The 57,188-nt window shown below is 61.6% G+C and carries 52 protein-coding genes and 1 riboswitch (1 of these 53 running past the window's edge); of the genes, 39 read left to right on the top strand and 13 right to left on the bottom strand.

Annotation, left to right across the window (positions count from 1 at the left end; genetic code table 11):
* The 6 genes in view from HX898_RS22955 to HX898_RS22930 are tightly spaced (at most 25 nt apart) and all read left to right on the top strand, a layout consistent with a single transcriptional unit that may run on beyond the window.
* On the top strand, positions 1–191 hold the end of the coding sequence (locus HX898_RS22955; RefSeq protein ID WP_018486147.1) for a glutathione S-transferase family protein. The gene continues 469 nt to the left of window position 1, outside the view; only the last 191 of its 660 coding nucleotides appear in the window; its start codon lies off the left edge, out of view; its stop codon occupies positions 189–191.
* A gap of 1 nt (position 192) precedes the next feature.
* Positions 193–1,572, top strand: coding sequence for an amidohydrolase (locus tag HX898_RS22950; RefSeq protein WP_180195833.1), 1,380 nt, complete (start codon positions 193–195; stop codon positions 1,570–1,572).
* Between the two features lie 25 nt (positions 1,573–1,597).
* Positions 1,598–2,695, top strand: coding sequence for a BMP family ABC transporter substrate-binding protein (locus tag HX898_RS22945; RefSeq protein WP_017958144.1), 1,098 nt, complete (start codon positions 1,598–1,600; stop codon positions 2,693–2,695).
* Positions 2,696–2,698: 3 nt separating this feature from the next.
* The gene (locus HX898_RS22940) at positions 2,699–4,222 is read left to right on the top strand and encodes an ABC transporter ATP-binding protein (protein WP_180195832.1); all 1,524 of its coding nucleotides are present in this window, start codon (positions 2,699–2,701) and stop codon (positions 4,220–4,222) included.
* Positions 4,219–5,319, top strand: a complete 1,101-nt coding sequence (locus HX898_RS22935) for an ABC transporter permease (protein WP_180195831.1) — start codon at positions 4,219–4,221, stop codon at positions 5,317–5,319. Before HX898_RS22940 ends, HX898_RS22935 begins: the two co-directional genes overlap by 4 nt.
* Positions 5,316–6,227, top strand: coding sequence for an ABC transporter permease (locus tag HX898_RS22930; protein WP_180195830.1), 912 nt, complete (start codon positions 5,316–5,318; stop codon positions 6,225–6,227). The genes HX898_RS22935 and HX898_RS22930 overlap by 4 nt, the downstream gene beginning before the upstream one ends.
* A gap of 36 nt (positions 6,228–6,263) precedes the next feature.
* Here HX898_RS22930 and HX898_RS22925 read toward each other — a convergent pair whose 3' ends face one another.
* Positions 6,264–6,797 (bottom strand): NUDIX hydrolase, encoded by a 534-nt coding sequence (locus HX898_RS22925; protein ID WP_180195829.1) that lies wholly within the window; start codon positions 6,795–6,797, stop codon positions 6,264–6,266.
* Positions 6,798–6,893: 96 nt separating this feature from the next.
* Here HX898_RS22925 and HX898_RS22920 point away from each other — a divergent pair, with 96 nt between their 5' ends.
* The 5 genes from HX898_RS22920 (at position 6,894) to HX898_RS22900 (ending at position 12,071) form a co-directional block, all read left to right on the top strand.
* Positions 6,894–7,538 carry a DUF47 domain-containing protein gene (locus HX898_RS22920; RefSeq protein ID WP_017958149.1) on the top strand — a complete coding sequence of 215 codons (645 nt, stop codon included), beginning with the start codon at positions 6,894–6,896 and terminating at the stop codon, positions 7,536–7,538.
* A complete protein-coding gene (locus tag HX898_RS22915; protein ID WP_180195828.1) occupies positions 7,538–8,542 on the top strand; it encodes an inorganic phosphate transporter in 1,005 nt (334 codons plus the stop codon). Before HX898_RS22920 ends, HX898_RS22915 begins: the two co-directional genes overlap by 1 nt.
* A gap of 456 nt (positions 8,543–8,998) precedes the next feature.
* The gene (locus HX898_RS22910; RefSeq protein WP_138390097.1) at positions 8,999–10,312 is read left to right on the top strand and encodes a CmpA/NrtA family ABC transporter substrate-binding protein; all 1,314 of its coding nucleotides are present in this window, start codon (positions 8,999–9,001) and stop codon (positions 10,310–10,312) included.
* 56 nt (positions 10,313–10,368) lie between these two features.
* Entirely contained in the window at positions 10,369–11,262 is an 894-nt protein-coding gene (gene ntrB, locus HX898_RS22905) for a nitrate ABC transporter permease (RefSeq protein ID WP_003555561.1), read from the top strand.
* A gap of 11 nt (positions 11,263–11,273) precedes the next feature.
* Positions 11,274–12,071: an ABC transporter ATP-binding protein gene (locus HX898_RS22900; RefSeq protein ID WP_180195827.1), complete on the top strand. Its 798-nt coding sequence runs from the start codon at positions 11,274–11,276 to the stop codon at positions 12,069–12,071.
* 83 nt (positions 12,072–12,154) lie between these two features.
* On the opposite strand, the gene HX898_RS22895 is transcribed toward HX898_RS22900, so the two are convergent.
* Positions 12,155–12,829, bottom strand: coding sequence for a GntR family transcriptional regulator (locus HX898_RS22895; RefSeq protein WP_138390098.1), 675 nt, complete (start codon positions 12,827–12,829; stop codon positions 12,155–12,157).
* Between the two features lie 340 nt (positions 12,830–13,169).
* On the opposite strand from HX898_RS22895, the gene HX898_RS22890 reads away from it, so the two are divergent.
* The 9 genes from HX898_RS22890 to HX898_RS22850 are packed head-to-tail and all read left to right on the top strand — an operon-like array spanning position 13,170 to position 21,734.
* A complete protein-coding gene (locus HX898_RS22890; protein WP_130795157.1) occupies positions 13,170–14,297 on the top strand; it encodes a BMP family ABC transporter substrate-binding protein in 1,128 nt (375 codons plus the stop codon).
* Between the two features lie 20 nt (positions 14,298–14,317).
* Positions 14,318–15,445, top strand: coding sequence for an ABC transporter permease (locus tag HX898_RS22885; RefSeq protein WP_171600085.1), 1,128 nt, complete (start codon positions 14,318–14,320; stop codon positions 15,443–15,445).
* On the top strand, positions 15,445–16,371 hold the full coding sequence (locus HX898_RS22880) for an ABC transporter permease (protein WP_180195826.1): 927 nt from the start codon (positions 15,445–15,447) through the stop codon (positions 16,369–16,371). The genes HX898_RS22885 and HX898_RS22880 overlap by 1 nt, the downstream gene beginning before the upstream one ends.
* Before the next feature lie 12 nt (positions 16,372–16,383).
* A complete protein-coding gene (locus HX898_RS22875) occupies positions 16,384–17,400 on the top strand; it encodes a formamidase (RefSeq protein WP_180195825.1) in 1,017 nt (338 codons plus the stop codon).
* An 11-nt stretch (positions 17,401–17,411) separates the two neighbouring features.
* Positions 17,412–18,113, top strand: a complete 702-nt coding sequence (locus HX898_RS22870) for an isochorismatase family cysteine hydrolase (protein WP_171600097.1) — start codon at positions 17,412–17,414, stop codon at positions 18,111–18,113.
* The gene (gene atzD / locus HX898_RS22865) at positions 18,113–19,168 is read left to right on the top strand and encodes a cyanuric acid amidohydrolase (RefSeq protein ID WP_180195824.1); all 1,056 of its coding nucleotides are present in this window, start codon (positions 18,113–18,115) and stop codon (positions 19,166–19,168) included. Before HX898_RS22870 ends, atzD begins: the two co-directional genes overlap by 1 nt.
* A gap of 1 nt (position 19,169) precedes the next feature.
* Positions 19,170–20,720: an ABC transporter ATP-binding protein gene (locus HX898_RS22860; RefSeq protein WP_180195823.1), complete on the top strand. Its 1,551-nt coding sequence runs from the start codon at positions 19,170–19,172 to the stop codon at positions 20,718–20,720.
* Positions 20,720–21,388, top strand: a complete 669-nt coding sequence (locus HX898_RS22855; protein WP_138390105.1) for a cysteine hydrolase — start codon at positions 20,720–20,722, stop codon at positions 21,386–21,388. Before HX898_RS22860 ends, HX898_RS22855 begins: the two co-directional genes overlap by 1 nt.
* Entirely contained in the window at positions 21,381–21,734 is a 354-nt protein-coding gene (locus HX898_RS22850) for a cupin domain-containing protein (protein ID WP_138334656.1), read from the top strand. The genes HX898_RS22855 and HX898_RS22850 overlap by 8 nt, the downstream gene beginning before the upstream one ends.
* 51 nt (positions 21,735–21,785) lie before the next feature.
* On the opposite strand, the gene HX898_RS22845 is transcribed toward HX898_RS22850, so the two are convergent.
* From HX898_RS22845 to HX898_RS22830, 4 genes are all read right to left on the bottom strand, one after another.
* Positions 21,786–22,577 carry an amino acid ABC transporter ATP-binding protein gene (locus HX898_RS22845; protein ID WP_138334657.1) on the bottom strand — a complete coding sequence of 264 codons (792 nt, stop codon included), beginning with the start codon at positions 22,575–22,577 and terminating at the stop codon, positions 21,786–21,788.
* Positions 22,574–23,242 carry an amino acid ABC transporter permease gene (locus tag HX898_RS22840; RefSeq protein ID WP_180195822.1) on the bottom strand — a complete coding sequence of 223 codons (669 nt, stop codon included), beginning with the start codon at positions 23,240–23,242 and terminating at the stop codon, positions 22,574–22,576. Before HX898_RS22840 ends, HX898_RS22845 begins: the two co-directional genes overlap by 4 nt.
* Positions 23,239–23,880 (bottom strand): amino acid ABC transporter permease, encoded by a 642-nt coding sequence (locus tag HX898_RS22835; protein WP_062944045.1) that lies wholly within the window; start codon positions 23,878–23,880, stop codon positions 23,239–23,241. Before HX898_RS22835 ends, HX898_RS22840 begins: the two co-directional genes overlap by 4 nt.
* Positions 23,881–23,975: 95 nt before the next feature.
* Complete coding sequence (locus HX898_RS22830; RefSeq protein WP_168290779.1) at positions 23,976–24,803, bottom strand: transporter substrate-binding domain-containing protein; 828 nt, start codon at positions 24,801–24,803, stop codon at positions 23,976–23,978.
* A 227-nt stretch (positions 24,804–25,030) separates the two neighbouring features.
* Here HX898_RS22830 and hutC point away from each other — a divergent pair, with 227 nt between their 5' ends.
* The 4 genes from hutC (at position 25,031) to HX898_RS22810 (ending at position 28,712) form a co-directional block, all read left to right on the top strand.
* Complete coding sequence (gene hutC, locus HX898_RS22825; RefSeq protein ID WP_180195821.1) at positions 25,031–25,738, top strand: histidine utilization repressor; 708 nt, start codon at positions 25,031–25,033, stop codon at positions 25,736–25,738.
* 30 nt (positions 25,739–25,768) lie between these two features.
* Entirely contained in the window at positions 25,769–26,707 is a 939-nt protein-coding gene (locus HX898_RS22820) for a LysR family transcriptional regulator (RefSeq protein ID WP_171600074.1), read from the top strand.
* A gap of 113 nt (positions 26,708–26,820) precedes the next feature.
* Positions 26,821–28,176 (top strand): LLM class flavin-dependent oxidoreductase, encoded by a 1,356-nt coding sequence (locus tag HX898_RS22815; protein WP_180195820.1) that lies wholly within the window; start codon positions 26,821–26,823, stop codon positions 28,174–28,176.
* On the top strand, positions 28,173–28,712 hold the full coding sequence (locus tag HX898_RS22810; protein WP_180195819.1) for a flavin reductase family protein: 540 nt from the start codon (positions 28,173–28,175) through the stop codon (positions 28,710–28,712). Before HX898_RS22815 ends, HX898_RS22810 begins: the two co-directional genes overlap by 4 nt.
* Here HX898_RS22810 and HX898_RS22805 read toward each other — a convergent pair.
* A complete protein-coding gene (locus HX898_RS22805; RefSeq protein ID WP_180195818.1) occupies positions 28,689–29,852 on the bottom strand; it encodes an aminotransferase in 1,164 nt (387 codons plus the stop codon). The two genes, HX898_RS22810 and HX898_RS22805, sit on opposite strands and share 24 nt — an antisense overlap.
* A 95-nt stretch (positions 29,853–29,947) precedes the next feature.
* Between HX898_RS22805 and speB the strand changes: the two genes are divergently transcribed.
* Entirely contained in the window at positions 29,948–31,003 is a 1,056-nt protein-coding gene (gene speB, locus HX898_RS22800; protein WP_180195817.1) for an agmatinase, read from the top strand.
* A 79-nt stretch (positions 31,004–31,082) separates the two neighbouring features.
* On the opposite strand, the gene HX898_RS22795 is transcribed toward speB, so the two are convergent.
* Together HX898_RS22795 and HX898_RS22790 are read right to left on the bottom strand one after the other, a co-directional pair.
* Complete coding sequence (locus HX898_RS22795) at positions 31,083–31,667, bottom strand: cysteine hydrolase (protein ID WP_171600069.1); 585 nt, start codon at positions 31,665–31,667, stop codon at positions 31,083–31,085.
* Between the two features lie 80 nt (positions 31,668–31,747).
* Entirely contained in the window at positions 31,748–34,141 is a 2,394-nt protein-coding gene (locus HX898_RS22790) for an EAL domain-containing protein (protein ID WP_171600068.1), read from the bottom strand.
* Between the two features lie 105 nt (positions 34,142–34,246).
* Between HX898_RS22790 and HX898_RS22785 the strand changes: the two genes are divergently transcribed.
* Positions 34,247–35,050 (top strand): transporter substrate-binding domain-containing protein, encoded by an 804-nt coding sequence (locus HX898_RS22785; protein ID WP_180195816.1) that lies wholly within the window; start codon positions 34,247–34,249, stop codon positions 35,048–35,050.
* Positions 35,051–35,181: 131 nt separating this feature from the next.
* Here HX898_RS22785 and fdhA read toward each other — a convergent pair whose 3' ends face one another.
* Both fdhA and HX898_RS22775 read right to left on the bottom strand, forming a co-directional pair.
* On the bottom strand, positions 35,182–36,372 hold the full coding sequence (fdhA, locus tag HX898_RS22780; RefSeq protein ID WP_180195815.1) for a formaldehyde dehydrogenase, glutathione-independent: 1,191 nt from the start codon (positions 36,370–36,372) through the stop codon (positions 35,182–35,184).
* 218 nt (positions 36,373–36,590) lie between these two features.
* A riboswitch (cobalamin riboswitch) is annotated at positions 36,591–36,791 on the bottom strand.
* Positions 36,792–36,952: 161 nt separating this feature from the next.
* Positions 36,953–37,858, bottom strand: coding sequence for a DMT family transporter (locus tag HX898_RS22775; protein ID WP_180195814.1), 906 nt, complete (start codon positions 37,856–37,858; stop codon positions 36,953–36,955).
* A gap of 113 nt (positions 37,859–37,971) precedes the next feature.
* Between HX898_RS22775 and HX898_RS22770 the strand changes: the two genes are divergently transcribed.
* Positions 37,972–38,847 carry a LysR substrate-binding domain-containing protein gene (locus tag HX898_RS22770; RefSeq protein ID WP_138334671.1) on the top strand — a complete coding sequence of 292 codons (876 nt, stop codon included), beginning with the start codon at positions 37,972–37,974 and terminating at the stop codon, positions 38,845–38,847.
* Here HX898_RS22770 and HX898_RS22765 read toward each other — a convergent pair.
* Positions 38,822–39,820, bottom strand: coding sequence for a GlxA family transcriptional regulator (locus tag HX898_RS22765; RefSeq protein WP_138334672.1), 999 nt, complete (start codon positions 39,818–39,820; stop codon positions 38,822–38,824). The genes HX898_RS22770 and HX898_RS22765 overlap by 26 nt on opposite strands.
* A 100-nt stretch (positions 39,821–39,920) precedes the next feature.
* Here HX898_RS22765 and HX898_RS22760 point away from each other — a divergent pair, with 100 nt between their 5' ends.
* The 10 genes from HX898_RS22760 to HX898_RS22715 all read left to right on the top strand — a co-directional run bounded on the left by HX898_RS22760 (position 39,921) and on the right by HX898_RS22715 (position 53,668).
* Positions 39,921–40,823: a 3-keto-5-aminohexanoate cleavage protein gene (locus HX898_RS22760; protein ID WP_180195813.1), complete on the top strand. Its 903-nt coding sequence runs from the start codon at positions 39,921–39,923 to the stop codon at positions 40,821–40,823.
* Positions 40,824–40,830: 7 nt separating this feature from the next.
* Positions 40,831–42,321, top strand: coding sequence for a carnitine 3-dehydrogenase (locus tag HX898_RS22755; RefSeq protein WP_138334674.1), 1,491 nt, complete (start codon positions 40,831–40,833; stop codon positions 42,319–42,321).
* Between the two features lie 10 nt (positions 42,322–42,331).
* Entirely contained in the window at positions 42,332–43,492 is a 1,161-nt protein-coding gene (locus HX898_RS22750) for an acyl-CoA dehydrogenase family protein (RefSeq protein WP_138334675.1), read from the top strand.
* Positions 43,493–43,496: 4 nt separating this feature from the next.
* Positions 43,497–45,551 carry an acetate--CoA ligase family protein gene (locus HX898_RS22745; RefSeq protein ID WP_138390115.1) on the top strand — a complete coding sequence of 685 codons (2,055 nt, stop codon included), beginning with the start codon at positions 43,497–43,499 and terminating at the stop codon, positions 45,549–45,551.
* Positions 45,552–45,557: 6 nt separating this feature from the next.
* Positions 45,558–46,340, top strand: coding sequence for a carnitinyl-CoA dehydratase (locus HX898_RS22740; RefSeq protein WP_138334677.1), 783 nt, complete (start codon positions 45,558–45,560; stop codon positions 46,338–46,340).
* A 118-nt stretch (positions 46,341–46,458) separates the two neighbouring features.
* Positions 46,459–48,048 (top strand): ABC transporter substrate-binding protein, encoded by a 1,590-nt coding sequence (locus HX898_RS22735; protein WP_138334678.1) that lies wholly within the window; start codon positions 46,459–46,461, stop codon positions 48,046–48,048.
* A 96-nt stretch (positions 48,049–48,144) separates the two neighbouring features.
* Positions 48,145–49,149 carry an ABC transporter permease gene (locus HX898_RS22730; RefSeq protein WP_138334679.1) on the top strand — a complete coding sequence of 335 codons (1,005 nt, stop codon included), beginning with the start codon at positions 48,145–48,147 and terminating at the stop codon, positions 49,147–49,149.
* Entirely contained in the window at positions 49,146–49,973 is an 828-nt protein-coding gene (locus HX898_RS22725) for an ABC transporter permease (protein ID WP_138334680.1), read from the top strand. Before HX898_RS22730 ends, HX898_RS22725 begins: the two co-directional genes overlap by 4 nt.
* Complete coding sequence (locus HX898_RS22720) at positions 49,966–51,597, top strand: ABC transporter ATP-binding protein (RefSeq protein WP_180195812.1); 1,632 nt, start codon at positions 49,966–49,968, stop codon at positions 51,595–51,597. Before HX898_RS22725 ends, HX898_RS22720 begins: the two co-directional genes overlap by 8 nt.
* A gap of 67 nt (positions 51,598–51,664) precedes the next feature.
* Positions 51,665–53,668 carry a CocE/NonD family hydrolase gene (locus tag HX898_RS22715; protein WP_138334682.1) on the top strand — a complete coding sequence of 668 codons (2,004 nt, stop codon included), beginning with the start codon at positions 51,665–51,667 and terminating at the stop codon, positions 53,666–53,668.
* 3 nt (positions 53,669–53,671) lie between these two features.
* Here HX898_RS22715 and HX898_RS22710 read toward each other — a convergent pair whose 3' ends face one another.
* Positions 53,672–54,583, bottom strand: coding sequence for an alpha/beta hydrolase (locus tag HX898_RS22710; RefSeq protein ID WP_138334683.1), 912 nt, complete (start codon positions 54,581–54,583; stop codon positions 53,672–53,674).
* A gap of 224 nt (positions 54,584–54,807) precedes the next feature.
* Here HX898_RS22710 and HX898_RS22705 point away from each other — a divergent pair, with 224 nt between their 5' ends.
* Positions 54,808–55,332 carry an RNA polymerase sigma factor gene (locus tag HX898_RS22705; RefSeq protein WP_138334684.1) on the top strand — a complete coding sequence of 175 codons (525 nt, stop codon included), beginning with the start codon at positions 54,808–54,810 and terminating at the stop codon, positions 55,330–55,332.
* Positions 55,329–57,188 (top strand): VWA domain-containing protein (locus HX898_RS22700; RefSeq protein ID WP_180195811.1); only part of this gene is annotated, 1,860 nt, incomplete at its 3' end. The genes HX898_RS22705 and HX898_RS22700, both read left to right, overlap by 4 nt.

The following is a 57,188-nucleotide window of genomic DNA, read 5'->3' as shown; positions in this document are numbered from 1 at the left end:
CAATTGCCGACATCGCCTGCTTTCCCTATGTGGCACTGGCTCCCGATGGCGGCGTTACGCTGGATGCTTATCCCGCGATCCGGCTCTGGTCGCGGGCGCTGCGCGCCCTCGACAAATTTATCGAAATGCCTGGTATCCACCGGCTGCACGAGTTGAAGCCCGAACCTCATATCGAACCGGGCGAGGCGTGACATGGCTGGCTATCTCCTGAAGAACTGCGCAGCCGTGATTGTCGACGAGGGCAAGGGACCGGCCGTCCATCGCAATGTCGATCTCCTGACCAACGGTCCGGCGATCCTGGCGATCGGCGAAAATCTGGCGGCGGACGCACTGCCTGCCGGCACGACCGTTCAGGATGCTGCGGGCTGGTTTGTCTATCCGGGTCTCGTCAACACCCACCATCACTTCTTCCAGTGCTTCGTGCGCAACCGCGCCGATCTCGACTGGACGAAGCTCTCGGTGATCGAGTGGCTGGACCGCATCTACCCGATCTTTTCGCAGCTCAACGAGGAATGCTTTTACCACTCCTCCGTCACGGCGATGGCCGAGATGGTCAAGCACGGCTGCACCACAGCCTTGGATCATCAGTACAATTTCCCCCGGCACGCCGGAAAGCGGTTGATCGACCGCCAGTTCGAAGCCGCCGAACTGCTCGGCATGCGCTTCCATGCCGGCCGCGGCGGCAATACCCTGCCGAAGTCGGAAGGCTCGACCATTCCCGACGAGATGCTGGAAACGACCGACGAATTCATCGCCGACTGCGCCCGGTTGATCGACACCTACCACGATACCAGCCCCTTCAGCATGCGCCAGGTCGTGGTCGCCCCCTGTCAGCCGGTCAATTGCTACCGCGAGACTTTCCTGGAATCGGTGTCACTGGCGCGCGAACGCGGTGTCATGATGCATACCCATGTCGGCGAAGGCGAGAGCCCGGTCATTCAGGCGCGCCACGGCATGCGCACGGTCGACTATCTGGAAGAACTCGGCTTTGCCGGGCCTGATACCTTCTATGCCCATTGCTGGGAGCTCAACCACGACGAGCTCAGGAAGATGGCGGCCAGCGGCACCGGCGTCGCGCATTGCCCGGAACCCGTCTATCTGGTCGGCGCTGAGGTCACCGACATTCCGGCCATGGCCGCCTTCGGCCTGCGTGTCGGCCTCGGCTGCGACGGCGCTGCCTCCAACGACAATTCCAACCTGATGCACTGCCTGCACTCCGCCTACATGCTGCAATGCCTCGTCTCATCCAGCCGTGCCCATCCCGTGCCGCCGCCGGTCGATTTTCTCGGCTACGGCACGACCGGGGGTGCCAGCCTGCTCGGCCGGCGCGATATCGGCCGGCTTGCGCCCGGCATGGCCGCCGACCTGTTTGCGATCGACACTCGGCGCATGGATTATGTCGGCACGCGCCACGATCCGCTGAGCCTGATTGCCCGCGTCGGCATCGGCATGGCGACTGACATGACCATGATCAATGGCCGCATCGTCTGGCAGAAGGGCGAATTTCCCGGGCTCGACGAGGCCAAGCTGGCTGCCGATGCCGAGGCCGCACTATCCACCGTGGAATTTTAAAAAACCAAAAGAGGGAACTGAGAACATGACCAAACTGACCCGCAGAAATCTTATGACGGCCGCTGCCGCCACCGGCCTCGCCGGCGCGCTCGGCAGCCGGCTTGCTTTTGCCGCCGACGAGCCACTCGGCATCACGCTGGTAATCCCCTCGCCTGTCGGCGACGTTGGCTGGGGGCACGCACTTGCCGCCGGCCTCGAGCCGATCAAGGCCGCTTACGGCGACAAGGTGAAGGTCACCGTGCTCGAGAATATCGCGGAAGGCCCGGACGCCGACCGCATCATGAACAAGACCGTCGCCGACGGAAACAAGTTCCTGGTTGCCGGCTCTTTCGGTTATCAGAACGGTGCCTTGCAGATCGCCCGCCGAGATCCAAGCGTCACGGTTCTGCACGCCTCCGGCTTCCAGGTCGCTCCGAACTTCTCGCCCTTCGCCGCCAAGTATTTCCAGGGCACCTATCTGCTCGGCATGGCTGCGGCAGCACTTTCCAAGACCGGCAAACTCGGCTCTGTCTCCGCCTTTGCCATCCCCGAGCTCATTACCTCGATCAACGCCTTTACGCTCGGCGCCCAGGCCGTCAAACCCGATATCGAGGTCTCGGTGGTCTGGGTGAACTCATGGTTCGATCCGGCCAAGGAGCAGGAAGCCGCCAAGGCTCTGATCGCGCAGAAGTGCGACGTGATCTTCTCCAACGCCCAGGACACGCCGTCTGTCATCTCGGCCTGTGAGGAAGCCGGCGTCTACGCCTTCAACCTCAACTCTTCGATGAAGAAATATGCGCCGAAGACCTATCTCGGCTGCATCGCGACGGACTGGTCGCCGTTCTTCAAGGCTTCGGTCGATGCCCATCTCGCCGGCACGTTCAAGGGCGCCAATGCGTTCCTCGGCGTTGCCGACAAGGTCGTCGAAGTGGTCGACTGGAATCCTGATATTCCGGCGGACGTGATGACCAAGATCAAGGAGATCGAGGTAAAGATCGCCGACGGCAGCTTCTCGCCCTTCACCGGACCGATCGCCAAGGCCGACGGCAGCGAAGCTGTCGCATCGGGCGCGACCATGGCCGACCCCGAGATCATCGCCATGAACTGGCACGTCAAGGGCGTGTCCACGCCGCTGCCGAAATAAGTCATGACTACCCCGCTCCTGTCGCTGCGCGGCATTTCGAAGAGCTACGGCCAGATCCATGCCAATCAGGCCATCGATCTGGACGTGGCGCCGCAATCGATTCATGCGATCCTCGGGGAAAACGGGGCGGGAAAATCGACGCTGATGAAACTGATCTACGGCGTCGAGCAACCTGACGACGGAGAGGTCATCTGGGAAGGAAACCCTTTGCGCCTCGCCTCCCCCGCCGAGGCGAGGCGCAACGGCATCGGCATGGTGTTCCAGCATTTCTCGCTGTTCGAGACCCTGACCGTCCTGGAGAATATTCGACTGGTCGTGCCGGGCCGCAAGGCTGAGCTCAAGGACCGCATTCGGACGCTTGGACGGGAATTCGGCCTCGAAGTCGACCCGCTTGCCCATGTGCATGCGCTGTCCGTCGGCGAGCGGCAACGGGTGGAGATCATCCGAAGCCTGATGACCAATCCGAAACTGCTGATCCTCGACGAGCCCACCTCCGTCCTGCCGCCGCAACTGGTGGAGAGGCTCTTCGACACGCTGCGTCGGCTGCGCGACGGCGGTGTTTCCATCCTGTTGATCTCCCACAAGCTCGAAGAAATCCGGGCGAACTGCGATCGGGCGACGATCCTGCGCGGCGGACGCGTGACCGGGGATGTCGACCCGCGTGAACATGATGCCCATGACCTTGCCCGCATGATGATCGGCCATGACATGCCGGCGCCGATGGCGGCGCTGCCACTGTCTGGTGGCGAAAAGCGGCTGGAGATCATCGGTTTGGACTATCAGCCCGACGATCCCTTCGCGGTGCCGCTCTCCGGCATCAGCCTCGAGGTTCGTGCCGGTGAAATCCTCGGGATCGCCGGTATTTCGGGCAACGGCCAAAGCGAGCTTGCCGCGTTGATTTCAGGCGAGACGGTGCTGGGGCGCGACCAGCGCGACCGGATCTACATGATGGGGATGGATGTCGGCAGGCTCGATGCCGCCGCACGACGGACGCTCGGATTTGCCTTCGTTCCGGAAGACCGGCTCGGACGTGGCGCCGTGCCCGAAATGTCGCTCGTCCTCAACAGCCTGCTGACGGCCCATCCGCTCAAGCTTTTGCGGCACGGTCTCGTCGACAGGGCGCGGGCGCTGGCGTTCACCGATGATTGCATCCGTCAGTATGATGTGCGCACACTCGGCCCGGATGCGGAAGCCGGCACCCTGTCGGGCGGCAATCTGCAGAAGTTCATCGTTGGCCGCGAAATCATGCTGTCTCCGAAATTGCTTTTCCTGGCGCAGCCGACCTGGGGCGTCGATATCGGCGCCGCGTCCGCCATCCGCAGCCGTCTGGTCGCATTGCGCAATCAGGGCATGGCGATCCTCGTCATTTCCGAGGAGCTGGAAGAGCTGTTCGAGCTCTGCGATTCCATCCAGGTGCTGCACCACGGCCGGCTCAGCCCGTCGCTCGCAACGCGGGACACGAAGCCCGAGGAGATCGGCCGATACATGATCGGGGCACAAGCCTCGCCCGAGAAAGTCCATATATGAGCGCTTGGTCCCTTGCTTTCGTTCCCACCCTGGTCCGCCGGGAGCGCGCTTCGCTTGCCGCGGCCCTGTGCGCACCTGTCATAGCGCTCGGGGGAGCGATCGCACTTAATCTCGGCCTCTATGTTTTGATGGGCCGCGACCCTGTCGCGGTCGTCTATGCGATGCTTTTCGAGCCCTTCCTTTCCTGGGCGTCATTTTCGGAAGTGCTTTTGAAGGCAGGTCCGCTCCTGCTCATCGCCCAAGGACTGGCGATCGGCTTTCGCGCCAAGGTCTTCAACATCGGCGCCGAAGGCCAGTTCATTCTTGGCGCGATCTTCGCCTCTGCCATTCCGGTCTGGTTTCCCCAGGCAACAGGCCAATGGATCTGGCCGGCGATGCTGTTGCTCGGCGCCATCGGCGGCGCTCTCTGGGCTTCTCTCACCGCCTTCTGGCGCGTACGCCTCAATGCCAACGAGATCCTCGTTTCTTTGATGCTGAGCCTCGTTGCGGCGCAGCTGCTGAACTATCTGCTGCTCGGCCCCTGGAAAGATCCGAATGGCTTCAACTTCCCCCAGTCGGTGATGTTTCAGTACGATGCGATGGTGCCGACCCTGATCGCCGGTACCCGCGTCAATGTCTCATTCCTCATCACGCTCGCTTTGTCGGTTGCGGCCTGGGTCTTCATGCAGAGGAGCTTCATCGGTTACAAGCTGCAGGTCGGCGGTCTGGCGCCGCGGGCTGCCGGCTATGCCGGCTTCAAGGAAGGTTGGGCGATCTGGCTTTCGCTGCTGATCGGCGGTTTTGCGGCCGGTCTTGCCGGTGCCGCCGAAGTCGCCGGTCCGCTCGGCCAGCTGCAGCGTTCGGTCGCGAGCGGTTATGGCTATGCGGCCATCATCGTCGCCTATCTCGGCGGCCTGCATCCGATCGGCATCGTGGTCTCGGCGCTGGTCATGGCGGTCATCTATATCGGTGGCGACAATGCCATGGTCTCGGCCAACCTGCCGATCGCTGCCGTCCGTGTCTTCCAGGGCAGCCTGCTGCTCGCCTACCTGATCGCCGTCGCCTTCGTGCGCTATCGCCTTGAACGGCGCCGCGCCGCTCACCGGAGCCCATCATGAACGCCATCGAGTTCATTCTTGCCGGCATGCTCGCGGCTGCGACCCCGTTTCTTCTGGCAGCCCTCGGCGAAATGGTGGCCGAGCGCGCCGGCGTCCTCAACCTCGGGGTCGAGGGATTGATGGCCTTCGGTGCCGTGCTCGCCTTCATTATCGTCTACCAGGGCGGCGGACATCTCCTGGGATTCGTCGTCGCCGGGCTCGGCAGCGCTGTCCTTTCACTGCTCTTTGCCTTCGTCACCCTTGGATTCCGGGCAAACCAGGTGGCGGCGGGCCTTGCCATCGGCATTCTCGGCCAGGGCCTTTCCGCGCTTTTCGGCAAGACCTATGAAAGCCTCACGGTCAGGGGACTTCCGAAGCTCGCCCTTCCCGGGTTTTCGGAATTGCCGGTTATCGGTGGCCTTTTCGTCCAGGACATCGTCGTGTGGATTTCACTCGCCGCGACGCTGGCTTTGTGGGCGATATTTGCCTACAGCAAGCTTGGTCTTATCGTCCGCGCCGTCGGCGAGAACCCGAAGGCCGCTCACGCCATCGGCTATTCGGTGATATCAGTCCGCGTCCTCGCCATCGCCTTCGGCGGTGCGATGGCTGGTTTCGCCGGCGCCTATGCGTCGGTGGTCTATACACCGCTCTGGGCCGACGGGATGATCGCCGGGCGCGGCTGGATCGCGATTGCCCTCGTCGTCTTCGGGACTTGGCTCACCGGCCGCATCTTTCTCGGCGCCTGCCTTTTCGGTGCGGTCTCGCTGATGGGGCTTGCTGCCCAGGCAACCGGACTGGACGTTCCCTCGCAGCTGCTCTCGAGCCTGCCGTATCTCGTCACGATCATCGTGCTCGGCATCATCTCCGCCGACCGCCGCCTGCTGAAACTGAATGGCGTTGCTTCGCTCGGCGAACCATTCGAGCGATAAAAGACGCGCGGCGCTGCAACGTGCCGGCGAAGAAGGTCAGCCGCGATCAGGCTTTTTTCGGCCGTGCGCTTCAAATTGGACGAGCAGCGACTTGAGTTCGATCTCGCGAACGCGGCGTGCCGCTTCATCCGGGCTGACCCATTCGAGAATACGCTGACCCCGCTCCTTGAAATCGCCGCTGATGTCCGTGACTTCAATCTGAAACATGTCGACGATACAGGGCGCCACATCGCCATTGTCGAGTTCTTTCAGATAGGTATAGCGGCCGACCGGTTTCTTCTTCACTACCCCGCGCACGCCTGCCTCCTCCCAGGCCTCGATTGCTGCTGCTTCGAAAGGCTTTTTCCCTTTCATCGGCCACCCTTTCGGGATGACCCAGCGCCCGCTCTCGCGCGATGTGATCACCAGGATTTCGACCTCGGATCCGGCATTGCCGTGGCGGAAGCAAAGTGCGCCGTATTGTTGACGGAATGCACCGGCGAACAGCGTTTCAGGAACAGCAGCGAGCTGCCGTAGCAGTGGCTGGGATTTGTCCGGTCGAGGCTTCCTGCTTTTTTTGCTCGGTGTCATAACGAATGAATTGCCGAATTTGCTTGTTGCTTCAATTGCCTGGGCGTGTTTATGACAGATTTATGACAATCGGCCGCACGAGGAAGGTTCCCAGGCATGATGAGCATTTTTCGCAAGCTGATGCCACGGGAAGACAGATTCTTTGAGATGTTTTCCAAGCACTCGAAGACTGTCGTTGCCGCCGCGCATGCCCTCGATCAACTCCTGAAGGGCAATGACGTTGAGAAAAACTGCGAACGCATCGTCACATTGGAAAACGAGGCCGACGATGTCACGCGTGAGGTTCTTCTTGCCGTTCGACGAAGCTTCATCACGCCCTTCGACCGGGGTGACATCAAGGACCTTATTCAGTCGATGGATGATGCGATCGACATGATGCACAAGGCAGTCAAGACGATCCGTTTGTTCGAACAATCGAGCTTCGATCCGCTCATGCAGCAGATGGGCAGCGAAATCGTCAAGGCGGCAAACCTTGTCGCGGAAGCGATACCTCTCCTCGACAGATTGGGAGCCAATGCGCAGCGTCTCACGGCCATCGCGGAGGAAGTCACCCGAGTGGAGGGACGTTCCGATGAGCTCTACGACCAGGGTTTGAAGGATCTGTTCTTGCGTCATGGCGCCAGCGGCAATGCGATGGCCTACATGATCGGAAGCGAAATCTACGGAGAACTGGAGAAAGTCGTCGACCGCTTCGAGGATGTCGCCAATGAAATCAGCGGCATTCTCATCGAGAACGTCTGATGGATGCCTCCCTCGCTCTGCCGCTGCTGGTCGGCCTGGTCGTTATCGCCCTGTTCTTCGACTTTCTCAATGGTCTGCATGACGCGGCCAATTCGATCGCCACGATCGTCTCGACCCGCGTCCTGCGGCCACAATATGCCGTCGCCTGGGCGGCGTTCTTCAATTTCATCGCATTCCTGTTCTTCGGCCTGCATGTCGCCGAAACACTGGGGACCGGCATCATCGATCCTGCGATCGTTTCGCCACAAGTGATCTTCGCAGCACTCATGGGCGCGATCATCTGGAATATCATCACCTGGATTTTCGGGATTCCGTCGAGCTCGTCGCATGCGCTTGTCGGTGGGCTGGTGGGGGCTGGTCTCGCAAAGGTGGGCTTCAACTCGATCGTCTGGAACGGCCTTCTAAAAACCGTCGGTGCTATTTTCGTATCGCCAGCCATCGGCTTTCTGCTTGCCCTGGTGCTGGTGCTCGCAGTCTCCTGGCTATTCGTCCGGCAAACACCGTTTGCGGTGGATCGCACATTTCGCATCATGCAGTTCGTATCCGCTTCGCTCTACTCGCTGGGCCACGGCGGAAACGATGCGCAGAAGACGATGGGCATCATCGCGGTGCTCCTGTTCAGCCAGGGATATCTTGGCCCGACATTCTACGTGCCTTTCTGGGTGGTCATTACCTGCCAGTCGGCAATGGCTCTCGGTACGCTCTTTGGCGGATGGCGGATCGTTCATACCATGGGGTCGAAGATCACCCGGCTCAACCCCATGCAAGGTTTCTGCGCGGAGACCGGCGGAGCGTTGACACTCTTCGGAGCGACCTGGCTCGGTATTCCCGTTTCGACGACGCATACCATCACCGGAGCTATCATCGGAGTGGGCGCGGCTCGTCGTGTCTCAGCTGTGCGCTGGGGATTGGCCGGCAACATCGTGATCGCCTGGATCATCACGATGCCGGCGGCTGCAGCAATATCCGCGGCGTTCTACGGCCTCGTATCTTTGCTGCAATGAAGATGGCGAGGCAATCGCCACTTGCCCTTCCCGCCTGAGCTTTGCCGCCGGCAAATGCCGACGAATAATGCGGGCAGAATCCGCTCTGCGGTGCGTCATCGCGACTTCCATATTGCGTGCACTGCACAAATAGAGCGCTCCCATGGCTGCGATTACGTTAGCAAGCGCACAAAGTAGAAGCAGAAAATAACAAAGCCTAAGAAATAGGCATTCGTCAATTCTTCGCATTTCTCCTTTTGCTTCATGCCGTTACCATCTCCTTTCGAAATTGGCACGCTGATTGCAGGTTCAGATGCGCATCGGTCAACGGCGACCGGCGCGGATAGGCGCGGCATAAGCGCCTACATTAGACACCGACGTCGCAAGGTCTTTGCTCCGGGATACTCCCATCCCCTGGACGCAATTTCCGGCGGCGTTTTTTTGTGTCCAGATTCAGCCAGCAGAGGGAACCTGCGCATGACAAAGAATTTGCAGACTGGGATTTCGACAAGCGGCATTACCCGCCGCAGCATGCTTAAGACGACCGCAGCGGCTGCCCTCATCGGCGCCGTCAAGGCTGCCTTTCCGTCCGGCGCCTTCGCAGCCGGAGCAGGCCCTGAGGTGAAAGGTGTCAAGCTCGGCTTTATCGCTCTCACCGATTCCGCACCGTTGATCATCGCCAAGGAAAAGGGCTTTTTCGACAAGCATGGCCTTCCGGAAACGGATGTGGCCAAACAGGCATCCTGGGGTGCGACCCGCGACAATCTCGTGCTGGGCGGCGCAGCAAACGGCATCGACGGTGCGCATATCCTGTCGCCGCTCCCCTATCTCATGCATACCGGCAAGGTGACGCAGAACAATAAGCCGGTGCCGATGGCTATCCTCGCCCGGCTCAACCTCGACAGCCAGGGTATTTCCGTCGCCAAGGAATATGCCGACACCGGCGTGCAACTGGATTCCTCCAAGCTGAAGGCGGCATTCGAGAAAAAGAAGGCGGAGGGCAAGGAGATCAAGGCCGCCATGACCTTCCCGGGCGGTACCCATGACCTCTGGATCCGCTACTGGCTCGCCGCCGGCGGCATCGATCCGAACAAGGACGTTTCGACCATCGTCGTGCCGCCGCCGCAGATGGTTGCCAACATGAAGGTCGGCAACATGGACGTCTTCTGTGTGGGCGAACCGTGGAACGAGCAGCTCGTCAACCAGGGCATCGGCTTTACCGCAGCCACCACCGGCGAGCTCTGGAAGGGTCATCCTGAAAAGGCGCTCGGACTGCGCGCCGACTGGATCGAACAGAATCCCAACGCTGCCAAGGCCCTGCTGATGGCCGTCATGGAGGCTCAGCAGTGGTGCGAAAGCATGGACAACAAGGCGGAGATGGCTGACATTCTCGGCAAGCGCCAATGGTTCAACGTTCCGACGAAGGACGTGCTCGGCCGCCTCAAGGGCGACATCAATTATGGCAACGGCCGCGATGTCAAAGCCACCGACCTCTATATGAAGTTCTGGAAAGACGGCGCCTCCTATCCGTTCAAGAGCCACGATACCTGGTTCATGACGGAAAACATCCGCTGGGGAAATCTGCCGGCGAGCACCGACGTCAAGGCGCTGGTCAACCAGGTGAACCGCGAAGACATCTGGCGCGAGGCCGCCAAGGATCTCGGCGTCGCGGCGGCCGATATTCCCGCATCGTCTTCTCGCGGCAAGGAGACTTTCTTCGACGGCAAGGTCTTCGACCCCGAAAATCCCTCCGCCTATCTCGACAGCCTTTCGATCAAGGCTGTCTCCTGATCCGCTCCGGCGCGCAACGGGCGCGCCGGCCTTTCATTCACGTGAGGAGCGCGTTGATGTCCGCCCTGGCAAATAAAGAAAATCCCTCCACGGCCGCCTCTGCCAAGCTGGCGGCAAAGGTTCTGCCATTTTCCGGCAAGCACGGATCGCGGATCGATTTTCGTCGAGCGGCACTGACCGCCCTTCGTAACGTCGTTCCGCCAGTCGTCGTGCTGGCTCTCATCCTGCTCGTCTGGCAGGTGCTCTGTTCGTCGGCGGATGCGTCTTTGCCCTCGCCGCATCGGGTCTGGCAGGATAGCTATGACCTGATCGCCTATCCGTTTTTCAACTACGGCTCCCAGGATATCGGGCTCGGCTGGCGCGTGCTCATTTCGCTGCAGCGCGTTCTCTATGGCTTTGGGCTTGCCGCGGTCACAGGCGTCATCATCGGTGCGATCATCGGCCAGTCGGTCTGGGCGATGCGTGGCCTCGATCCGATCTTCCAGGTGCTGCGCACGGTTCCGCCGCTCGCCTGGCTGCCGCTTTCGCTCGCAGCCTTCCAGGATTCCAACCCCTCGGCGATCTTCGTGATCTTCATCACGTCGATCTGGCCGGTGATCATCAACACCGCCGTCGGCGTGCGTAATATCCCGCAGGACTACCGCAATGTCGCCGAGGTGCTGCGCCTCAACCAGTTCGAGTTTTTCTGGAAGATCATGCTGCCTTCGGCAGCGCCTTACATCTTCACAGGCCTCAGGATCGGCGTCGGCCTCTCCTGGCTCGCCATCGTCGCGGCAGAAATGCTGACGGGCGGCGTCGGCATCGGCTTCTTCATCTGGGACGCATGGAACTCGTCGCGCCTTCCGGACATCATCGTCGCGCTCGCCTATATCGGCATCGTCGGCTTCGCCCTCGACAAGCTGGTGGCAGCACTCGGCAAACTCATCACCCGCGGCGCCATGGCCAACTGAGGAACGCACCTATGAACGCCTATCTGAAGCTCGACCATATCGACAAACATTTCGATCGGGGCGGCGTGCGCGCCGAGGTCCTGAAGGACATCAACCTGACGATTTCCGCGGGCGAATTCGTCTCGATCATCGGCCATTCGGGCTGCGGCAAGTCCACCCTGCTCAACCTCATCGCCGGCCTGACCCCGGTTTCGGCAGGCGCCGTGCTGCTTGAAAACCGTGAGGTCAACGGACCGGGGCCGGAGCGCGCCGTCGTCTTCCAGAACCACTCGCTGCTGCCCTGGCTGACGGTCTACGAGAACGTCAATCTCGCCGTCTCCAAACTCTTCAGCCGAACGAAGACCAAGGCCGAGCGGCATGAGTGGGTGATGGCCAACCTCGACCTCGTGCAGATGGCGCATGCAAGGGATAAGCGGCCTTCGGAAATTTCAGGCGGCATGAAACAGCGCGTCGGCATCGCCCGCGCGCTTGCAATGGAGCCGAAGATCCTTCTGCTCGACGAGCCGTTCGGGGCTCTCGATGCGCTGACCCGCGCGCATCTTCAGGACGCGGTGACGGAAATCCACGCTCGCCTCGGCAACACGATGGTGATGATCACCCATGATGTCGATGAGGCGGTGCTGCTGTCCGATCGCATCGTCATGATGACCAACGGCCCGGCGGCCCGCATCGGCGAAGTGCTCGATGTGACCATGCCCCGTCCCCGCAATCGCATCGAACTCGCCTCCGACCGGACATATCTCAAATGCCGTGAAGCCGTGCTGAAGTTCCTCTACGAACGACACCGCTTCATCGAAGCCGCGGAGTAGAGATCGGGACATAACCTCGGCGTTTGCCGGCCGTGGTTTTTTCGCCTTCGTAGCGGCGCCTGATTTCGGGCGTCGCGCCCCTTTTACTCCCCGGGCGTTGCAAAGACCGCGCTGGCATCGCTGACAATTTCCACATGGGAATATGCCGCCTGCCCCGCGGCGGCTGCGTCCGCGCGCATGATCGCAGTGACGATCCGGCCGTGCTCCTCATAGGATTTTGCCAGACGCCCGGGCAGGCGGAACTGCGCCCGCCGAAAAGGCGCGAGCCGCGCCCGTGTCTGGGTCACCATCTCGAAGACATGATCATTATGCGCGCCGTGATAAAGCCGGGTGTGAAATTCGGTATTGTGAGCCGAATATTCTTCTTCCGCGCCGGCATGCACGAGCCTCACCGATCCCCGATGTTCCAACTCCAGCGCGCGCCGTTCATCGACCGTCATACGCTCGGCCGAGAGCCTGGCGCAGATCGCTTCGAGTTCCGCCATCGCCTCGAACATCGAATGCAGATAGGCTTCGGTGACATTGGTCACGATGGCACTGCGGTTCGGCTCGCGCGCAATCAATCCCATGGCGCCCAGCTCACGCAGAGCCTCGCGCACCGGCGTGCGCGAAACGTCGAAACGAACCGCGAGCGACACCTCGTCCAGCTTCGCGCCCGGCAGGATTTCACCCGTGACGATCATGTCGGCAATCGCCCGCACCATCTGTTCGACGGTGGTTCCGGTACGGATCACTTCTCTGCGCCTGGTCTGCTTCACGATACGAATCTGCTCACCTCAATGCTCTGCATACAGATGACGTTCGAGACTCGATAAGTCAAATCTGGCGGCGAAGATATTGTTAAATTTTCGCTTTCTGATGCACGAGATACCTCGGGTAACTCAACTTTGTGCCAACCACGCAGTCATAATGAACAAGAAATATCTATTGATTACTTTTTGCGCAAGAATTCGATCAATCTGTATGCACTTTGCAATGCGCAAATCTTACTGGAAAGGATAAACTATAAAAAACAACAGATTAATTTCTGGCACGTGCATTGCATGCACTTTTCTGTACCCGTTCACAACCGGCCCAGCGCCGCAAGGAGCATTTCCGATGACCAAACTCCTTTCCATGAACCGCCGCAATTTTCTCCAGGCTTCCGCTGCCGGTGCGCTTGCCGGCGCCATGCCGGGCCTGATCGCCTCCTCCGCCGCAGCCCAAACCGCGCTGACCGTCGGCTTCATCTATGTCGGCCCCAAGGACGACTACGGCTACAACCAGGCGCATGCCGAAGGTGCGGCCGTCATCAAGGCGATGCCTGGTGTGACGCTGGTCGAAGAAGAGAACGTGCCGGAGACCGTCGACGTCCAGAAGACGATGGAATCCATGATCAACCTGGATGGCGCGACCCTGCTCTTTCCGACCTCCTTCGGCTACTTCGACCCACACATGCTGGCAGTGGCCGCCAAACATCCCGATATCCAGTTCCGCCACTGTGGCGGCCTCTGGCAGGAAGGCAAGAACCCGGCCAATACGGGCTCCTACTTCGGCTATATCTTCCAGGGCCAGTATCTGAACGGCATTGCCGCCGGCCATGCGACGAAGAGCAAGAAGATCGGCTTCGTTGCCGCCAAGCCGATCCCGCAGGTTCTGCAGAATATCAACGCCTTCCTGCTTGGCGCGCGCACAGTCGATCCTGGTATCACCTGCCAGGTGATTTTCACCGGCGAATGGTCGCTCGCCGTCAAGGAGGCCGAAGCCACCAATGCGCTGGTCGACCAGGGCGCCGACGTCATCACCTGCCACGTCGACAGCCCCAAAGTGGTCGTCGAGACGGCTGCCGGCCGCGGCGCCTTCGTCTGCGGCTATCACGCCAACCAGAGCCCGCTTGCTCCCGAAAAATATCTCACCGGCGCCGAATGGGCCTGGGGCAACGTCTACAGCGACTTTGTCAAGAAGGCGCAGGCCGGCGAAAAGCTCGGCAATTTCGTGCGTGGCGGCCTGAAGGACGGCTTCGTGAAGATGAGCGCGCTTGGCCCCGGTGTTTCCGCTGAGGGCCGCAAGGCCTTCGAAGCCACGCAGGCCGACATGATGAAGGGCGGCTTCTCGGTCTTCAAGGGACCGTTGAAGGACAACAAGGGCGACACCGTCGTGGCTGCCGACAAGAGCTACGCCGAAGACGCGATCGAGCTCGAAAGCATGAATTATCTGGTCGAGGGCGTCGTCGGGTCCACGGCCTAAACCGCGAAGGGAGAAGCGCCATGACCATCGAGGCCAATAATCCCGCAATAGCCATCGTGGAAAAACCGGCTTCCCTGCGCCCGGTCCTCGAATGGATCGCGCGGCGGGCCGAGCCTGTTGTCATCGGCCTCGCGGCCATCCTGATCGGTCTTGCGCTCTTCTCCCTCTTCATCCTGGCGGTCGGCAAGTCGCCGGCCACCCTCTTCCAACTGATGTACACCGGCGGCTTCGGCAGCTGGTTTTCGGTGCAGAACAGCTTAAGTCGTGCCGCACCCCTTCTCCTGACGGCACTCTGCGTCGCCCTGCCCGCCCGTCTCGGCCTCGTCATCATCGGCGGGGAAGGAGCGGTCGTGCTGGGCGGCGTTGCCGCCGCAGCCATGGCTCTGCCGCTCGCCGGCACCGCGCCCGTCTTCCTCACCCTCATTCTGATGGCGATCGCCGCCATGGTGGTCGGTGGCATCTGGATCGGCCTTGCCGGTTTCCTGCGCCACTATCGCGGCGTCAACGAAACCATCTCGTCGCTGCTGCTCTCCTATATCGCCATTGCCCTGATGAACCAGTTCGTCGAAGGGCTGCTGCGCGATCCGGCAAGCCTCAACAAGCCGTCGACCAGACCGCTGCCGGCGGAATATATGCTCGGCAATATTCCCGGCATGGACGTGCATTGGGGCCTGGTCATCGGCATCCTCGCCTGTGTGGTCTCCTGGATCGTGATCGAGGCCACGAGCTACGGTTTTGCCGCCCGCATCGCCGGCGGCAACGTGCGCGCCGCCCAGATCCAGGGACTGCCGGTCGGAAAGCTGATCGTCGGATTTACCGCGCTTGCCGGCAGTTTTGCCGGCCTGGCGGGCATGATCGAAGTGGCGGCGGTGCAGGGAAGCGCCAATGCCTCGCTTGCCGCCGGCTATGGTTATACCGGCATCCTCGTCGCCTTCCTCGCCAGACACAATCCGCTGGCGATCATTCCAGTGGCGATCCTGCTCGGCGGCATCGACGCCTCGGGCGGCCTCATCCAGCGGCGCATGGGCCTGCCGGATGCGACGGTTCTGGTGCTGCAGGGCACGCTCTTCATCGTCATTCTGTTCTGCGAGACCTTCTATGGCCGCTTCAAGATCTTCAATCCCGACCTCTGGAAAAGGAGCCTCTGATGGAAGAGACAGGCATCGGCATCTGGGGCGTGCCGCTGGCGATCTTCGCAGGCGCCATCCGCGTTTCCACCCCCTTCATCTTCGTCAGCCTTGGCGAGGCGATCACCGAACGCTCCGGCCGCATCAATCTCGGCCTGGAAGGCACGCTGGTCTTCGGCGCCATGACGGCCTATGCGGTGGCCGTCATCACTGGCTCGCCCACCCTCGGCGTGCTGGCCGCAATGGTGGCGGGCGCGATCTTCGGCCTCATCCACGGCTGGATCTGCAAGTTCCCGAAGGTCAACGACATCGCCATCGGCATTGCCATGATGCAGTTCGGTCTCGGCATGGCGTTCTTCCTCGGCAAATCCTTCATCCAGCCGGTGGCGCCGAAACTGCCCTCGATCGCGCTCGGCGGCTGGTCGAGCACTCCGCAGATCCAGGCGGCGCTCAATATCAACGTGCTGTTCTTCATCGGCGCGGCACTTGCCCTCTTCCTGTTCTGGGCCTTCAAGAATACCAGGATCGGCCTGATCCTGCGCGTTGTCGGCGATAGCACCGACGCGGCCCGGGCCATGGGCATCCACCCGGACCGGGTTCGCTTGCTGGCGACGGCAGTGGGCGGCTCGCTGGCGGCAATCGGCGGCGCCTATCTCTCGCTCTATTATCCGGGCTCCTGGAACGAAGGCATCTCGTCGGGTCAGGGCCTGATGGCCGTGGCCCTCGTCATCTTCGCCCGATGGAACCCGATCGGCTGTTTCCTGGCCGCCCTGCTTTTCGGCGGTGCCGGCGCGCTCGGCCCGGCGCTGCAATCGGTCGGCGTCACACAAGGCTACTACCTTTTTTACGCCGCGCCTTACGTGCTCACCCTCATCATCCTGATTGCCACCTCCTCGCCCACCCGTTCGCTCGCCGGTGCGCCGGGTGCGCTGTCGCTCACGAAATAACGGAGCTTTCCGATGAACGGACTTGGTGGTCTCAACAAATCCGAACACGGCGTCGGCATCGGCCTCGTTCAGCTCCAGCTGCCGGTGACCGTCACCAAAGCGGACTTGGCAAAGCAGACGCAGGTGATCGTCGATCTGGTGGCCAAGGCACGGCGCAACCAGCCGGGCATGGACCTCGTCATCTTTCCCGAATACGCGCTGCATGGCCTCTCCATGGACATCAATCCGGAGATCATGTGCACGCTCGACGGGCCGGAGGTCGCTGCGTTCAAGCAGGCCTGCAGCGACAACCGGATCTGGGGCTGCTTCTCGATCATGGAGCTCAATCCCGGCGGCATGCCCTATAATTCCGGCATCGTCATCGACGACCAGGGCGAGCTGAAGCTCTATTATCGCAAGATGCATCCCTGGATCCCCGTCGAGCCCTGGGAGCCCGGCAATCTTGGCATCACTGTCATCGAGGGCCCGCGGGGCGCCAAGCTTGCGCTGATCATCTGCCATGACGGCATGTTCCCGGAGATGGCGCGCGAATGCGCCTATAAGGGCGCCGAAATCATGATCCGCACCGCCGGCTACACGGCGCCGATCCGCGATGCCTGGCGCTTCACCAATCAGGCCAACGCCTTCTGCAACCTGATGGTTACCGCGAATGTCTGCATGTGCGGCTCGGACGGCACCTTCGATTCCATGGGTGAAGGCATGATCTGCAATTTCGACGGCACGATCATCGCCCACGGCACCTCCGGCCGCGTCAACGAGATCATCACCGCCGAGGTGCGTCCCGATCTGGTGCGCGAGGCCCGGCTCGGCTGGGGGGTGGAGAACAATATCTACCAGTTCGGCCATCGCGGCTATGTCGCCGTCGCCGGCGGCGCCCAGGATGCGCCCTACACCTACATGCACGACCTTGTCGCCGGCAAATACCGCCTGCCATGGGAAGACGAGGTAAAGGTCAAAGACGGCACGTCCTGCGGATTTGACAAGCCGATGCGCCGTTACGGCGAACCCCTCAAACCTGCCGCGGAATAGGAGAGAGAATGATGGACGCGATGGTCGACACCAAGGGGCATTTTATCGACGCCGATCCGTATCCGTGGCCCTATAACGGCGCTCTGCGGCCTGATAACACCGCCCTCATCATCATCGACATGCAGACCGACTTCTGCGGCAAGGGCGGCTATGTCGACCACATGGGCTACGACCTGTCGCTGGTGCAGGCGCCGATCGAACCGATCAAACGTGTGCTGGCCGCCATGCGGGCCAAGGGCTACCACATCATCCACACCCGCGAGGGCCACCGCCCCGACCTCGCCGATCTGCCGGCCAACAAACGCTGGCGCTCGCAGCGCATCGGCGCCGGCATCGGCGATCCCGGCCCCTGCGGCCGTATCCTGACGCGTGGCGAACCCGGCTGGGACATCATACCCGAACTCTACCCGATCGAAGGCGAGACGATCATCGACAAGCCCGGAAAGGGTTCGTTCTGCGCCACCGATCTCGAACTCATCCTCAGCCAGAAGCGCATCGAGAACATTATCCTCACCGGAATCACCACCGATGTCTGCGTCTCGACGACGATGCGCGAGGCGAACGACCGCGGCTACGAATGCCTGCTTCTGGAGGACTGCTGTGGTGCGACCGACTACGGAAATCACCTCGCCGCCATCAAGATGGTGAAGATGCAGGGCGGCGTCTTCGGCTCGGTCTCCAATTCCGCGGCTCTAGTCGAGGCGCTGCCCTGATGCCGTCATTGCGTGCCCATGTCTTTCGCGTGCCAGCCGACGGCCCCGATGACGTTGCCGGCGTCGAGGCGCTCTTTGCCAGCGGCCTTCAGGCGAACGACGTCGTCGCCGTTCTCGGCAAGACGGAAGGCAACGGCTGCGTCAATGATTTTACCCGCGGTTATGCCACCCGCAGCTTCGAGACATTGTTCAGTAGATATGGCGTCGACGGCGTCTCGATCATCATGTCCGGCGGCACCGAGGGGGCGCTCTCGCCGCATTGGACGGTTTTTGCGCGTGAAACCGTAGAAACCCCGGGCGAACGGGCGCTGGCCATTGGTGTGTCGCGTACCCCCGCGCTGCCCCCCGAACATCTCGGGCGCCGGGAGCAGATCCTGCTCGTTGCCGAAGGCGTGAAGTCCGCGATGAGGGATGCTGGCATCGATGATCCCGCCGATGTCCATTTCGTGCAGATCAAGTGTCCGCTGCTCACCTCGCGCCGGATTGCCGAGGCCGAGGCAGCAGGCAGGACGGTCGCAACCCACGACACGCTGAAATCCATGGGCCTCTCGCGCGGCGCTTCGGCTCTCGGCGTCGCCGTGGCACTCGGCGAGATAGATGCGACATCGATCGGCGATGCCGACATCTGCACACGTTTCGATCTCTTTTCTCGCTGCGCCTCAACCTCATCCGGGGTCGAACTCACCGATCACGAAATCATCGTCCTCGGCATGAGCGCAAAATGGTCCGGTCCGCTGTCGATCGACCACGCGGTCATGCGGGATGCGATCGACGCGCATTCCGTCAGTAAAGCCCGCGAACGCCTGCCGGAAAACAGCCGGCTGGCGGCGGTTCTCGCCAAGGCCGAGCCGGACCCGTCCGGCAGGATCGGCGGCAGGCGCCACACGATGCTCGATGACTCGGATATTGCAGGCACCCGCCATGCCCGTGCCTTCGTCGGCGGCGTTCTCGCCGGCATCTTCGGCATTACCGATCTCTATGTGTCCGGCGGCGCCGAACACCAGGGTCCGCCCGGCGGCGGTCCCGTCGCCATCATCGTCGAAAAGGAGCAATGAAGTGAGCACAGTCCGCGACACGCCCCTTCCGCAAGCCGGCAAGGCCGTCGGCATCGAGACGCTCGATATGACCATGCGCTTCGGCTCGTTCACCGCGCTCGACAACGTTTCGATCGCCGTTCCGGCCGGCTCTTTTCACGCGCTTCTCGGCGAAAACGGCGCCGGCAAGTCGACACTCGTCAAATGCATCATGGGCTTCTATCACGCAACGTCAGGCTCGTTGTCGGTCGACGGCCGCGAGGTGGCGGTCGCCTCACCCAAGGATGCCGCGGCCTATGGGCTCGGCATGGTCTACCAGCATTTCACACTGGTTCCCTCGCTCACCGGTGCTGAGAACCTGGTCATCAGCCGGACCGAAGTACCCGCGGTGATTAACTGGGCCAGGGAACGCAAGGATCTGGCGGGTTTCATGGAGCGCATGCCGTTCAAGATCCCGCTCGACAGACCGGTGAGCGAGCTTGCGGCCGGCGAAAAACAGAAACTCGAAATCGTCAAGCAGCTCTATCTCGGCCGCTCCTTCCTCGTGCTCGACGAGCCGACCTCGGTGCTGACGCCGGCCGAAGCCGATGAGATGCTCGGCATCGTCCGCGGGATGACCGAGCGCGGCGAGCTCACCGTGCTGATGATCTCCCACAAGTTCCACGAGGTGACGAAGTTCGCTGATGCCGTCTCGATCCTGCGGCGCGGCAAGCTGGTCGGCACCGGCAAGGTCGGCGAGCTCTCCACCGCCGAGATGGCGGCGATGATGATCGGCGACGTCAAGCTCGCCGAGCTCGACAGCCGTCTGCCGGTGGCGGAAGCGGCCAAATCCGTGCTCACTGTAACCCAGGTGAAAGCTCCGGATCGCTCCGGCCTGAAGACGATCGAGATCGACGCGCTGACGGTCCGCTCCGGCGAGATCGTCGGCATCGCCGGCATATCGGGCAACGGCCAGAAGGAGCTGACGGAAATCCTGGCCGGCCAGCGCCCGACCGATAGCGGCGAGGTCATGGTCAATGGCGAGACTTACGGCGCCACCCGTGACGAGACCCGTAAGAACAGGGTGCGTTTCATCCCCGAAGAGCCGTTGCAGAATGCCTGCGCGCCCAAGATGACCGTGAGCGAGAACCTTGCGTTCCGCACCTTCGACTTGAAGCTGGACGGCAAGGACGCGATCTGGCTGAACAAGGGCAGCATGAAGAAGCGTGCGTCGGCACTGATCTCCGACTTCAAGGTCAAGACGGCCTCTTCCTCCTCGCCGATCGCAGCACTTTCGGGCGGCAACGTGCAGCGGGCGGTGCTCGCCCGCGAACTGACGGGCGAGGTAGATCTGCTGATCGTCTCGAATCCTTGTTTCGGCCTCGATTTCTCGGCCGTTGCCGAAATCCGCGCCCGGATCATGAAGGCCCGCAATTTAGGTGCCGCCGTGCTGCTGCTCTCCGAAGACCTCGACGAACTGCTCGAGATGTCCGACCGCATCATGGTCATTTCGGAAGGCAAGCTGGTTTACGAGACACCGGCGCGCTCGGCCGATATCGGCGTGATCGGCGCCCACATGGCGGGACATCACTGATGATGGAGATCAAGGCAGAGCCTTTCGCCTTTCCGGTGAAGCACGATGAGCTCGCCCTCATCGTCATCGACATGCAGCGCGATTTCGCCGAGCCCGGCGGTTTCGGCGCCAGCCTCGGCAACGATGTCAGCCGCATCACCAGGATCGTGCCCGATGTCAAACGCCTCATCCAGGGCTTCCGCAATGCCGGCCTGCCTGTGATCCATACGATGGAGTGCCACCGCCCTGATCTCTCCGACCTGCCGCCGGCCAAACGCGACCGGGGCAATCCGTCGCTCAGGATCGGCGACCAAGGCCCGATGGGCCGCATCCTGATCTCGGGCGAACCCGGCACGGCAATTCTTCCGGAACTTGCTCCTGTGAAGGGCGAAGTCGTCATCGAAAAGCCCGGCAAGGGCGCCTTCTACGCGACCGACCTCGGCACCGTGTTGCAGCAGAAGGGCATCAAGCAGCTCGTCTTTGCCGGTGTCACCACCGAAGTCTGCGTGCAGACGACGATGCGCGAAGCAAACGACCGCGGCTATGAATGCCTGCTCGCCGAGGAGGCGACGGAAAGTTATTTCCCCGAATTCAAAGCCGCCGCCATCGCCATGATCCGCGCCCAGGGCGCGATCGTCGGCTGGACCGCCCATGTCGACGACATTCTGGAAAGCATCGCTCATGCCTGAAACGACCCGCGAACGCCTGACATCAGGCGGCTGGAAGGAGCTGGAATTCGGCCCTTTCCGCGATGCTGTCACCATTCACTGGATCCGCCCTTTTGAGGCCGATCAGCCGGGCGTGGCGCTGTTGAAATATGAGCCCGGCGCCTCTGTTCCCCGCCATCGCCACGAGGGGCTCGAAACCATCCTGGTGCTCGATGGCGTTCAATCCGACGAGACGGGCGATTACATCAGCGGCAGTTATATCGTCAACGCGCCGGGCAGCGAACACTCGGTCTGGAGCGAGACCGGCTGTATCGTGCTCATCCAGTGGGACCGGCCCGTGAAAATACTCGAAGAGGAAACTGCCTGAACCCGGCACCCGCCTTGGAGATCGGCCCGACGATCCGGAAGGACATGAGCTTCACAGCAGCATCGAGGCTCCACGATCGATATAGGTATCCAGAAATTGCTCGAGCCGGGGGTTTCTCGGTCGTTTGAAGACGTCCTGCGGCGGGCCGGTGAACAGCACCTTGCCGTGATCGAGAAAGACGATCTGCTGGCCGACCGTTGCGGCAAATCCGATCTCGTGGGAGACGACGACCATCGTCATGCCCTCGGCGGCGAGATCGCGCATGACGTTCAGCACTTCGCCGGTTAGCTCAGGATCGAGTGACGAAGTCGGCTCGTCAAAGAGCATGATCTTCGGGTTGAGAGCAAGCGCCCGGGCGATGGCAACGCGCTGCTGCTGCCCTCCCGAGAGCTGCGACGGATAGTGCCCTGCCCTGCCCTCGAGGCCGACCTTGACGAGCTGGGCCATTGCCCGCTCCTCGGCATCCCTACGGCTCATCTTGTGAACGGTCTTCAGCGCTTCGCTGACATTGCCGAGCGCCGTCATATGCGGCCAGAGATTGAACTGCTGAAAAACCATGCCGATCTGCGATCGAATTTGCCGGTTCACTGCGGCCGGCACTCGCTCACGGATGCCCTTGGCGTTTTCCGCAAAGCCAAGCACCTCGCCGTTGACGGTGATCGTCCCCTTGGTCGATTCCTCGAGAAAGGCCATGCAGCGCAGTAGCGTACTTTTGCCGGAACCCGACGGGCCGATGACGCAGGAAACCTGCCCCTGAACGATATCGAGGTCGATGCCGTGCAGCACGGTGGAGCCGCCGAAGGTCTTGACGAGATTTTTGACTGCGATCGCAGGAACGCTCATATGTTGAAAAACCTGAATCTGGTGAGTTTCGTTTCGGCGAGATGACCGAGCCAACCGGTGATTTCGACCAAGGCCCAGTAGAACAGCGCGAGCACGAAGAGCGCTTCGACGAAAGCATATTGCTGCGAGCCGATGGCGCTCAGCGTCGCCGTCAATTCCGGCACGGTAATGATGGACAGCACGGCCGTCTCCTTCATCAGGATGATCGTCATGTTGACCGAAGGCGGCAAGACCAGCATGGTCATCTCCGGCAGCAATATGCGTCGGATGATCTGCCCTTGTGTCAGGCCAACGCATATCCCGGCCTCGATATGTCCCTTTGGGACGGCGGCAAAGCCCGAGCGGAATATCTCACTGAAATAAGCCGCGCCGTAGATGGAAAGGCCGACGACGCCTGCCGGGATCGGATCGAGTGATAATCCGACGAATGGCCCGCCGTAGTAGACGAGGAATATCTGAATCAGGAACGGCGTGCCGCGGAGCACCGCGATGACAAGGCCGAACGCCTTGTCCAGCATGACGCCGCCAAAACGTCTGGCGACGGCGACAAGGAAGCCGAGCACGGCAGCGGCCGGGGTGGTGATGATCCAGATGACGATGGTGACCCATGCACCGCTGAGGATTTCCGGCAAGTTGCTGAAGATCACATTGATGTCGAAGGTCATCGCGGCACTCCTGGCAGGGAGCGTTCGATCAGGCCGCCCGCAAGGGCAACGATCCAATTGATGACGAGATAGATCAGCCCGGCGGAAGCGAAAATCTCGAGCGGCAGGAAGGTGCTGCCGGCAAGGTCCTGGGCCATGCGCGTCAACTCGATGACCCCGACGACCGAGACCAGCGAAGACGCCTTCAGGATAAGGATCGCTTCGTTGACGAGCGCCGGAAAGGTCAGGCGCAGGGCGATCGGCGCCTTGATACGGCGGAAGATCTGAACGGGTGTCATGCCGACCATTTCGGCAGACTCGACAAGGCCTGCGGGAACGCTGGAAAAACCGCCGCGCAGATTTTCAGCCTGATAGGCTGCCGTACACAGCGAAAGACCAATGATGGCCGCAACGATGCTCGGCACGTTGATGCCGATCGCCGGCAGCAGGTTATAGATCAGCAGCAGTTGCACCAGCAGCGGCACGCCGCGAAAGAAGCTGATGAAAATCCGCGCCTGCAGCGCGAGGAGCCGTTGCCGCGACAGCAGCATGGCGGAAACGACGATGGCGATCGCAAAGCCGATCAGGATAGAAACCACGCTGATCGTCACCGTGTAGATCGCGGCTTGCAGAAGCAGTTCGAAAAGCTTGATGGACATGGGCGGTGTTTGCCTGGGCGCTGCGGCCGTGAACTCTGCCACGGCAGATTGCGCCCCGACCGATGGCGGGGCGCGTTCGTTTCACCGGCAGCTAATCAGAATGCCGGGTCCTTGACAGCATCAGGCGTATCAAAAGATGCACCGAACCACTTCTTCTGCAGCTCAGCCATACGTCCATCTGCCTTGATCTTGAGCATCGCGGCATCGATCGCATCCATCAGCGGGGCGTGATCGGCATCCTTGAGACCGATGAAGCCGAAATAGGACTTCTTGCCGAATGGCGGCAGGACGACTTCGAACGTGCCCTTTCGCTGGCTGGCGACGAAAGCGATATTCGGCAGCGAGTTGGCAACGCCGGCAATGCGCCCGGCTGCGAGATCGGCGTAGGATTCGGTAAAGGCCGGATATTCGCGCACGTCGACCTTGGTCGGCAGCGTGTCGGAGAATTCCTTCAGCTGGTCGAGCTGAGCAGTTGCCTTGCCGACGCCGATCTTCTTGCCGGCAATATCTTCCGGCTTGCTGATCGTCGTATCGCCGGCCTTCTTCAGGATCGCAATCGTCGCTTCGGCGATCGGCGGCGTGAAGCGATAGCGCTCCAAGCGCTTCTTGGTGATCGTTGCAGGGCCTGCGACGACATCGAATTTGCCGGCCTCGAGCGCCGGGAAGACGCCATCCCAGGGAAGGGCTACCCACTCGATCTTGACGCCGAGCTCCTTACCAATCTCGGCAAAGAGGTCGACGTTCAAGCCGGTGTGTTCACCGGCATCGATATAGTCGAACGGTGCGAAAGCCGTTTCGGTGCCAACCTTGAGGGTGCCGGCTGCCTTGACGGCTGCCAGCGTGTCGGCTGCATGGGCGGAAACCGCTGCTCCGAACAGGAACGCAGCGCCGACCAGACCCTTCAGCAGTGAATGTGCCTTCATGATCATCTCTCCAGTTTTTATTCCCCCGGCGGAGGAGTTTTGGTTCCCGACTTCGATTTCCTCTGCGCGGACTTCTGTGCTCCGCTTTTGACTATACAAATAGATATAGGCTGGCCTAGAGTGTCAATGTAAAAGACGAGGAACGCAAAATTTGTGCCGGATGGCGTCGGTCTCGCTGGCATGACCGTTGCGGATTCATGGTCGTTGACGCCGGATGAGGTACGGGCTTGGTGTCGATTTATCAGCGCATTTTCACGGATATCGAGACGAAGATCATCAGCGGCGCCTGGCGGCCCGGCGACCGCATTCCCGTCGAGCACGAGCTGGTGGCCGAATATCGGTGTTCGCGCATGACGGTCAGCAAGGCGCTGTCGGCGCTGGCCGAACGCGGCATGATCGTCAGGCGGCGCAAGACCGGTTCGTTTGTCGCATCGCCCCAGATCGACCGCACGGTGATGGATATTCAAGATATCAGCACCGAAGCGGAACTGGCCGGGCACGAACACCGCTTCGAAATCCTCGCCCGCAAGATCGAGCGCCTTGGAGAGGCGGAGGCGCAGCAGCTGTCGGAACCGGCCGACGCAGAGGTCCTCAGGCTTCAATGCCTGCATATCGTCGACGGCAGACCGAATGCCATCGAGCGGCGGATCATTATGCTCGATGCTGTGCCACGGGCGAGAGAGGAGAGCTTTGCTTCAATTCCGCCCGGCAAATGGCTGCTTGAGCAGGTGCCCTGGTCCAAAGCCAAACATGTCATTCGTGCCGTCTCGGCCGATACCGTGACGGCCCGAATCCTGCAGACGGAGAGGGGCGAGGCCTGCCTTAGCCTCATCCGCCAGACCTGGCAGAACGGCCGCACGGTGACATATGTCGAGTTTACCCATCCAGGCGACCGGTTCCAGTTTGCGGGGACGTTTCATCCGGCAGCAAATTGAGTTCGACGCCAATCACGAGAGGCTCCGCAAGTGACCGATGAGCGCTTCAAGACGATCCCGCTGAAGGGCTTGCAGGCCTTCGAGGCGGTGGGGCGCTGCGGCGGCGTGACGGCCGCGGCACTGGAACTCAACGTTTCGCCGGGAGCAATCAGCCAGCAGGTTCACAAAATCGAAAGCTTCCTTGGCGTTTCGCTTCTCGAGCGTAGCGGACGAACCGTCGAGCTGACTGCCTGGGGCCGGCTCTACCACCAGGAGATATCGAAGGGATTTGAGCAATTCGCGCTCGCCGGGCAATTGCTGGAAAAGGCGCGCAATGAGACAGCATTGGTTCTCAGTGCGCTTTCCTCTGTCGTCAACAAATGGATCGGCAGGCGCATCTTCGACTGGCAGGCGCTTCATCCCGACGTGCAGGTGAGGATCATCGGACGCGACAGAGAGCCCCGCATCGGCTTCGACGATATCGATTTCCGCGTGAGCTACGGGTCGGACGTGCTGCAGCACGAACATTATACCGAACTGTTTCGCGATTGGGTGGTGCCTGCCTGTTCGCCGGCGCTGATGCAGGATCGCGCGCATGCGGTTCGCGATCTCTTCGAACAGCCCCTCCTCCATGTCGAGTGGGAACGGCACTTCACCCCCTACCCCAGCTGGGCGGAGTTTGCCGCCAAGGCCGGTGTCTCCTTCGACGCGTCAACGCCAGGCCTTTCCTTCACCCTGTCGAGCAGTGCTATTGACGCGGCCGTTAACAAGCGCGGCGTCGTGCTCGCACAAATGTCGATGATATCGGATGAGCTCGAGGCGCAAACGCTCGTCATTCCCGTCGACCTGCGCATTGCACTGCGCGAAAGCTATTTTCTCGCCTGGGATCGGGCGGCCTTGCAGAAGCCCCACGGGCGCGAATTCCGCGATTGGCTCGTCGCTATATCCCGTCAGCAGGCCCTGGCGTCCGCGCCTAAGCCGATACTTTAGAAAAACTAAAACGGAACCTAGCTGCGCGATATTGATGAAAATTTGCGCCTGGCGATAATTTGCGCAGTCGCCCTCCACCGTTGGCGGCGTGGCTGACATAGCAGGAGAGCTCGATGGCGCGAACTGACAAGATGAAACTCGGGACTTTCGTCTATACGTTCGGCTTTCATCCTGCCTCCTGGCTGCATCCGGCAAGCGACGTCAACGGCGCCAACGACTTCGCTCATCTGCTCGATGTTGCCAAACGATCCGAGGCGGCCAAATTCGATTTCATGTTCATGGCGGATTCTCCTGCCGCTGCCATCGGCGATCCGAAAGCGCTTGCCCGCATCCCGACCAAGATGAACCGCTTCGAACCCCTCTCGCTGCTTTCGGCTCTCGCGGTCACCACCAACGATCTCGGTCTCGTGGCGACGGTCTCGACGAGTTATTACGAGCCATACAATGTCGCGCGCCTGTTCGCCTCGATCGACCATCTGAGCAACGGCCGCGTCTGCTGGAACGTCGTCACGTCAGACCACGACGAAACCGGCTACAACTTCAATCGCGAGGGGCTCGACCCGCATGCGCTGCGTTACGAACGCGGCAACGAATTCGTCGATGTCGTGTTCGGCCTCTGGGACAGCTTCGAGGAAGGCGCACTACTTCTCGACCGTGAAAACGGCGTCTACTATGACAAGGACAAGCACCACACGCTCAATCACAAAGGCAAACACTTCCAGGTTCGCGGGCCGCTCAACATCGCGCGGACGCCCCAGGGCCGGCCTGTCATCGCCCAGGCGGGCGGTTCGGAACCCGGAATGGACATGGCGGCACGCACGGCGGAGATCGTCTTCAGCCTCGCATCGAATATCGACCGGAACCGGGCCTTTTACGAAAACGTCAAGCGGCGGATGCCGGCCCATGGGCGCGATCCGGACGACCTGAAAATCATGCCGGGCATCGTGATCAACGTCGGTGAAACCGAAGCCGAGGCAAAGGCGAAGGTGGATTATCTGATCGACAAGATGCATCCGGATGTCGGCCGGTTGATGCTTTCCGAATTCCTCGAGGCGGACCTGCGCGACGTCGCACTAGACAAGCCTTTCCCCATGGATCGGCTGCCGGCGGCGCCCAAGGGATCACGCGCCCTGTTCGACGAGCTGGTCGATTTCGTCAGAAGCGGCCGCACCGTCGGCGAGCTGATCCGGCACTATGCCGAGAAGCATACCGGAAATGGCATGACGGGCACGCCGGCCCAGATTGCCGACTTCATGGAGGAATGGTTCGAGACGCGCGCCGCCGACGGCTTCATCCTGATGTTCCCCACCTTGCCGTTCAGTCTCGACGACTTCGTGCGGCTTGTCCTGCCCGAGCTTCGGCGCCGCGGTCTGTTCCGCGAGGAATACGAGGGCAAGACCTTGCGCGAAAACCTGGGTCTTTCAATGCCGGTAAACCGCTTTGCCAAAACGAAAGAACCAGCCCGATGAGTGCCGAGGCTTTGATCAGCGAAGCGGACTTCAAGCTTTCGATGCGTCATCTGGCGGGTGCCGTCAGCGTGATTACGGTCGGCGATGGGCAACACCGCACCGGCTTCACGGCGACGTCGGTCTCCTCGCTTTCGGCGGAGTTGCCTTCCGTCATCGTCAGCGTCAACCGAGCGTCTTCCTCATGGCCGGCGCTGCAGCGGTACGGCTGCTTCTGCGTCAACGTGCTCGCCGCCGACCAGCAACAGGTGGCGCAATCCTTTGCCGGTCTTGACGGACGAAAGGGCGCCGAACGCTACGGCAATGCGGGGTGGTATCGCCTCAAGACCGGCGCGGCCGCCCTTGAAAATGCCCTGACGGTCCTAGACTGCAAGCTCGAAACCGCATTCTACTACAATTCCCATGCCATTTTGGTCGGACATATCTGCGCGATTGAAATCCGGCAGGGCATAGGTCCGCTGCTCTACTGGCGCGGCGGCTATCATGAACTTCCGGCGGAGGTTGATCAAAACGGTCTAGCAAAGGCGCTCGGACAATAGCCCAATCGAGGCGACATCAGCATTGGCAAAGGCAAGTCTGAGGTAGCGCTCCTGTCCTTCCCCGAAATAGGCGCCGGGTAGGCAAACGATGCCGGATTCCCTGGCGAGTTTTTCGGCAACGTCGGAAGACGATCGATCAGCGTGAGGATGGCGGACAAAGGCGAAATAGGCGCCGATCGCTGCGATCTCCCAATCCGGCAGCCCGGAAAAGACCAACCTCAAAGCGTCCGCCCGGCGAGCAATCTCCAGCTGATTGCCGGCCCGCCAATCGGCGAGCGCCGGGATCGCCGATGCAACGGCGACCTGCGCCGCACGCGGTGCGCAGATCTGCATATTGTCCATCACCTTGGCGATCTCGGCGATGAGTTTAGGCCCTGCCGTGATTGCACCCAGCCTGTGACCGGGAATGCAGAAGGATTTCGAGAAGCTGTAGAGAAGAACGAGCGTGTCTTCCCAGCCCGGCTCTGAGAGGAGTGCGTGCGGCCGTCCGTAATCCTCGCCGAGGAAATCGCGATAGGTTTCATCGAGGATCAGCCAGGCGCCATATTTCCGGCAGAGCACAAAAAGCTCATGCAGCAGGCTCGGCGGATACACGGCCCCGGTGGGATTGTTGGGTGTGACGACGGCAAGCATCCTCGCGCCGGCGGCAAGGGCAGCCTCGGCTGAACCCGGATCGGGAAGAAAGTCGCCGGCGGGGTCGCAATCGACCAACCGGCGCCCGATCCCCAGCATCGACAGCGTCGTGTCGTGATTGAAATAGAAGGGATTGGTGAGCGCGACCGTATCGCCGGCGCCCGCAAGCGCGATCGCTGCACACATGAAGGCCTGATTGCAGCCGGCGGTAATGTGGATATTGCCGGCGGAAAGGTCGGCGCCGTAAAGCTCGGCAACGTGAGCCGCGTAGATCTTGCGCAACAGAGGTTCGCCCTCGATCGGCCCGTATCCCGTCATCGCCTGTTGTCCGGCCGCCTCGGCAAGAAGCCGAAGCATCTCCGGATGCGCGGGATAGCCGGGAACGGCTTGCGAGAGGTCGATGAGCGGTCCTTTTTCTCCTTTATATTCGCGGCTCCAGGCGACGACGGAAGGAATGGGGGGAGCAGAGAGGCGGGCAACGAGGGTATTGGGTTTTGCAGCGATCATGTCGATTTCTCTTTGATACCGATTGCTACAACGATACCAATTGCTTTCTCAACCTCTTTGTCTGGCGAGACGGACCTGAAGCGGAGACACGGCGCATGGTGTGGGACAAAACGCGGCTCGAACAGCTGCGCGCAGAATTTGCAGACGCCAATGGCGGCGAGATATTCGATGAGAAGTTTCGGAAAGTGGCGGAGAAGATCATCTCCAAGAGCGGCACGAGACTGGCGCCCTATGCCGGAGTGCCGACATTCCTCAGCGCACCCTACATGCAGGTCGCAGCCGATGATCCGGACTTCGGCAATCTCCAGGTTGCGATTACCGGGATCCCCATGGATCTTGGCGTCACCAATCGTCCAGGCTCGCGTTTCGGACCGAGAGCACTTCGCGCCATCGAAAGGATCGGCCCCTACAATCACGTTCTCGCCACGGCGCCGGTCTTCGATCTTCGGGTCGCCGATATCGGCGATATCCAGTTCCAAAGCCGTTACCGGCTGGAACTCAGCCATGACGATATCGAAAAGCGCATCGGCCAGATCGTCGATGCCGGCGTTGCCCCGCTTTCCGTCGGAGGCGATCATTCCATCAGCCACCCGATTTTGAAGGCCATCGGTCGGCAGCAACCGGTCGGCCTCATTCATATTGATGCCCATTGCGATACGAGCGGCGCTTTCGATCAGACGAAGTTTCATCACGGCGGGCCGTTCCGTAATGCGGTGCTGGATGGCGTGCTCGATCCGACACGGACGATCCAGATTGGCATCCGTGGTTCGGCGGAATATTTGTGGGAATTCTCCTATGCCTCGGGAATGACCGTGATCCACGCAGAGGACATCAGCGGAATGGGGATTCCTGCCGTCATTACCAAGGCAAAATCCATCGTCGGCGACGGCCCGACCTATCTTTCCTTCGATGTCGACAGCCTCGATCCGAGCTTTGCGCCCGGCACGGGCACGCCCGAGGTCGGTGGATTGACCACGCGTGAAGTCCTTGAACTGATACGCGGGCTGAAAGGGATAAACCTGGTCGGTGGTGATGTCGTCGAAGTTGCCCCGCAATATGACGCAACGACCAACACGGCGCACGCCGCTGCACAGGTGCTCTTTGAGATTCTGAGCCTCATGGTGTTTAGTCCATCGATCGGCAAACGCTAAGGCCGACCTCTCGGTCATCTCCATGTCATTCGTGGCGATGAGCAGTATTGCTGCGAAGGCTGCATCGCCACACCAGGCTCTAACCAACGCCCCTCAAAAATTCCTCGGTTTCCATGAGTTCGAGCTGCACGGAAAACCGATCGTGCAGAAGTTCCAGTGACGCGTCATGCGTATCGTCGGCGCCGCTGCACACGGCGTCTCTTAGGACGATGACACGATAGGCGAGATCGATCGCGCCGAGCGTCGTGGCAAGCACGCAGACATCCGTTTCACCGCCCGTTATCACAAGCGTATCGACCCGCTCCGACTGAAGGATCGGATGAAGGCGGCCGTCGATCCAAGGGGAATAGGTGCGTTTGTCGAAATGCCTTGCCGGCGGAACCAGCGATGCCAGCGATGAAGAGAGATCGATGAGGCCGCGCGGCAGATGTTCGCCCGTCATCATCCACCATTTCCGGTAATAATCCCGCCATTTCCCCGGCATGTCATCCGCACGCTCGGGTGGCAGGAAGCGGGTAAAGATCGTTCGGGACGGATGCCGCCCGGCCAGCTCTTCGATCTGGGGAGAGATCCGTGCCATCCAGGGAACGTGCCACGGCGTGTCTTCGGCAAACATCCGCTGCATGTCGACGCAAAGGTGCCGCCACTCCCCAACCTCGCCCATCAGATCCTCCATCCGGTCTTCGGGCGTCAACCGCGACGCGGGGCGAAAGTTCCTCTAACCTACGGAAGATCCGAAGCCTCTCACGCGACGGCGCCTCGGGCGGTCGTGAGTAACCCAGTGGCACTCTCAACTTTCCGGAAACTGTCAAGGTCGCCAAGAGGAACGGGTTTGGAGAAGAAGTAGCCTTGGAGGTCGGTGCAGCCGAGGGCGGCCAGAAAGTCGCGTTGATATTCGGTTTCGACCCCTTCAGCCGTCGTCGAGATACCGAGGTTGCGGCTGAGCGCGACGATGGCACCGATGATTGCCGCCCCGTTGGCTTTGGTGCCGAGCTGTGAGACGAACGAACGATCGATCTTGATGCGGTCGATATCGAAGCGCACCAGATGGCTGAGGCATGAAAAGCCGGTTCCGAAATCATCCAGCGAAACCTGAACACCCCGGCTGCGCAGCGACTTCAGCACCGTATAAACGTCCGAGTTGTCTTCGATGAGCGAGGACTCGGTGAGCTCGAGCTCAAGCCGGGACGGCTGCAGGCCGCTCTCCTCAAGCACGGCGAAGACTTCCTCGGCGAAATTTGGTCTTCTCAACTGGGCGGGAGACACATTGACCGCAACGAATGTGTCTTCCGGCCATTTGCAGGCGGCTCTGCAGGCTTCGCGCAAGACCCAGAAACCGAGAGCGTCGATGAGGCCGCCCTCCTCGGCGACAGGGATGAAGCTGGCAGGCGTCAAGAGCCCGCGCTGGCTGTGACGCCAGCGCACCAAGGCCTCCGCGCCCGACGCCGCGTATCCTGCCTCAGCGCGATGCACCGTTTGGTAATAGACCTCGAGCGATCCGAAGTCCGGCCTGTTCACAATCGGATCGGATTGCGGACCGTCGGCGGATGAGGCCGTGTCTTTGGCCAGAACTTCCCGCAATTCGTTCTTGAGAATGTCGCGCGCATTTCTGCCGCCATCCATGGACGGTGAATAGAGACGCCACTGGCCCCTGCCCCCCATCTTTGCCTCGTACAGCGCGACGTCGGCGTAGCGCATGATGTCATCGGCATTCCGCCCGGCATCCGGCACGACTGTCACGCCGATCGAGCCGCCGACGCGCGCGACCGCCTCGCCCCTCAAAAGCGGGAAGGGTTTGCCGAGTTCGGCAACGATCGCTTCGCATATTGCCGGCAAAACATGGTCATGATCTTTGATGTCCCGGAGAAGCAGGGCGAATTCGTCCCCTCCGAGCCGGGCAAGCGTGTCGCCCGGACGAAGCTGGGAGCGGATCCGCTCCGCAGCCATCCTGATGAGTTCATCGCCGGCGGCATGGCCGAACGTGTCGTTCACCGCTTTGAAGCGGTCGAGGTCGAGAAGCGCGACTGCCGAGCGTTCTGTCGAATTCTGCGTCTCGGCAAGGCACTCGTCGAACCTCATCGCGAACAAAGCGCGGTTGGGAAGATCGGTCAGCACATCATGCAAGGCAAGCTGCCTTGCATGCAGCTCGCTTCTCTTCAGCTCGCCGAGACTGCTTCGCAGGCGCACCAGCAAGACCGAGAACAGGATCGCGATCACCAAGGCGGCAATCGAAAGCGCCGGCATCAATCGGCCGATCACCCTCGAACCTGGAAGATCGGGCCGCCATACGATGAAGCCGATCGGTTCGCCGTTTGCCGTGGCGTCGATCTGGAACGCAACCTCGTTTTCGTCTGCATCGGCCGTGCGCGCGAAGCGCGCGCCGTTGAGGCCCTGCTCCCGGCTCAATTCGTCCAGCGCCGCACCATCGATAAAGCGCACGACGATCAAGAATTGCCGCATCGGCTGCTGCTGTCCCCCGCCAGTCTCGTTAATGGCGACGACGCCCACGATGGTCGGCCGGCCCTCCAACCGCATCAGATTGGCCAGAGCACGGTTGGAACGCGCGGCGTTGGCAAGGCGGGCTTCCATTGAGGATGGCGTTCGTTCGTTCAAAGCCGTGCTTCGCCTGACGCCAAAGCGGGCATCCTTAAGGAGAGGCAAAAAGAGAGGCTTCATCCAGCGGTACCGCTTCTCCGTTTGGGCGTCCGCCAGCATGAGCAGTTGAGCCTTTTCGTCGACGACAAAGGCCTGATCGTAGCCGAACGCAGACATCGCCGTCTGGCTGATCGCACTCCCGGCTGCCGCCGTCAAAACGGCATCGAGGCTGGAGGAGCCTTCGGTCGGCAGGGCGGCAGGATAGACACGTGCGAGGTAACCATTGCCGAACTGGCCGATAACATGCGCGACTTGATCGACCTGTTCGCGCAGGCGGGCATTCACAAGCTGGCGCTGTCGATCAAGGGCTGCAGCGTCGCTCTCGGTTCCTGCCCAGAGCGCCGAAAGCACGACAAGTCCGATCGCTCCAAGCCCGCTAACGGCAATAAGAAACAGAATTCTTCCCGAAGCGATCCAGGATTGCTGAAACGTGTTGGAGCTGGAAGGAAGAACGATGTGCAAGCGTAGACCCCTGAACACCACGACGCGGGCGCATTCGTCGACGCTAACAAAGAAGCGTTCACGTAGAATTAAAAGCTGTGAGCCACTATGGCGCGAGATCGACTATGCCCTAAGGAGCTCCCGACGATGTTGCGCATATCCATTCAGACTATAGTGCGCGGAGCGCTGATGGCGGGCGGGATCGGTATCTTTTTGGCGGCCTCGCCGCTCGAGGTGGCTGCGCAAGATCGCACGCCGATGAGAATTGCCGTCGAAGGTGCGTTTCCGCCCTTCAACTATCTCGATGCAAATAACAAGCTTCAGGGCTTCGACATCGATATTGCCAATGCTCTCTGCGAGGTTGGCAAGTTCGAATGCCAATTTATCATCGAGAAGTGGGACGACATCATCCCCGATCTCGTTGCCGACAAATACGACGCGATCATCTCATCCATGTCGATGAGCCTCGAGCGGCGTCAAAAGGTTGCCTTCACTGAAAAATACTACAACAGCCCGTCGGTGTTCATCGCCCGGAAGGATTCGTCAATCAGCGATGTCAGCCCCGCCGCCCTCAGCGACAAAATTCTTGGGGTGACATCGTCGACGGCGCAGGAATCCTATGCCAACCATCTCTATCCAGAAATGAAAAGGACGGTTTTTCGGTCTTCGCCGGAATTGTACAAGGGCCTGGCAGATGGGAGCGTCGACATTATCCTCGAGGATAAACTCGCCATCTACGACTGGATTGCCAACACCAAGGCAGGAAGCTGCTGCGAGTTCAAAGGGCCGGATCTGGTCGACGTCACATATTTCGGTGAGGGTGCCGGTATCGCGCTGCGCCTGGATGACAAGGAGCGTCTGACGCGCCTGAACGAAGCGCTGAAGAGCATCAAGGCGGACGGAACCTACGATATGATCAACGCAAAATATTTCCCGTTCAGCATCCAGTAGTTCGCCGGTCAATTTTCGAGAATACGGGATGGCCGGGTTTTCGCCCGGCCATCCCTATCAAGTCCTGTCTTACGCAATCCCGGACGCAAAACTGCTGCGCACTTTTGCTGGAATTGCTCTAGGTCGCATCGCTATGCGGCTTTCGCCACGTCTCCGTGCGGATCGAGGACATATTTCGTCGCCGCTCCCTGGTCGAAGCTTTCATATCCATTGGCGGCATCGTCGAGCGGGATGACTTTGGCGTTGACGATATCGGCAATTGGCAGTCGGTCGTGGAGGATCGCCTGCATGAGTTGACGATTGTATTTGATCACCGGAGTCTGGCCGGTGTGGAAGGACTGTGCCTTGGCCCATCCGAGGCCGAAGCGGAGCGAAAGATTGCCGTGTTTGGCGGCGTTGTCGACGGCGCCCGGATCCTCGGTGACATAGAGGCCGGGAATGCCGATCGAACCCGCGGCTCGGGTAATCTCCATCATCTGATTGAGCACGATCGCCGGCTGTTCCCCGCCCGAGTGGCCGCGTGCCTCGAAGCCGACCGCATCAATGGCGCTGTCCACCTCGTTGGTGCCGACGACCTGCGCGATCATGTCGCCAAGACGGTCGCTCTTCGACAGGTCGATCGGTTCGAAACCGACCTTTGCCGCATGCGCCAGACGGTCCTTGTTGAAATCGCCGATCATCACGACAGCAGCGCCGAGAATGCGAGCCGAAGCCGCAGCCGCAAGGCCGACCGGGCCGGCGCCGGCGACATAGACGGTCGAGCCGACCCCAACGCCCGCACGCACCGCGCCATGGAAGCCGGTGGGCAGAATGTCGGAGAGCATGGTGAGATCGCGGATCTTCGCCATCGCCTTGTCCCGATCCGGGATTTTCAGCAGGTTGAAATCGGCATAGGGAATGGTGACGTAACGCGCCTGTCCGCCGATCCAGCCGCCCATGTCGACATAGCCGTAAGCGCCGCCGGCGCGGGCCGGGTTTACTGTCAGGCAGACGCCGGTATCCTGGGACTTGCAGCAGCGGCAACGGCCGCAGGCGACATTGAACGGCACCGAGACGATATCGCCGATGTCGAGCATCTCGACGTCGATGCCTTTCTCGATGATCTCGCCGGTGATTTCATGACCGAGGACCAGGCCCGGCATCGCCGTCGTGCGGCCGCGGACCATGTGCTGATCGGAGCCGCAGATATTGGTCGATATCACCTTCAGGATGACGCCGTGTTCGATGCGGCGGCCGTCGGGCGCTTCCAGCTTCGGATCGTCGATGTCGCGCACTTCGACCTTGCCAGGACGGAGATAGACGACGCCTCTATTTTTGCTCATGGATTCCTCCCACTTGTTTGAATGCCTCGCTGCAACCGATGCAGTCGATGGCAACCTTCCCTCCGGCCTGCCTCCTCTGCAGCCCGGTGTCCACAACACGAGGATACCGCCGCATCGGGCGATATTCGGATTTTCAAAACAGACAGATTGGATGGAGAAGAGGATGAACGCCACGGTTTTCGCCTGTGGTTTCGCTCGTGACCGTCTGTCCGCAATCCGTCGATTTGCTGTGCAAGAGCTGGTTTCCGGCTCCAGAATCTCCTTTCGATCCGTCTCGATATCTTTCCGGATGCCTATCCGGCGATTTCCTTGAGGATTTCAGTTCTTCTACCGCTGCGGGGCAGCGCCGGCGTCAGGCCGGCGTCCCAATGGTCCATTTCGCCAGTTTGCGAGATAGCGCCTTGAACACCACCAAGAAACCATGCCTGACGGAAAACAGCGATCAAGAAAACGACATGGGCGCAACCCAAAGACGACAGTCGGCAAAGTCGCAATAGCGCTGCGCAGCGGAAATAATTGATCCCGCGAATACGGCGGTTTTCCGGATCGTCCCGGAAGATTTGATCGCCGCCCAAAGGCTTTAGGCGCGATGCGGTCGCCGGCTGCGGCTGACGTCGATGGCCGTGTGCCAGAACACGGCGCCGAGGATGATCGCGCCGCCGAAAAAGGTGGCGATGGGGGGCTGCTCGGAAAACAGCAGCCAGACCCAGAAGGGCGTGAGCACGATTTCCATCGTGCCGATCAGCGCCGCTTCAGCCGGCGGCATGCGCTTTGCCCCGGCAAGGAAGAGCACCAGCGCCAGGGAGAAATTGGTCGCGCCGAATGCGGCAAGAACGACCCAGTTGTGCAGATCGAGCGAGCCGGGCGAACTGAACGGGGCAAAGATGGCAAGCGTCAGGAAGGCGCTGACGACGGTCGGCGGCAGGCTCGGCACGCCGGGATTGATGCGCGGAATGATGATGACGAGTGCAAAGGACGCGGTCATGCCGAGCGCCAGCAGATCGCCCACACCAGTCCCGCCGCCGATCGACGAGGCGACGATGACCGCGACGCCGAGGAGCGAGATGCCGCCGGCAATCAGCGTCCGCCTGGAGACCCTCTCCCTGAGGATGAGCCAGCCGAGCAACGCTGCGATGAAAGGCGCGGTCGCATAGATCATCGTCACATTGGCGACGGTGGTCATGTAGAGCGCCCCGATGAAGCATACCTGACTGAAGGTCTGGCATGCGATCATGGCAAGACCTGACGGATGGAAGACGGAACGCCACTGTTGCCGCGAGATGCCCCCTTCGAGGAAAAGGCAGGGGATCAGCAGGAACAGGCCTCCGAACAACGATCGCCAGGCAATCGCCGTCCACACATCGGTCGTCAGGAGTCGCGAATAGACGCCGCTCGCGCTCCAGGCAAGTGTCGCGGCAACGATGAGAAGCACACCCTTCTCGTGCTCGCTGCCTGCGAGGCGTCTGGCCGGATTTTCAATGGTCACGCAGATATTCTCAAAGAAGGAAGTCGAACGCCGCTCTTTTCTGCCCCAGGAATTGACATCAGACAAACGAATAGTAGAGATGGCTACCATCGATTTTTTCTATGGCTATTTTCATGCACGAGCCGATTGAGAGTGACCTGCTGAGAACCTTCCTGGTCGTTGCCGAGACGTCCAACTTCTCGGCGGCTGCCCAACGCATCGGGCGGACGCAGTCGGCCGTCAGCAGCCAGATCAAGCGGCTCGAAGAGACGATCGGCGAAACCCTGTTCGATCGGGGCGCCCGCGGCGTGCTGCTCACGCGCCCGGGCCTGCAACTCGTACCCTATGCCCGCCGGATCATCGATCTGTTGAGCGAGGCCGCCGCGACGATCCGCAGCAAGCCGCTGGACGGACCGGTGCGCATCGGAATTCCCGAGGAATACAGCCAGACGGTGCTGCCGGCAGCCCTTGCGGCTTTCGCTGTACGCCACCCGGCCGTCGAGGTCACCGTGTCCTGCGACTACACAGTCCGCAACCTCGCCGCCCTCGAGCGGGATGAGCTCGATCTGGCCGTCGTTTTCGACTGGAGCGATGAGACGAAAGGCGAGGTCATCTGCATTGATCCCACAGTCTGGGTCACATCGATGGTCCACCGGCTGCACGACATCGATCCCCTGCCGATTGCGACCTATCGCAACTCCACCTGGTCACGCGATTTTGCGCTCCGGTCGCTGGAGCAAATCGGCCGCAACTATCGGATCGCCTTCATCGCCGATACCGGCTCGGGGCTGAAGAATGCCGTCACCGCAGGCCTTGCCGTCACCACGCTTTCCCGCAGCAGCATTCCGCCCGGCTGCCGGGAACTCACCGCTGAAGACGGTTTCCCGCCGGTTGATTCCTCCAAAGTCGTGCTCCGCCGGAGCACTTACCGTTCCAGCGAGGCCGTTCGGGAACTTGCCGAAATGATACGGGACGCGTTCCAGCCTATGCCCGCATCTCCGATGGCGTGACGCGGCGGCGCAGGCGACGCCGGGTTTCGGACGGGCTCTCGGAAAAACTCGCCCTGTAGCTTCTCGCAAAGGCGGAGGCCGAATTGAAGCCGGTCGCCGCTGCGATGTCGGCGAAAGAGGCTGTCGTCTCGATCACCTTGCGGCGCGCCGCGTTCAGGCGCAGCGCGAGATAGTGCACATGCGGCGGCGCGCCGATGCTCTGCTGGAAGAGATCCTGCAGATGCCGGGCGCTGATGCCTACCCTGCGGGCCAGCCGCGTGAGAATCAGAGGCTGCTCGATATGCTCCTCCATCAGCCGCACCGCCTGCGCCACGCGGGGATCGTGCATGCGCAGACCAGCCGAGGCTGCGGAAAGCTGCTCATCGGCATGGAAGGAAGGCTGCTCGTAACGGAACAGCCGGCTGACCTCGAGCGCCAGCGAATAACCCTGCCGTTGCCTGATCACCTCCAGCATCAGGTCGACGGTCGGAAGCGAACCTGAGGTCGTCAGCCGCTTGCCGTCGATGACGAAACGATCCTTGACGGCCCGCACCTCAGGATAGGCCAACGCAAAATCCTCGTAGTCCTCCCAGTGGACGGTCGCCGGCAGCCCGTCGAGCAGGCTGGCTTCGGCCAGCAGCCATGTGCCGGACTCGATGCCGGCAATCACCGTGCGATAGCGGGCGGCCTGGGAGAGCTGCATCTTGAGCGCCGGCGTAGCACTTCGGCGCCAGTTGTAGCTGGCAAGCACGAACAGCGGCGTATCCTCGGTCGTCGCCTTGAAAGCGCCTTGCGCGGGCACGGCAATATTGCTGGTGGTCGGGACCGGTGCTCCGTCCGGGGTGAGCAGCCGCCAACGATAGAGCTCACTGCCGGAAATGCGATTGGCGCCGCGCAGCGGCTCGATGACCGAGGCGATCAGGATCAGGTTCGCGTCCGGTAGGACGAGAAGGTCGATATCGAGCCGTTCCGTCGATCGCTGCAGCAAGGCCATCTCCCTCGGGTTCCGATAATGTATCGATTGCTTCCGAAATTGCAACGCATTGCCATCCATCCTGTCGCGTAATGCGGACAAGACGAGGGAGAACAAAAACATGCCTCTTGCAATGAACCGCGATGTTTTCATCACCTGTGCCGTCACCGGCGCCGGCGACACGGTTTCCAGATCCAGCCACGTGCCGATCACTCCCAAGCAGATCGCCGAATCCGCCATCGACGCGGCAAAGGCCGGTGCGGCGGTCGTTCACTGCCATGTCCGCGATCCGGAAACGGGTGCCGCCAGCCGGCGCAACGATCTCTACAGGGAAGTCACCGACCGCATCCGCTCGGCCGATGTCGATGTCGTCCTCAATCTCACTGCCGGCATGGGCGGGGACCTGATCTTCGGGGATGTCGAAAGCCCCCTTCCCCTCAATCCTAAGGGCACGGATATGGCGGGCGCCACCGAGCGCGTCAGCCATGTCGCCGAATGCCTGCCTGAGATCTGCACGCTCGACTGCGGCACGATGAATTTCAACCTCGGCGACTACGTCATGACCAACACGCCGGCCATGCTGCGGGCGATGGCGAAGAAGATGACCGATCTCGGTGTGCGCCCCGAGATCGAGGCCTTCGACACCGGCCATCTCTGGTTTGCCAAGCAGCTTGCCGAGGAAGGCCTGATCGAAGACCCGGTGCTGATCCAGCTCTGCATGGGTATTCCATGGGGCGCGCCCGACGATCTCAACACCTTCATGGCGATGGTCAACAACGTGCCTCAGAGCTGGACCTTCTCAGCCTTTTCGATCGGCCGCAACGCCATGGCCTATCCGGCGGCGGCTGTTCTGGCTGGTGGCAACGTGCGCGTCGGCCTGGAGGACAACCTTTTTGTCGGCAAGGGCCAGCTCGCCACCAATGCGCAGCTCGTCGAAAAGGCCGTGCAGGTGGTCGAGGGCATGGGTGCCCGGATCATCGGTCCGGAAGACGTTCGCAAGAAACTCAAACTGACGAAGCGCTGAGGACGGCATGACAGGGATCAACAAGGCGGCTTGTATCGGCGGCGGCGTCATCGGCGGCGGATGGATCGCGCGTTTTCTGCTGGCCGGCGTCGACGTGAACGTGTTCGATCCGCATCCGGAAGCAAGCCGCATCGTCGGCGAAGTGCTCGCCAACGCCGAAAAAGCCTATGCCATGCTGACCGGCGCACCCCTGCCGCCGCGCGGCAGGCTGACCTTCTGCACGACGCTCGCGGAAGCCGCCGCCGGCGCCGACTGGATTCAGGAAAGCGTGCCGGAAAGGCTCGACCTCAAGCGCGGCGTCCTGAATGAGATCGATGCCGTGGCGCGACCGGACGCCCTGATCGGCTCTTCCACATCAGGCCTGCTGCCGACCGATTTGCAGCGCGACATGAAGCATCCCGAGCGCCTCTTCGTCGCCCATCCCTATAATCCCGTCTATCTCTTGCCGCTCGTCGAAATCGTCGGCGGCGAGAAGACCTCGGCGGCGACCATCAAGGCTGCCATGGAGCGACTGCCGCCGATCGGCATGAAGGGCGTCCACATCGCAAAGGAGATCGAGGCCTTCGTCGGCGACCGGCTGCTCGAAGCGCTCTGGCGCGAGGCCCTGTGGCTGATCCACGACGACATCTGCACCGTCGAGACCCTCGATGACGTCATCCGCTACTCTTTCGGCCTGCGCTGGGCGCAGATGGGCCTGTTCCAGACCTATCGCATCGCCGGCGGCGAGGCCGGAATGCGCCACTTCCTCGCCCAGTTCGGCCCCTGCCTGGCCTGGCCCTGGACCAAGCTTACCGATGTCGTCGATCTCGACGATCCGCTGATCGAAAAGATCGGCCAGCAATCCGACGAACAGGCGGCCGGCCGCTCGATCCGTGAACTCGAACGCATCCGCGACGAAAACCTCGTCGGCATCCTGCAGGCCCTCAAGGGCGGCGATGGCGGCAAGGGCTGGGGCGCGGGCAAACTGCTGAAAGACTTCGAGCAATCGCTGTGGGCAGGAGGCGGCGGGACGATTAAGTCTTTCGATCCGTCGAAGCCGCTGAGGCTCGTCGAGACGAAAGTCAGCCCAGCCTGGGTCGATTATAACGGCCATATGACCGAACACCGCTACCTCCAGGTTTTCGGCGATACGTCAGATGCGCTGCTGCGTCTCATCGGCGTCGATCTCGCCTATGTCGAGGCGGGGCAGAGCTACTATACGGTGGAGACCCATATCCGCCATCTCGGCGAGGCAAAGCTCGGACAGGCGATCCATTCGACCTGCCAGATCCTGTCCGTCGACGAGAAGCGGCTGCACGTCTTCCACACGCTTCACGATACGGCGACGGGCGAGGCACTTGCCACCGCCGAGCACATGTTGCTGCATGTCGACAGCAAGGCGGGCAAAGCCGCGCCGGCGCCAGCTGGCGTCCTCGACAAGGCGAAGGCGATCGCCAGAGCCCATGCGGAGTTGGCAGCGCCTGAAGGCGCCAGCCGTCACGTCGGCCAGAAACGGTAGGAGGATCGGCATGGATTTTGGTCTCAGCGAAGAACAGGAAATGATCGTCAACACGGTCCGTGCCTTCGTGGAAACCGAGATCTATCCCCATGAGAACGAGGTCGAGCGCAGCGGTATCGTCCCACCGGAGCTTGGAGACGAGATTCGGCGCAAATGCATCGATCTCGGCTTCTATGCCTGCAATTTCCCGGAAGACGTCGGCGGCGCCGGCCTCGACCATGTCACCTTCACACTGGTCGAGCGGGAACTCGGACGCGGCTCCCTGGGGCTGACCGTTTTCTTCGGCCGGCCCTCCGGCATCCTCATGGCCTGCGAGGGCGAGCAGCGCGAGCGCTATCTCCTGCCTGCGGTGCGCGGCGAGAAGATCGATGCGCTTGCGATCACTGAGCCGGACGCCGGTTCTGATATGCGCGGCATGAAATGCGCCGCCCGCCGCGACGGTGGCGACTTCGTCCTCAACGGCACGAAACATTTCATCTCCCATGCCGATGTCGCCGATTTCGTCATCGTCTTTGCTGCGACGGGCGAGGAGGAAACGCCGAAGGGCATCAAGAAGAAGATCACCGCCTTCCTGGTGGATCGCGGCACGCCGGGCTTCGAAATCCTCAAAGGTTACGATTCCGTTTCGCATCGTGGCTACCATAACTCAACGCTCAGCTTCGACGATTGCCGCATTCCCGAAGCCCAAGTGCTGGGCGAGGTGCATCGCGGCTTCGATATCGCCAACCAATGGCTCTACGGCACGAGATTGACGGTTGCCGCCACCTGCGTCGGCCGGGCACGGCGTGTCTTCGACCTGGCCCTGCCCTACGCCGCCGAGCGCAAGCAGTTCGGCAAGCCGATCGGCGCCAATCAGGGCGTGTCGTTCAAGCTCGCCGACATGATCACCGAGATCGACGCAGCCGACTGGCTGACGCTGGCCGCCGCCTGGCAGGTCGATGCCGGCCGCCCCGCAGACCGGCAGATCGCTTCGGCCAAGCTCTATGCCTCGGAAATGCTCGCCCGCGTCACGGATGAGGCGATCCAGATCTTCGGCGGCATGGGACTGATGGACGATCTGCCGCTCGCCCGCTTCTGGCGCGATGCGCGCGTTGAGCGCATCTGGGACGGCACCTCCGAAATCCAGCGGCATATTATCAGCCGCGACTTGCTTCGACCCCTGGGAGCGTGAGCCGATGACGCCTCGCCCGCTCGACCGCCTGCTCAGACCGCAAACGATCGCCGTCTTCGGCGGTCGCGAGGCGCGCAGGGTGATCGAGCAATGCGACCGCATGGGCTTTGCCGGTGAGATCTGGCCTGTCCATCCCAAACTCGACGAGGTGCTCGGGCGGTCCTGCTATCGCTCTGTATCCGATCTGCCTTCGGCGCCGGACGCAGCCTTCGTTGGCGTCAACAGGACGCTGACCGTCGAAATCGTCCGCAGCCTTTCTGAGGCCGGTGCCGGCGGGGCAGTCTGTTATGCATCGGGTTTCAGCGAGGCGACGGGTGAACTCGGCGACGGCGCCGAGCTGCAGCAGGCCCTGCTGGACGCAGCCGGCGACATGCCGATCCTCGGGCCGAATTGCTACGGGCTGATCAACGGTCTCGACGGTGCGCTGCTGTGGCCCGATCAGCATGGCATGCAGCGCATCGAACGTGGCGTCGCAATCCTCACGCAATCCTCGAATATCGCCATCAACCTGACAATGCAGACCCGAGGCGTGCCGATCGCCTATGTGGTCACTGCCGGCAATCAGGCCCAGACATCGCTTGCCGATGTCGCCTGCGCGCTGATCGACGACCCGCGCGTCACGGCGGTCGGCCTTCATGTCGAAGGTTTCGGTGATCTCTCGGCACTCGAACGCCTGGCCGCCATGGCCCGGCGGTCGAGGAAGCCGGTGGTCGTGTTGAAGGTCGGCAGGTCCGAGCAGGCAAAACGCGCGGCGGTGTCGCATACCGCCTCGCTTGCCGGCAGCGATGCCATCGCCGACGCTGTGCTCGCCCGCCTCGGCCTTGGCCGTGTGCAAACCTTGCCGGCGCTGCTCGAAACCCTGAAACTCCTGCATGTCGCCGGCCCGCTCGCAAGCCATTCCATCTCGTCGATGAGCTGTTCCGGTGGCGAAGCCTCGCTGATGGCGGATGCCGCCGTCGGTCGCAACGTGGAATTCCCGGCGCTGCAGCCGCTACAATTGCCACGGCTGCGGCGGGTCCTCGGCGAGATGGTGACGCTTTCCAATCCGCTCGATTACCACACCTTCGTGTGGGGGGATCTCGCACGCCAGACCGAAGCCTTCAGCGCCATGTTCGAGGGCGGCTATGCCCTCAATCTCGTCGTGCTCGACTTCCCCCGCGATGACCGCTGCGATGCGTCCGAATGGGCAATGACGGCAGACGCGGTCATGACGGCCGCTGCCGCAACCGGTGCGCTGGCCGGCCTTCTGGCGACACTTCCGGAAAACATGCCGGAGCCCATCGCCGATCGGCTGATGGCAAACGGCATCATTGCCTTCTGCGGCATCGACGAAACCATCACGGCTGCGGAAGTCGCCGCCGGCATCGGCCAGGCCTGGGATGGCCCACCTCCCCTGCCGCTGCTCGATGTGTCCCCTATGGACGGCGAGATCGAGACGCTGACGGAGGCCGATGCGAAGGCCGAGCTTGCCGCCTTCGGCCTTCCTGTTCCGCAAGGGCTGTTGGCCTCTTCTCCCGGTCAAGCGGCCGAGCAGGCCGAACGGCTCGGTTTTCCCGTCGTACTGAAAGCGCTCGGCATTGCCCACAAGACCGAGGCAGGGGCCGTCGCACTCAACCTAGAGGATACTAAGGCAGTATCGAATGCGGCGGCGGCAATGCCGCCGAATGCCGGTTATCTGGTCGAGAAAATGATCGATCCGCCGGTTGCCGAGCTCATTGTCGGCGCCATCCGCGACCCTGTCTTCGGATTGTCGCTCACGCTTGGAGCGGGCGGAATCTTCGTTGAATTGCTTGAAGATTCCGTCATCCTGCCGCTTCCGGCGACGAAAACCGATATTCACGCGGCAATTTCACGTCTCAAACTTGCAAAATTGATCTATGGCTATCGCGGGCGGCCAAAAGGCGATCTCGAAGCCGCTGTTGGTGCTGTCTCAGCAACGGCAGATTATGTCGTAAAGAACGCGGCATCCCTGGAGGAACTGGACATTAATCCATTGATGGTTCTTCCCGAAGGGCGTGGCGTGGCCGTAGTCGATGCTTTGATACGGCGGAGGAGGTAGCATAGGTTGAGCGACCACATTCGCACACGACATGACGGTGGAATACTCGAAGTCGTCATCGACCGGCCGAAGGCGAATGCCATCGACCTTGCGACCAGCCGTGCCCTGGGGTTGATCTTCCGAGATTTCCGCGACGATCCGGCGTTGCGTGTCGCCATCGTCTCGGGCGCCGGCGAGAAGTTTTTCTGTGCCGGTTGGGATCTCAAGGCGGCGGCATCAGGCGATGCGGTCGACGGGGATTACGGCGTGGGTGGTTTCGGCGGGCTGCAGGAACTGCGCGACCTCAACAAGCCCATCATTTGTGCGGTCAACGGCATCTGTTGCGGCGGCGGACTGGAGATTGCGCTGTCGACCGACCTGATCCTCGCGGCCGACCATGCGACCTTCGCCCTGCCGGAAATCCGCTCCGGCACGGTTGCCGATGCGGCTTCCATCAAGCTGCCTAAACGCATCCCCTATCACATCGCCATGGACATGCTTTTGACCGGTCGCTGGCTCGACGTTCACGAGGCGCATCGCTGGGGTTTCGTCAACGAGGTCCTGCCGGCCGAGCGGCTGATGGAGAGAGCATGGGAGCTTGCCCGGTTGCTCGAGAGCGGGCCGCCGCTCGTCTATGCGGCCATTAAGGAAATCGTCCGCGAAGCGGAGGGTTCGCCGTTCCAGACTGCCATGAACAAGATCACCAAACGGCAGTTTGCGACGGTCGACAAGCTCTATTCGAGCGAGGACCAATTGGAAGGCGCACGGGCCTTCGCCGAGAAGCGAAGCCCCATTTGGAAAGGAAAATAACCCGGCGGCAGCAACCGCATTATTTTCCCGCATGATGCGGGCACCGGAGGTGGAGAGGAAACCGTCTGCGGACCTGCCCGGAAGTTCTGTCAACGCACCATAAAGAAGGAACTGGGGAATGAACGACTACACGAAATATCTCGCAAGCCGTGTCACCGCCGGCGGGCTCAGCCGCCGCGAATTCATGGGACGCGCCATGGCGGCGGGCATCACACTTGCCGTCGCCGACAAGCTCTTCACCGAAAGTGCCGAAGCGGCCGAACCGAAGCGCGGCGGCCACCTGAAGCTCGGCCTCGAAGGTGGTGCAGCCACCGATTCCAAGGATCCGGCGAAATTCCTGTCGCAGGTCATGTTCTGCATCGGCCGCTGCTGGGGCGACATGCTGGTCGAGTCCGATCCGCTGACGGGTGCCGCCGTGCCGTCGCTTGCCGAATCCTGGGAGCCGTCGAAGGACGCGGCGACCTGGACCTTTAAGATCCGCAAGGGCGTCAAGTTCCACGATGGCAAGGAACTGACGATCGACGACGTCGTTGCGACGCTGAAGCGTCACACCGACGCGAAGTCGGAATCCGGCGCGCTCGGTGTTCTCGGCTCGATCAAGGAGATCAAGGCCGACGGCGGCAATCTCGTCCTCACGCTCAGCGAAGGCAATGCCGACATGCCGCTGCTGCTGTCGGACTACCATCTGGTCATCCAGCCGAATGGCGGCGTTGACGATCCGCTGGCCTCGATCGGCACAGGCCCCTACAAGATGACGAGCTTCGAGCCCGGCGTCCGCGCCACCTTCGAAAAGAACAAGGACGACTGGCGCACCGACCGGGGTTATGTCGATTCGATCGAAATCATCGGCATGAACGACGCCACCGCCCGCATCGCAGCACTGTCGTCCGGCCAGGTCCACTACATCAACCGCGTCGACCCGAAGACCGTCAGCCTGCTGAAGCGCGCCCCGAACGTCGAGATTCTCTCGACCTCCGGCCGCGGCCACTACGTCTTCATCATGCACTGCGATAAGGCGCCGTTCGACAACAACGACCTGCGCCTGGCGCTCAAATACGCCATGGACCGCGAGACCATGGTGAAAAAGATCCTCGGCGGCTACGGCAAGGTCGGCAACGACTTCCCGATCAACAACACCTATGCGCTTTTCCCCGAGGGCATAGAGCAGCGCGCCTACGATCCCGACAAGGCTGCGTTTCACTACAAGAAATCAGGCCATAGCGGCTCGGTGCTCTTGCGCACCTCCGAAGTCGCCTTCCCCGGCGGTGTCGATGCGGCAGTCCTTTACCAGGAAAGCTGCAAAAAGGCCGGCATCGAGATCGAGGTCAAGCGCGAGCCGGGCGACGGCTACTGGACCAACGTCTGGAATGTCCAGCCCTTCTCGACCTCCTACTGGGGTGGCCGTCCGACGCAGGACCAGATGTATTCCACCGCCTATCTCTCGACGGCGGATTGGAACGACACCAAGTTCAAGCGTCCTGACTTCGATAAGCTGCTGTTGCAGGCCCGCTCCGAGCTTGATGAAGCCAAGCGCAAGGACATGTATCGCACCATGGCGATGACGGTGCGCGACGAGGGCGGGGTGATCCTGCCGATGTTCAACGACTTCGTGAACGCCTCCACCAAGCAGGTGAAGGGTTATGTCCACGACATCGGCAATGACATGTCGAACGGCTACGTCGCGACCCGCGTCTGGCTGGACGCCTGATGGCAAGGGGCGTTTGCCCCTCCGATCTCTAACGAAGCCCGGACCGTGGGATGAAACCCCGCGGTCCTCCCGACGTTTTAGCGCGAGGTCCTCGCCATGACCAATCCTGCCCCAAGCATCTTGCCCGGCCTCGGGTTTCGGCAGCGTTTTCCGCTGCTTGCCCTTATCCTCGAGCGCTTCGTGCTCAGTATCGTCCTGCTCTTTGCCGTTTCCATCGTGATCTTCGGCGGTCTGGAAGCCCTGCCCGGTGATTTTGCCACAACCTATCTCGGTCAGTCGGCGACACCGCAGGCCGTTGCCAATATTCGAGAGGATCTCGGGCTGAACCGCCCGATAACCACGCGTTACGTCGAATGGCTCGGCAACGCCGTCCAGGGGGACTTCGGCACCTCCTGGGCCAGCAAGAATTCGGTGAGCGAACAGATCGGCAAGCGCCTTGGCAATTCGCTCTTCCTGGCGGGTTTCGCAGCCGTGATATCGGTGCCGCTCGCCGTTGGGCTCGGCATGCTGTCGGTGCATTTCCGCAATCGCCTGCCGGATAAGATCATCAACGTCATCTCGCTGGCGGCGATCTCGCTGCCGGAATTCTTCGTCGGCTACCTGCTGATCCTGTTCTTCGCGGTGAAATTCGGCGTGGCCACCTTTCCGGCGACGGTCTATGACAGCATGGGTTTCGTCGAGCGATTGAAAGCAATCGCGCTGCCGACGGCGACCCTCGTGCTCGTCGTACTCGCGCATATGATGCGCATGACGCGGGCGGCAATCCTCTCCGTCATGTCGTCGGCCTATATGGAGACCGCAGAGCTGAAAGGCCTTGGCGCCTTCCGCTCGATCGTCAAGCATGCCGCCCCCAATGCGCTCGCGCCGATCATCAACGTCATCGCATTGACGCTTGCCTATCTCGTGGTCGGCGTCGTTGTTGTCGAAGTGGTCTTCGTCTATCCCGGCATGGGGCAGTATATGGTCGATGCGGTCACCGTGCGCGACATGCCTGTCGTTCAGGCCTGCGGCCTGATCTTCGCGGCTGTCTATATCTTCCTCAACATGACCGCCGATATTCTCGCGATTATCGCCAATCCCAGGCTGAGGCATCCGCGATGAGATTGAGAGACATCCCCATCACCGCCTGGATCGGCATGGCCGGTATCGCCATCGCCTTTATATTCGCGATCTTTGCTCCCTGGCTCGCCCCCTATGGCGAGACGCAGGTCGTCGGCGACGTCTGGCAGTTGCCTGATGATCAATATATCTTCGGTCTCGACAATCTCGGCCGCGACATCTTCTCGCGGCTGATCTACGGCGCACGCACGACGCTGCTGGTCGCGTCCGCCGCCACCGTCATCTCGTTCTCGCTCGGCATCATCCTGAGCTTCACGGCTGCCGTCTCGCGCGGCGTGGTCGACACCGTCCTCTCTCGCTTCAACGATTTGATGATGTCGATCCCGACGCTGATCTTCGCACTCGTGGTCCTGGCGGTGCTGCCGCAAAACATGGTCGTGCTGATCCTTGTCATGGCGATCCTCGATTCCACCCGCGTCTACCGTCTCGGCCGTGCCGTGGCGCTCGATGTCGCGGTGATGGAATTCGTCGAGGCGGCAACGCTGCGCGGCGAAGGCAAGCTCTGGATCATCTTCCGCGAAATCCTGCCGAACACGCTGTCGCCGCTGCTGGCCGAATTCGGGCTGCGCTTCGCCTTCTCGATCCTGTTCCTCTCGACGCTTTCCTTCCTCGGCCTCGGCATTCAGCCGCCTGCGGCCGATTGGGGCGGCATGGTCAAGGACAACAAGGACGGCATCATCTTCGGTATCTCGGCAGCGCTGGTGCCGGGCACGGCGATCGCGACACTTGCCGTCTGCGTCAACCTCGTCGTCGACTGGCTCCTGAAACGCACATCCAGCCTCAAGGGAGGGCGCGGCGATGCCTGAGCTTCTTTCCGTTCGCAATCTGAAGATCGAAGCAACCAGCTATCCGCCAGGTGAACCGCCGAAGCGAGTGACGATCGTCGACGGGGTTTCCTTCGACCTGCAGAAGGGCAAGGTCCTCGGACTGATCGGGGAATCGGGCGCCGGTAAGTCGACGATCGGCCTTTCCGCACTGGCCTATGGCCGGGGCGGCGCCGAAATCACCGGCGGCGAGGTGCGGCTCGATGGCGCCGATATCCTGGCGCTCGGCAAGAACGGCATCCGAAAAATTCGCGGCGCACGAGTCTGCTATGTCGCGCAATCGGCGGCGGCCGCCTTCAATCCGGCCCACAGGCTCGGCGATCAGGTGATCGAAGCCTCGGTCAAACATGGTTTGATGAGCAAAGACGAGGCGCGCAAACGGGCGCTTTATCTGTTCGGGGTTCTCGGCCTGCCCAATCCCGAAACGTTCGGCGAGCGCTTTCCCCACCAGGTCTCCGGCGGCCAGCTGCAGCGGGCGATGACGGCGATGGCGCTCTGCTCCAACCCTGAGCTCATCGTCTTCGACGAACCGACCACGGCGCTCGACGTCACCACGCAGATCGACGTGCTGGCGGCGATCAAGTATGCCATCGAGGAAACGCACACCGCCGCCCTCTACATCACCCATGACCTTGCCGTCGTCGCCCAGATCTCGGACGACATCATGGTCCTGCGTTATGGCAAGCAGGTAGAATATGGCAGTGTCCAGCAGATCATCGAGGCGCCGCGGGAGGATTATACCCGCGCCCTCGTCAATATCAGGCAGGCCTACCGCGAGGAGGCGGCCGACCAGTCTGCAGCACTTCTCAAGGTGGAAAATGTCAGTGCTGAATATTCCAACGGCTTCAAAGTGCTGCACGATGTCACGCTGCACGTGCCGAAGGGGCAGACGCTCGCGGTCGTCGGCGAATCCGGCTCGGGCAAATCGACCCTGGCGCGCGTCATTACCGGCCTGTTGCCGCCGAGCAATGGGCGTATCATCTTTGACGGCAAGCCGCTGATGCCTGATCTGAAGAGCCGGCCGAATGACGATCTGAGGCGTATCCAGTTGATCTACCAGATGGCCGATACGGCGATGAACCCGCGGCAGACGGTCCGCGACATCATCGGCCGCCCGCTGACCTTCTATTATGGCCTCAGAGGTGCCGAGAAGACCGCCCGGGTGAAGGAACTGCTCGACCAGATCGAAATGGGCAAGGGTTTCGTCGACCGCTACCCGGCCGAACTCTCCGGCGGCCAGAAGCAGCGTGTGGCGATCGCGAGAGCGCTTGCCGCCAAGCCCGAACTCATCCTCTGCGACGAGCCGACCTCGGCGCTCGATCCGTTGGTGGCGGAGGGTATCCTCAAGCTGCTCCTACGCCTGCAGCAAGAGGAACAGCTGTCCTATGTCTTCATTACCCACGACATCGCGATCGTGCGGGCGATTGCCGACAGCGTGGCGGTGATGCATCGTGGCAAGCTGGTGCGGTTCGGTCCGAAATCGACGGCGCTGTCACCGCCCTTTGACGACTACACCGATCTGCTGTTGAAATCCGTGCCGGAAATGGAAATCGGCTGGCTGGAACGGGTGCTTGCCACGCGTCGCATGGAGAGCGCCGGTAACTGACTTGACTAGGTGACTTGACGAGGGGGGCAGAACCCTCGTCTCACGGAATGTGCATCAAGGAATGAGCATGACCTCGCGCGGCTTCACCACCATCGAGAATGAATGGATTACGCTGAAGGATGGGACGCGGCTTGCCGCGCGCATCTGGATGCCGGATGGCGTGGAAGAAGATCCCGTTCCCGCCGTCTTTGAATTCCTGCCCTATCGCAAGCGTGACGGAACCAGCCTGCGGGACGAGTCGACCTATCCGATATTCGCGGCGGCAGGCATTGCCGGCGTGCGCGTCGATATCCGTGGATCCGGAGAATCTGACGGGGTCATCGACGGCGAATATACCGAATGCGAGCTTGCCAATGCCTGCGAGCTGATCGCCTGGATTGCCGCGCAGCCGTGGTCGAACGGCGCGGTTGGCATGATGGGCATCTCCTGGGGCGGCTTCAACAGCCTGCAGGTCGCAGCATTACACCCGCCGGCGCTGAAGGCTGTCATATCGATCGCCTCGACCGTCGACCGTTACAATGACGACATCCACTACAAGAACGGCTGCCATCTCTCCGCCCAGCTCTCATGGGCGGCAACGATGCTCGGCTACCAGTCGCGCCCGCCCGATCCCGCGCTTGTCGGAGAGCGCTGGAAGGAGATGTGGCTGGAACGCTTGGCAGGCGAACCCTTCTTCATGGAGGAGTGGCTGGCCCATCAGCGGCGCGACGGTTTCTGGCGTCACGGCTCGATCTCAGAGGATTTTTCGAGCGTGGAGATCCCCGCACTGGTGATTGCCGGCTGGGCCGACGGCTATCGTAATACGCCGCTGATGGCGGTCGAAGGCCTGGGCGACAAGGCGAAGGCGCTGATCGGCCCCTGGGTCCACAAATATCCGCATTTCGCCTGGCCGAAACCGCGCACCGATTTTCATGGCGAAGCAATTGCCTGGTGGAACAAATGGCTGCGGGGCGAGCACAATGGGATCGACAGGCTGCCGCAGGCCCGCACCTATATTCTCGATGCCATCCGCCCTGCTCCGCGGCGTGACAGCGATCCGGGTTTCTGGGTCGCCAAGGACGTCTGGTCGCCGCCTCAGATGCAGTGCTTCTATGTCGAGCAGTTCGGCAAGCTGACGGAAGGCATGCCGATCCCGCATGCGCCCGAACATCCCGTCTATCTCCGCTCTCCGCTCGACACCGGGACGGCATCGGGTGAATATTTCACGCTGAAACCCGACGCGGAAATGGCGATCGATCAGCGCTCGGACGATGCCGGCTCGCTGGTCTTCGATACGATGCCGCTTGCTGGCGATTACGACTATCTCGGCCGGCCTGTGCTTACGCTTGCATTGCGGTCGCGGGCAGCGGGTGGAAATCTCTGCGCCCGGCTCGTCGATGTCCATCCGGATGGCACGGCAACACGTGTCGCCTTCGGCGTCGTCAATCTCACCCACCGCGACGGCAATGCAGATCCCAAGCCGCTGATACCAGGCGAGAGGGTGTGGATCCGGCTCGTGCTCGATGCCTGCGGTTATCGCTTCCGCAAGGGGCATCGCATCCGCCTTTCGCTCTCCACCGCATATTGGCCGATGATCCTCCCGCCGCCTGATGACGACGGCATCGACATCGATATCGCGGCACTCGGCCTAGGGCTGCCGATGCTCGGCGAGCACCAGCGGATCGACATCAAGGAACCGGCCAATCCCGATCCGCTGCCGAAATACATCGAGCACACGGCCGCCACGACCAAGCGGCAGGTCGTCCGCGATCTCTCGGCCAACCGGACGGAGTATCATATCCACGAGGATACCGGGCTCACCGAACACCCTGAGACAGGTCTCTCGACCCGGCAATTGCGGGAAGAAGTCTGGTCGATCTCGCCCGATAATCCGCTGTCGATGACCGGGACGTCGACCTGGACCTGCGACATGCGCCGCCCCGGTTGGTTCGCCCGCACGGTCGCGACCGCGCGCATTTCATGTACCCGGACCGACTGGATCATCAGCGCTGTCGTTACTGCCTTCGAGGACGACGTGCAGATCTTCGAAAAGGTCTTTGCGGAAAAGCGGATCGCCCGCGACCTGATGTGATCGTCAGGCCATCGCAAAACGTCGAACGGCCTCGCAGACGGCACGGAAGCCGTCGCGGGCGCTATCGCTCATGTGGCGGGCGCGCAGCCACGCATGCACCATCTGCGGCTCCTCCCGGAACCAGACTTCGACGCCCTCCGCGGTGAGCCGGGCGGCATAGTGCCGGCCGTCGTCTCGGAGCGGATCGAAATGCGCGACCGTGATGAAGGCCGGCGGCAGCCCGGCAAGCGAAGCTGCCTGTAGCGGCTCGGCGATCCCATTGCCCGCCGGCGCTTGCAGGATTTCGCGATAATAGGCGACATCCGCCGTCGTCAATCCAGGCGCCGCGGCCATTTCGACATAGGAGCCCGCAGTAAGGTCGCCGCCAAGCGCCGGATAGATCAGGACTTGGCCGACGACGCCGGACAGGCCCTGCTCGCGCGCCCGCAATGCAAGGCCCGCGGCCAGATTGCCGCCGGCGCTGTCGCCGATCAGCACGACCTTGCTGTTGGCGGAAAGCAGATGCTTCAACACGGTAAAGCCGTCATCCGTCTGCGCCGGCCAGCGATATTCAGGGGCGAGGCGATAATCGACCGAAACAAGTTCCGCGCCGGCAAAATCGGCGATCTCGGCGCAGATGGCATGATGGCTCTCGAGCGAACCGACAACGAAGCCACCGCCATGAAGATAGAGCAGAATGGTGCGCGTGCTGATCTTCCGCGGACGGTAACGCCGGATCGGTATGCGCTGGAGCATGCCGTCCGCAAAGATCATCTCCGGGGGCAGCGGACGGTCAAAGCGCGCGCAAAGAGCGTCGTACCAATGTCGCTGCTGTTCGATCGATGCTTGAACGGCGTCTGGCGGATAGAAGGAATCGCAAGTCGCCAGAAACTGCAGGATGCCCCTTTCAGTGGGGACAGGCGGTTGAGCGGACATGGAGGTCCTTTCGCGATTTGGGACATGACAGGTCATGTCCCTGGCCGACTCTGTCTTCATCATGCGCCTTTGTGACGGAGCCGATCTGTCTGGCCGCGACTCATGAATGTCGCGGCTTTTAAAATTCCCAATAATTTTTTCGTCGCGGACCCAAGGAAAGCCATCCGAGAAACGTCTCAATCTCGAAATAGCATCTTGCTGGTCGTTTTGGGGTAGGTGCGGAATTGGATGCGGAGCTCATAGAACGAGCGCAGGGCGGTGACCGGGAGGCCTTCGGGCAACTGGTCTCGCGCCATTATGATTTCGTCCATGCGACGGCGTGGCGTTGGTCGGGTAGTTCCACCGATGCCGACGACATTGCCCAGGAGGTCTGCGTCAAGCTCGGCGCGGCGATCCGCAGCTTTCGCGGCGCCAGCCGCTTCAGGACATGGCTCTATACGCTGACGCTCAACGCCGCCCGCGACCATAGACGCAAGCTTGCACGAGAGCAGCAGACATTCCGCACTTACGCCGCCGAACCGCAGCAGGATGCGCCGGCCGGAAATGACGATGAGCTATCGAGCGAATTATGGGCAGCCGTGCGCGCCTTGCCGGAAAGGCAATGCGACGCGGTGCTGCTCGTTTACGGCGAGGGTCTCAGCCATTCGGCTGCCGCCGATGTCATGGGCTGCTCGGAGGCGACCGTATCCTGGCAGGTCCATGAGGCGCGCAAGAGGCTGAAGACCGTGCTCGGCAAGGAAGAGGTATGACCGTGGACAAGGAACTCGAAAAGCTCTCCCGCCTGACACCGCCGGCAGCGACGCCGGAGGCGCGTGCGCGTGCGCTTACTGCCGCGATGCAGGCCTTCGATACCGCAGAAAATAATGCGCCGGCCGCCCAAGGAAATGCGAAAGGCTGGCGTCAAAGCTCCATCATCAACTGGATATGGAGCCCTGCCATGAACAAGAAATTCCTCGCCGGTTCAGCCCTAGCGACGCTGCTCGTCATTCCGGCCGCCGGTTACCTGGCGATCGAGCTGACCCGCAACGGATCGCCGATCGTCGATCAGACAGAGATCGCCGGCAACCTTTCGAAAAGTGAGGCGTCGAAACAACCGGCCGCAACTGCCGGTCAGCCGGTCACGGTCGCGCCGCAAACACCGGCCGGGAACAACAGCCTGGATGAGCAATCTGTCGCTGTCGCGCAAGCCCCGCAGGACAAGGAGGCGCCGGCACTCGCGAAACCCGATTCGTCGCGGACATCCGAATTCGATGCCAACGACGTCGCCGCTCTCACGAACAAGCCGGAGGGTTCTGCCGCGGCACTCGGGGCGGCCAAACGCGCTGTGCCGGCCGCTCCCGGCATCGTCCCCCAGCGGCAGTTTGCCGAACCGATGGCTGCCATCGCCCCTTCGCCTACTCCGCCTGCGGAGGGGCATGCCCAGATTCAGCTCGATTCCAATCGCGAGCGGTTTGCCAATGCTGCGGCAAATCCGATCAAGAGCGTGGCGACGGATCCGGTCTCGACCTTCTCCGCGGATGTCGACAGCGCGTCCTATGCCTTCGTCCGCCGGTCGTTGACCGGCGGGGCACTGCCCGACCCGCAATCGGTCCGCGTCGAAGAGATGATCAATTATTTCCCCTATGACTGGCCGGGCCCTGACAATGCCGATCAGCCTTTCAAGGCGACAGTGACCGTGATGCCGACCCCGTGGAACCACGACACGGAATTGATGCATGTGGCGATCAAGGGCTATGACATCGCGCCGGCGACCACGCCGCATGCCAATCTGGTCTTCCTGATCGACGTGTCCGGCTCGATGGACGAGCCGGACAAACTGCCGCTTCTCAAGAGCGCCTTCCGGCTTCTGGTCAACAAGCTGAAGGCCGACGACACCGTCTCGATCGTCACCTATGCCGGCAATGCCGGCACCGTGCTCTCGCCGACACGGGTGGCGGAGAAATCGAAGATCCTGTCGGCGATCGACAGGCTGGAGCCCGGAGGTTCGACCGGCGGCGCCGAAGGCATCGAGGCGGCTTACGATCTTGCCAAGCAGGCCTTCGTCAAGGACGGCGTCAACCGGGTGATGCTGGCGACCGATGGCGACTTCAATGTCGGCCCGTCGAGCGATGAGGACCTGAAGCGCATCATCGAGGAGAGACGCAAGGACGGCATCTTCCTCACCGTTCTCGGCTTCGGGCGGGGCAATCTCAACGATTCTCTGATGCAGACGCTGGCGCAGAACGGCAACGGCAGTGCTGCCTATATCGACACCTTGGCCGAGGCGCAAAAGACGCTGGTCGAAGAGGCCGGATCGACGCTGTTTCCGATCGCCAGCGACGTTAAGTTTCAGGTCGAGTTCAACCCGGAACGGATCGCCGAATACCGCTTGATCGGTTACGAGACGCGGGCGCTGAAGCGCGAGGATTTCAACAATGACCGTGTCGATGCCGGCGATATCGGCTCCGGCCACAGCGTCACGGCGATTTACGAGATTACGCCCAAGGGAAGCCCCGCGGTGATGAATGATGACCTGCGCTATGGCGCAGCCAATAAGGCGGCCGCCGCGGCGGCCGACAGCGCCCATCACGGCGAACTTGCCTTCGTCAAGATGCGCTACAAGCGG

The sequence above is a fragment of the Rhizobium sp. WYCCWR 11128 genome (assembly GCF_013416305.1).
In the GTDB taxonomy this organism is placed as follows: Bacteria; Pseudomonadota; Alphaproteobacteria; order Rhizobiales; family Rhizobiaceae; genus Rhizobium; species Rhizobium indicum.
The sequence above is the reverse complement of the archived record's forward strand: the minus strand, read 5'-3'. Positions and strand labels throughout refer to the sequence as shown.

What these genes read in the sequence shown, in the direction of transcription:
- HX898_RS22950 (WP_180195833.1), top strand. Translation starts at nt 193, where the DNA reads ATGGCTGGCTATCTCCTGAAGAACTGCGCAGCCGTGATTGTCGACGAG.
- HX898_RS22945 (WP_017958144.1), top strand. Translation starts at nt 1,598, where the DNA reads ATGACCAAACTGACCCGCAGAAATCTTATGACGGCCGCTGCCGCCACC.
- HX898_RS22940 (WP_180195832.1), top strand. Translation starts at nt 2,699, where the DNA reads ATGACTACCCCGCTCCTGTCGCTGCGCGGCATTTCGAAGAGCTACGGC.
- HX898_RS22935 (WP_180195831.1), top strand. Translation starts at nt 4,219, where the DNA reads ATGAGCGCTTGGTCCCTTGCTTTCGTTCCCACCCTGGTCCGCCGGGAG.
- HX898_RS22930 (WP_180195830.1), top strand. Translation starts at nt 5,316, where the DNA reads ATGAACGCCATCGAGTTCATTCTTGCCGGCATGCTCGCGGCTGCGACC.
- HX898_RS22925 (WP_180195829.1), bottom strand. Translation starts at nt 6,797, where the DNA reads ATGACACCGAGCAAAAAAAGCAGGAAGCCTCGACCGGACAAATCCCAG.
- HX898_RS22920 (WP_017958149.1), top strand. Translation starts at nt 6,894, where the DNA reads ATGATGAGCATTTTTCGCAAGCTGATGCCACGGGAAGACAGATTCTTT.
- HX898_RS22915 (WP_180195828.1), top strand. Translation starts at nt 7,538, where the DNA reads ATGGATGCCTCCCTCGCTCTGCCGCTGCTGGTCGGCCTGGTCGTTATC.
- HX898_RS22910 (WP_138390097.1), top strand. Translation starts at nt 8,999, where the DNA reads ATGACAAAGAATTTGCAGACTGGGATTTCGACAAGCGGCATTACCCGC.
- ntrB (WP_003555561.1), top strand. Translation starts at nt 10,369, where the DNA reads ATGTCCGCCCTGGCAAATAAAGAAAATCCCTCCACGGCCGCCTCTGCC.
- HX898_RS22900 (WP_180195827.1), top strand. Translation starts at nt 11,274, where the DNA reads ATGAACGCCTATCTGAAGCTCGACCATATCGACAAACATTTCGATCGG.
- HX898_RS22890 (WP_130795157.1), top strand. Translation starts at nt 13,170, where the DNA reads ATGACCAAACTCCTTTCCATGAACCGCCGCAATTTTCTCCAGGCTTCC.
- HX898_RS22885 (WP_171600085.1), top strand. Translation starts at nt 14,318, where the DNA reads ATGACCATCGAGGCCAATAATCCCGCAATAGCCATCGTGGAAAAACCG.
- HX898_RS22880 (WP_180195826.1), top strand. Translation starts at nt 15,445, where the DNA reads ATGGAAGAGACAGGCATCGGCATCTGGGGCGTGCCGCTGGCGATCTTC.
- HX898_RS22875 (WP_180195825.1), top strand. Translation starts at nt 16,384, where the DNA reads ATGAACGGACTTGGTGGTCTCAACAAATCCGAACACGGCGTCGGCATC.
- HX898_RS22870 (WP_171600097.1), top strand. Translation starts at nt 17,412, where the DNA reads ATGGACGCGATGGTCGACACCAAGGGGCATTTTATCGACGCCGATCCG.
- atzD (WP_180195824.1), top strand. Translation starts at nt 18,113, where the DNA reads ATGCCGTCATTGCGTGCCCATGTCTTTCGCGTGCCAGCCGACGGCCCC.
- HX898_RS22855 (WP_138390105.1), top strand. Translation starts at nt 20,720, where the DNA reads ATGATGGAGATCAAGGCAGAGCCTTTCGCCTTTCCGGTGAAGCACGAT.
- HX898_RS22850 (WP_138334656.1), top strand. Translation starts at nt 21,381, where the DNA reads ATGCCTGAAACGACCCGCGAACGCCTGACATCAGGCGGCTGGAAGGAG.
- HX898_RS22845 (WP_138334657.1), bottom strand. Translation starts at nt 22,577, where the DNA reads ATGAGCGTTCCTGCGATCGCAGTCAAAAATCTCGTCAAGACCTTCGGC.
- HX898_RS22840 (WP_180195822.1), bottom strand. Translation starts at nt 23,242, where the DNA reads ATGACCTTCGACATCAATGTGATCTTCAGCAACTTGCCGGAAATCCTC.
- HX898_RS22835 (WP_062944045.1), bottom strand. Translation starts at nt 23,880, where the DNA reads ATGTCCATCAAGCTTTTCGAACTGCTTCTGCAAGCCGCGATCTACACG.
- HX898_RS22830 (WP_168290779.1), bottom strand. Translation starts at nt 24,803, where the DNA reads ATGAAGGCACATTCACTGCTGAAGGGTCTGGTCGGCGCTGCGTTCCTG.
- HX898_RS22815 (WP_180195820.1), top strand. Translation starts at nt 26,821, where the DNA reads ATGGCGCGAACTGACAAGATGAAACTCGGGACTTTCGTCTATACGTTC.
- HX898_RS22810 (WP_180195819.1), top strand. Translation starts at nt 28,173, where the DNA reads ATGAGTGCCGAGGCTTTGATCAGCGAAGCGGACTTCAAGCTTTCGATG.
- HX898_RS22805 (WP_180195818.1), bottom strand. Translation starts at nt 29,852, where the DNA reads ATGATCGCTGCAAAACCCAATACCCTCGTTGCCCGCCTCTCTGCTCCC.
- speB (WP_180195817.1), top strand. Translation starts at nt 29,948, where the DNA reads ATGGTGTGGGACAAAACGCGGCTCGAACAGCTGCGCGCAGAATTTGCA.
- HX898_RS22795 (WP_171600069.1), bottom strand. Translation starts at nt 31,667, where the DNA reads ATGGGCGAGGTTGGGGAGTGGCGGCACCTTTGCGTCGACATGCAGCGG.
- HX898_RS22785 (WP_180195816.1), top strand. Translation starts at nt 34,247, where the DNA reads ATGTTGCGCATATCCATTCAGACTATAGTGCGCGGAGCGCTGATGGCG.
- fdhA (WP_180195815.1), bottom strand. Translation starts at nt 36,372, where the DNA reads ATGAGCAAAAATAGAGGCGTCGTCTATCTCCGTCCTGGCAAGGTCGAA.
- HX898_RS22770 (WP_138334671.1), top strand. Translation starts at nt 37,972, where the DNA reads ATGCACGAGCCGATTGAGAGTGACCTGCTGAGAACCTTCCTGGTCGTT.
- HX898_RS22765 (WP_138334672.1), bottom strand. Translation starts at nt 39,820, where the DNA reads ATGGCCTTGCTGCAGCGATCGACGGAACGGCTCGATATCGACCTTCTC.
- HX898_RS22760 (WP_180195813.1), top strand. Translation starts at nt 39,921, where the DNA reads ATGCCTCTTGCAATGAACCGCGATGTTTTCATCACCTGTGCCGTCACC.
- HX898_RS22755 (WP_138334674.1), top strand. Translation starts at nt 40,831, where the DNA reads ATGACAGGGATCAACAAGGCGGCTTGTATCGGCGGCGGCGTCATCGGC.
- HX898_RS22750 (WP_138334675.1), top strand. Translation starts at nt 42,332, where the DNA reads ATGGATTTTGGTCTCAGCGAAGAACAGGAAATGATCGTCAACACGGTC.
- HX898_RS22745 (WP_138390115.1), top strand. Translation starts at nt 43,497, where the DNA reads ATGACGCCTCGCCCGCTCGACCGCCTGCTCAGACCGCAAACGATCGCC.
- HX898_RS22735 (WP_138334678.1), top strand. Translation starts at nt 46,459, where the DNA reads ATGAACGACTACACGAAATATCTCGCAAGCCGTGTCACCGCCGGCGGG.
- HX898_RS22730 (WP_138334679.1), top strand. Translation starts at nt 48,145, where the DNA reads ATGACCAATCCTGCCCCAAGCATCTTGCCCGGCCTCGGGTTTCGGCAG.
- HX898_RS22725 (WP_138334680.1), top strand. Translation starts at nt 49,146, where the DNA reads ATGAGATTGAGAGACATCCCCATCACCGCCTGGATCGGCATGGCCGGT.
- HX898_RS22720 (WP_180195812.1), top strand. Translation starts at nt 49,966, where the DNA reads ATGCCTGAGCTTCTTTCCGTTCGCAATCTGAAGATCGAAGCAACCAGC.
- HX898_RS22715 (WP_138334682.1), top strand. Translation starts at nt 51,665, where the DNA reads ATGACCTCGCGCGGCTTCACCACCATCGAGAATGAATGGATTACGCTG.
- HX898_RS22710 (WP_138334683.1), bottom strand. Translation starts at nt 54,583, where the DNA reads ATGTCCGCTCAACCGCCTGTCCCCACTGAAAGGGGCATCCTGCAGTTT.